The sequence below is a fragment of the Streptomyces sp. NPDC003691 genome (assembly GCF_053981115.1).
On the sequence record NZ_JBSFNQ010000037.1, the window covers coordinates 1 to 56,529 of the forward strand.

At 73.3% G+C, this 56,529-nt stretch carries 51 protein-coding genes (1 of these 51 only partly in view); 21 read left to right on the forward strand and 30 right to left on the reverse strand.

All coding sequences use genetic code 11. The features are described from left to right. Positions 1-83: 83 nt before the first annotated feature. The 3 genes from ACWDR0_RS18715 to zapE all read right to left on the reverse strand — a co-directional run bounded on the left by ACWDR0_RS18715 (position 84) and on the right by zapE (position 3,373). Entirely contained in the window at positions 84-1,445 is a 1,362-nt protein-coding gene (locus ACWDR0_RS18715) for an alkaline phosphatase PhoX (RefSeq protein WP_456352791.1), read from the reverse strand. Between the two features lie 260 nt (positions 1,446-1,705). Beyond that, positions 1,706-2,131, reverse strand: coding sequence for an OsmC family protein (locus tag ACWDR0_RS18720; protein WP_456352792.1), 426 nt, complete (start codon positions 2,129-2,131; stop codon positions 1,706-1,708). Positions 2,132-2,257: 126 nt separating this feature from the next. Next, positions 2,258-3,373, reverse strand: a complete 1,116-nt coding sequence (gene zapE / locus ACWDR0_RS18725) for a cell division protein ZapE (protein ID WP_456352793.1) — start codon at positions 3,371-3,373, stop codon at positions 2,258-2,260. Here zapE and ACWDR0_RS18730 point away from each other — a divergent pair. From ACWDR0_RS18730 to ACWDR0_RS18755, 6 genes are all read left to right on the forward strand, one after another. Continuing rightward, the gene (locus ACWDR0_RS18730) at positions 3,372-4,184 is read left to right on the forward strand and encodes a pyrimidine reductase family protein (RefSeq protein WP_456352794.1); all 813 of its coding nucleotides are present in this window, start codon (positions 3,372-3,374) and stop codon (positions 4,182-4,184) included. The genes zapE and ACWDR0_RS18730 overlap by 2 nt on opposite strands. 107 nt (positions 4,185-4,291) lie before the next feature. Then, positions 4,292-4,762 carry an indole-3-glycerol phosphate synthase gene (locus ACWDR0_RS18735; RefSeq protein WP_456352795.1) on the forward strand — a complete coding sequence of 157 codons (471 nt, stop codon included), beginning with the start codon at positions 4,292-4,294 and terminating at the stop codon, positions 4,760-4,762. Positions 4,763-4,822: 60 nt separating this feature from the next. Beyond that, complete coding sequence (murC, locus tag ACWDR0_RS18740) at positions 4,823-6,232, forward strand: UDP-N-acetylmuramate--L-alanine ligase (RefSeq protein ID WP_456352796.1); 1,410 nt, start codon at positions 4,823-4,825, stop codon at positions 6,230-6,232. 26 nt (positions 6,233-6,258) lie between these two features. Further along, a complete protein-coding gene (gene msrB / locus ACWDR0_RS18745; RefSeq protein WP_456352797.1) occupies positions 6,259-6,672 on the forward strand; it encodes a peptide-methionine (R)-S-oxide reductase MsrB in 414 nt (137 codons plus the stop codon). Positions 6,673-6,682: 10 nt separating this feature from the next. Further along, positions 6,683-7,339, forward strand: a complete 657-nt coding sequence (locus ACWDR0_RS18750) for a nucleoside/nucleotide kinase family protein (RefSeq protein WP_456352798.1) — start codon at positions 6,683-6,685, stop codon at positions 7,337-7,339. Positions 7,340-7,518: 179 nt separating this feature from the next. After that, on the forward strand, positions 7,519-8,541 hold the full coding sequence (locus ACWDR0_RS18755; protein WP_456352799.1) for a hypothetical protein: 1,023 nt from the start codon (positions 7,519-7,521) through the stop codon (positions 8,539-8,541). A 93-nt stretch (positions 8,542-8,634) separates the two neighbouring features. Here the strand turns inward: ACWDR0_RS18755 and treZ are convergent, their stop codons facing one another. Continuing rightward, positions 8,635-10,530, reverse strand: a complete 1,896-nt coding sequence (gene treZ / locus ACWDR0_RS18760; RefSeq protein ID WP_456352800.1) for a malto-oligosyltrehalose trehalohydrolase — start codon at positions 10,528-10,530, stop codon at positions 8,635-8,637. A 158-nt stretch (positions 10,531-10,688) separates the two neighbouring features. Next, on the reverse strand, positions 10,689-11,579 hold the full coding sequence (locus tag ACWDR0_RS18765) for a GNAT family N-acetyltransferase (protein WP_456352801.1): 891 nt from the start codon (positions 11,577-11,579) through the stop codon (positions 10,689-10,691). A 439-nt stretch (positions 11,580-12,018) separates the two neighbouring features. Here ACWDR0_RS18765 and ACWDR0_RS18770 point away from each other — a divergent pair, with 439 nt between their 5' ends. Then, positions 12,019-12,591 carry an FHA domain-containing protein gene (locus ACWDR0_RS18770; RefSeq protein ID WP_456352802.1) on the forward strand — a complete coding sequence of 191 codons (573 nt, stop codon included), beginning with the start codon at positions 12,019-12,021 and terminating at the stop codon, positions 12,589-12,591. A 190-nt stretch (positions 12,592-12,781) separates the two neighbouring features. On the opposite strand, the gene treY is transcribed toward ACWDR0_RS18770, so the two are convergent. Together treY and glgX are read right to left on the reverse strand one after the other, a co-directional pair. Then, complete coding sequence (gene treY, locus ACWDR0_RS18775) at positions 12,782-15,208, reverse strand: malto-oligosyltrehalose synthase (protein ID WP_456352803.1); 2,427 nt, start codon at positions 15,206-15,208, stop codon at positions 12,782-12,784. A 104-nt stretch (positions 15,209-15,312) separates the two neighbouring features. After that, entirely contained in the window at positions 15,313-17,460 is a 2,148-nt protein-coding gene (glgX, locus tag ACWDR0_RS18780) for a glycogen debranching protein GlgX (RefSeq protein ID WP_456352804.1), read from the reverse strand. A 396-nt stretch (positions 17,461-17,856) separates the two neighbouring features. Here glgX and ACWDR0_RS18785 point away from each other — a divergent pair, with 396 nt between their 5' ends. Together ACWDR0_RS18785 and ACWDR0_RS18790 are read left to right on the forward strand one after the other, a co-directional pair. Beyond that, entirely contained in the window at positions 17,857-19,098 is a 1,242-nt protein-coding gene (locus ACWDR0_RS18785) for an SAV2148 family HEPN domain-containing protein (protein WP_456352805.1), read from the forward strand. Between the two features lie 164 nt (positions 19,099-19,262). After that, positions 19,263-19,985 (forward strand): exonuclease domain-containing protein, encoded by a 723-nt coding sequence (locus ACWDR0_RS18790; RefSeq protein ID WP_456352806.1) that lies wholly within the window; start codon positions 19,263-19,265, stop codon positions 19,983-19,985. Between the two features lie 244 nt (positions 19,986-20,229). Here the strand turns inward: ACWDR0_RS18790 and ACWDR0_RS18795 are convergent, their stop codons facing one another. The 3 genes from ACWDR0_RS18795 to ACWDR0_RS18805 form a co-directional block, all read right to left on the reverse strand. Then, positions 20,230-20,610 (reverse strand): hypothetical protein, encoded by a 381-nt coding sequence (locus ACWDR0_RS18795; RefSeq protein WP_456352807.1) that lies wholly within the window; start codon positions 20,608-20,610, stop codon positions 20,230-20,232. Then, positions 20,607-21,194, reverse strand: coding sequence for a TetR/AcrR family transcriptional regulator (locus ACWDR0_RS18800; protein ID WP_456352808.1), 588 nt, complete (start codon positions 21,192-21,194; stop codon positions 20,607-20,609). Before ACWDR0_RS18800 ends, ACWDR0_RS18795 begins: the two co-directional genes overlap by 4 nt. A 112-nt stretch (positions 21,195-21,306) precedes the next feature. Then, entirely contained in the window at positions 21,307-22,158 is an 852-nt protein-coding gene (locus ACWDR0_RS18805) for a phosphotransferase enzyme family protein (RefSeq protein ID WP_456352809.1), read from the reverse strand. A 170-nt stretch (positions 22,159-22,328) separates the two neighbouring features. On the opposite strand from ACWDR0_RS18805, the gene ACWDR0_RS18810 reads away from it, so the two are divergent. The 3 genes from ACWDR0_RS18810 to ACWDR0_RS18820 all read left to right on the forward strand — a co-directional run bounded on the left by ACWDR0_RS18810 (position 22,329) and on the right by ACWDR0_RS18820 (position 25,473). After that, a complete protein-coding gene (locus tag ACWDR0_RS18810) occupies positions 22,329-23,234 on the forward strand; it encodes a carbohydrate ABC transporter permease (RefSeq protein WP_456352810.1) in 906 nt (301 codons plus the stop codon). A gap of 68 nt (positions 23,235-23,302) precedes the next feature. Next, positions 23,303-24,118, forward strand: a complete 816-nt coding sequence (locus ACWDR0_RS18815) for a carbohydrate ABC transporter permease (RefSeq protein WP_456352854.1) — start codon at positions 23,303-23,305, stop codon at positions 24,116-24,118. 14 nt (positions 24,119-24,132) lie between these two features. Further along, positions 24,133-25,473 (forward strand): ABC transporter substrate-binding protein, encoded by a 1,341-nt coding sequence (locus tag ACWDR0_RS18820; protein ID WP_456352811.1) that lies wholly within the window; start codon positions 24,133-24,135, stop codon positions 25,471-25,473. 145 nt (positions 25,474-25,618) lie between these two features. Here ACWDR0_RS18820 and ACWDR0_RS18825 read toward each other — a convergent pair whose 3' ends face one another. After that, positions 25,619-27,913: an MMPL family transporter gene (locus tag ACWDR0_RS18825; protein WP_456352812.1), complete on the reverse strand. Its 2,295-nt coding sequence runs from the start codon at positions 27,911-27,913 to the stop codon at positions 25,619-25,621. Between the two features lie 216 nt (positions 27,914-28,129). Here ACWDR0_RS18825 and ACWDR0_RS18830 point away from each other — a divergent pair, with 216 nt between their 5' ends. After that, entirely contained in the window at positions 28,130-28,675 is a 546-nt protein-coding gene (locus tag ACWDR0_RS18830) for a DUF1697 domain-containing protein (RefSeq protein ID WP_456352813.1), read from the forward strand. A gap of 46 nt (positions 28,676-28,721) precedes the next feature. On the opposite strand, the gene ACWDR0_RS18835 is transcribed toward ACWDR0_RS18830, so the two are convergent. From ACWDR0_RS18835 to ACWDR0_RS18900, 14 genes are all read right to left on the reverse strand, one after another. Continuing rightward, positions 28,722-28,916: a DUF4236 domain-containing protein gene (locus tag ACWDR0_RS18835; protein ID WP_456352814.1), complete on the reverse strand. Its 195-nt coding sequence runs from the start codon at positions 28,914-28,916 to the stop codon at positions 28,722-28,724. 148 nt (positions 28,917-29,064) lie between these two features. After that, a complete protein-coding gene (locus tag ACWDR0_RS18840) occupies positions 29,065-29,844 on the reverse strand; it encodes a sirohydrochlorin chelatase (RefSeq protein ID WP_456352815.1) in 780 nt (259 codons plus the stop codon). A gap of 8 nt (positions 29,845-29,852) precedes the next feature. Then, the gene (locus tag ACWDR0_RS18845) at positions 29,853-30,767 is read right to left on the reverse strand and encodes an ABC transporter permease (protein WP_456352816.1); all 915 of its coding nucleotides are present in this window, start codon (positions 30,765-30,767) and stop codon (positions 29,853-29,855) included. Further along, the gene (locus ACWDR0_RS18850) at positions 30,754-31,560 is read right to left on the reverse strand and encodes an ABC transporter ATP-binding protein (protein ID WP_456352817.1); all 807 of its coding nucleotides are present in this window, start codon (positions 31,558-31,560) and stop codon (positions 30,754-30,756) included. Before ACWDR0_RS18850 ends, ACWDR0_RS18845 begins: the two co-directional genes overlap by 14 nt. 31 nt (positions 31,561-31,591) lie before the next feature. Beyond that, complete coding sequence (locus tag ACWDR0_RS18855) at positions 31,592-32,698, reverse strand: aliphatic sulfonate ABC transporter substrate-binding protein (RefSeq protein ID WP_456352818.1); 1,107 nt, start codon at positions 32,696-32,698, stop codon at positions 31,592-31,594. 204 nt (positions 32,699-32,902) lie between these two features. Next, a complete protein-coding gene (locus ACWDR0_RS18860; RefSeq protein WP_456352819.1) occupies positions 32,903-34,282 on the reverse strand; it encodes a sulfate adenylyltransferase subunit 1 in 1,380 nt (459 codons plus the stop codon). A gap of 2 nt (positions 34,283-34,284) precedes the next feature. After that, positions 34,285-35,223, reverse strand: a complete 939-nt coding sequence (gene cysD / locus ACWDR0_RS18865) for a sulfate adenylyltransferase subunit CysD (RefSeq protein WP_456352820.1) — start codon at positions 35,221-35,223, stop codon at positions 34,285-34,287. Beyond that, positions 35,220-35,753 carry an adenylyl-sulfate kinase gene (gene cysC / locus ACWDR0_RS18870; RefSeq protein WP_456352821.1) on the reverse strand — a complete coding sequence of 178 codons (534 nt, stop codon included), beginning with the start codon at positions 35,751-35,753 and terminating at the stop codon, positions 35,220-35,222. The genes cysD and cysC overlap by 4 nt, the downstream gene beginning before the upstream one ends. Before the next feature lie 61 nt (positions 35,754-35,814). Then, on the reverse strand, positions 35,815-36,513 hold the full coding sequence (locus tag ACWDR0_RS18875) for a phosphoadenylyl-sulfate reductase (RefSeq protein ID WP_456352822.1): 699 nt from the start codon (positions 36,511-36,513) through the stop codon (positions 35,815-35,817). Beyond that, positions 36,510-36,698, reverse strand: a complete 189-nt coding sequence (locus tag ACWDR0_RS18880) for a hypothetical protein (protein ID WP_456352823.1) — start codon at positions 36,696-36,698, stop codon at positions 36,510-36,512. Before ACWDR0_RS18880 ends, ACWDR0_RS18875 begins: the two co-directional genes overlap by 4 nt. Positions 36,699-36,786: 88 nt before the next feature. Next, entirely contained in the window at positions 36,787-38,484 is a 1,698-nt protein-coding gene (locus tag ACWDR0_RS18885) for a nitrite/sulfite reductase (protein ID WP_456352824.1), read from the reverse strand. 722 nt (positions 38,485-39,206) lie between these two features. Continuing rightward, the gene (locus tag ACWDR0_RS18890; protein ID WP_456352825.1) at positions 39,207-39,773 is read right to left on the reverse strand and encodes a GNAT family N-acetyltransferase; all 567 of its coding nucleotides are present in this window, start codon (positions 39,771-39,773) and stop codon (positions 39,207-39,209) included. 667 nt (positions 39,774-40,440) lie between these two features. Continuing rightward, positions 40,441-41,658, reverse strand: a complete 1,218-nt coding sequence (locus ACWDR0_RS18895) for a GAF domain-containing protein (RefSeq protein WP_456352826.1) — start codon at positions 41,656-41,658, stop codon at positions 40,441-40,443. A 301-nt stretch (positions 41,659-41,959) separates the two neighbouring features. Then, positions 41,960-43,597 carry an acyl-CoA dehydrogenase family protein gene (locus ACWDR0_RS18900; protein WP_456352827.1) on the reverse strand — a complete coding sequence of 546 codons (1,638 nt, stop codon included), beginning with the start codon at positions 43,595-43,597 and terminating at the stop codon, positions 41,960-41,962. A 17-nt stretch (positions 43,598-43,614) separates the two neighbouring features. On the opposite strand from ACWDR0_RS18900, the gene ACWDR0_RS18905 reads away from it, so the two are divergent. Further along, complete coding sequence (locus tag ACWDR0_RS18905; protein WP_456352828.1) at positions 43,615-44,976, forward strand: YihY/virulence factor BrkB family protein; 1,362 nt, start codon at positions 43,615-43,617, stop codon at positions 44,974-44,976. Positions 44,977-44,995: 19 nt separating this feature from the next. Continuing rightward, positions 44,996-45,844, forward strand: coding sequence for a helix-turn-helix domain-containing protein (locus ACWDR0_RS18910; RefSeq protein WP_456352855.1), 849 nt, complete (start codon positions 44,996-44,998; stop codon positions 45,842-45,844). On the opposite strand, the gene ACWDR0_RS18915 is transcribed toward ACWDR0_RS18910, so the two are convergent. The 3 genes from ACWDR0_RS18915 to ACWDR0_RS18925 form a co-directional block, all read right to left on the reverse strand. Continuing rightward, positions 45,787-46,176: a VOC family protein gene (locus ACWDR0_RS18915; RefSeq protein ID WP_456352829.1), complete on the reverse strand. Its 390-nt coding sequence runs from the start codon at positions 46,174-46,176 to the stop codon at positions 45,787-45,789. The two genes, ACWDR0_RS18910 and ACWDR0_RS18915, sit on opposite strands and share 58 nt — an antisense overlap. A gap of 246 nt (positions 46,177-46,422) precedes the next feature. After that, positions 46,423-47,211: a CbtA family protein gene (locus ACWDR0_RS18920; RefSeq protein WP_456352830.1), complete on the reverse strand. Its 789-nt coding sequence runs from the start codon at positions 47,209-47,211 to the stop codon at positions 46,423-46,425. Between the two features lie 29 nt (positions 47,212-47,240). Then, complete coding sequence (locus tag ACWDR0_RS18925; RefSeq protein ID WP_456352831.1) at positions 47,241-47,480, reverse strand: CbtB domain-containing protein; 240 nt, start codon at positions 47,478-47,480, stop codon at positions 47,241-47,243. 340 nt (positions 47,481-47,820) lie between these two features. On the opposite strand from ACWDR0_RS18925, the gene ACWDR0_RS18930 reads away from it, so the two are divergent. The 5 genes from ACWDR0_RS18930 (at position 47,821) to ACWDR0_RS18950 (ending at position 51,854) form a co-directional block, all read left to right on the forward strand. Further along, on the forward strand, positions 47,821-48,423 hold the full coding sequence (locus ACWDR0_RS18930) for a histidine phosphatase family protein (RefSeq protein WP_456352832.1): 603 nt from the start codon (positions 47,821-47,823) through the stop codon (positions 48,421-48,423). Positions 48,424-48,532: 109 nt separating this feature from the next. Then, positions 48,533-49,105 carry an exonuclease gene (locus ACWDR0_RS18935; protein WP_456352833.1) on the forward strand — a complete coding sequence of 191 codons (573 nt, stop codon included), beginning with the start codon at positions 48,533-48,535 and terminating at the stop codon, positions 49,103-49,105. Positions 49,106-49,190: 85 nt separating this feature from the next. Further along, positions 49,191-49,697 carry a SigE family RNA polymerase sigma factor gene (locus ACWDR0_RS18940; RefSeq protein ID WP_456352834.1) on the forward strand — a complete coding sequence of 169 codons (507 nt, stop codon included), beginning with the start codon at positions 49,191-49,193 and terminating at the stop codon, positions 49,695-49,697. Continuing rightward, a complete protein-coding gene (locus tag ACWDR0_RS18945; RefSeq protein ID WP_456352835.1) occupies positions 49,694-50,128 on the forward strand; it encodes a hypothetical protein in 435 nt (144 codons plus the stop codon). Before ACWDR0_RS18940 ends, ACWDR0_RS18945 begins: the two co-directional genes overlap by 4 nt. 595 nt (positions 50,129-50,723) lie before the next feature. Continuing rightward, positions 50,724-51,854, forward strand: coding sequence for a hypothetical protein (locus tag ACWDR0_RS18950; RefSeq protein WP_456352836.1), 1,131 nt, complete (start codon positions 50,724-50,726; stop codon positions 51,852-51,854). Positions 51,855-51,899: 45 nt separating this feature from the next. Here the strand turns inward: ACWDR0_RS18950 and ACWDR0_RS18955 are convergent, their stop codons facing one another. Next, the gene (locus tag ACWDR0_RS18955; protein WP_456352837.1) at positions 51,900-53,006 is read right to left on the reverse strand and encodes a serine hydrolase domain-containing protein; all 1,107 of its coding nucleotides are present in this window, start codon (positions 53,004-53,006) and stop codon (positions 51,900-51,902) included. Positions 53,007-53,419: 413 nt separating this feature from the next. Between ACWDR0_RS18955 and ACWDR0_RS18960 the strand changes: the two genes are divergently transcribed. After that, positions 53,420-54,232 (forward strand): DUF1775 domain-containing protein, encoded by an 813-nt coding sequence (locus tag ACWDR0_RS18960; RefSeq protein WP_456352838.1) that lies wholly within the window; start codon positions 53,420-53,422, stop codon positions 54,230-54,232. A gap of 109 nt (positions 54,233-54,341) precedes the next feature. On the opposite strand, the gene ACWDR0_RS18965 is transcribed toward ACWDR0_RS18960, so the two are convergent. After that, on the reverse strand, positions 54,342-56,529 hold the 3' portion of the coding sequence (locus ACWDR0_RS18965) for a SpoIIE family protein phosphatase (protein WP_456352856.1). 455 nt of this gene lie beyond the right edge of the window; 2,188 of the gene's 2,643 nt are visible here — the last part of the coding sequence; the start codon falls outside the window, past its right edge — the gene reads right to left on this strand; the stop codon is at positions 54,342-54,344.

Genomic DNA, 56,529 nt, shown 5'->3' on the forward strand with positions numbered 1-56,529 from the left:
CACTGCACCGGAAGACCGACCCGGGGCCCGAGTTCGACGCGCAGGTCAGGGCGCACCGAGTCGGGCCGGGGCGCGCCGCACGGTCAGTCGTGCCAGGGGCCCGTGATCGCGAACGTCGTGCCGGGGCGGTAGCAGTTGACGTACATGGTCTCGCCGTCGGGGGAGAACACCACACCCGCGAACTCGCCCCACTCGGGCAGCTCCGGGGTGCCGATGTTCTGGCGGTTGCGGGCCATCTCGTAGATCTCGCCGCGCCGCGAAACGCCGTACACGTGCTGTGCGCCCTTGCCGTCCTCGCAGAGCATCAGATTGCCGCCGGGGGCGAGACAGATGTTGTCCGGGGACTCGCCGGGGGTGTCGATCCCGGTCTCCGGACCGAAGATCACCACAAGGGTCACCCGGCGGCGGTCCGGCTCGTACTTCCAGACCTGGCCGAAGTGGTCGCTCGCCGCGCCCTGGCGCGTGCGGCCGTAGCTGGAGACGAAGTACACCGACCGTCCGCCCCACCAGGCGCCCTCCAGCTTCTGGGCGCGGGTGATGCCCTTGGGGCCGTAGTCCTGGGCGCGTACGGAGGTCTGTACCGCCTGGCTGTCGGGCACCGGCACCCATTCGACGCCGCCGAACGAGGTCCCCGGCACGGTGACCGCCGCGAGGTCGGCCACGCCCGGGACCCGCATGGCCTCCAGCTCCCCGCCCGCCCGCAGCGAACCCCGGCCGCCGAGGGGGCGTTCGGGAAGGAAGCGGTAGAAGAGGCCGAAGGGATTGCGGGCGTCCTCGGTCTCGTAGACGATCCCGGTCCGCGGGTCGACCGCGACCGCCTCGTGGTCGAAGCGGCCCATCGCGGTCAGCGGTACGGCTCCGGATCGGTACGGGTCCGCGCCGTCGACCTCGAAGACGAAGCCGTGGTCCTTGGTGTAGCCGTTGGTCCCGGCCCGGCTCTCGTCCTCCTCGCAGGTCAGCCAGGTGCCCCAGGGGGTGGGTCCGCCCGCGCAGTTCACCGCGGTACCGGCGATCGCGACCCGCTCCGAGCGCACGTCGCCGTCGGCGTCCAGCTCCAGCACGGTACAGCCGCCGGTGGCGGCGGGGTCGTACGTCAGGCCGGGCACGGCGGGGACGGGCAGCGGGTCGGTGGGGTCGTTCTCGTGGTTGCGGACGAGATGGGTCCGGCCGCGGCGGCCGCGGAACGCGGCCATGCCGTCGTGGTTGCCGGGGACGAGACCCTCGCCGGAGCGCAGCGGCTCGCCCTCCCGGGAGAGCACGCGGTAGCGGAATCCCTCCGGCAGGTCGAGCAGACCGGCCGGGTCGGGGACGAGCGGACCGTAGCCGCCGCGGCCGTGGGCAGCGGCCGTACCGGCGAAGAGTTCGGAGAGGGTTCCGGCGAAAGCGATGGAGGCGCCCAGCGCTCCGGTGCGGGCGAGGACACTGCGACGGGTGGTTTCCGGCATGGGGCAACTCCCTGTGGGGACAGAGAAATGACAGGCGGAACAACGCGAAACAACACTGAACAAAAGGGAACGTCGGGCGGAGAGCGGTGCGGGGGAAGGTGCTGGAGTGACGGGGGCCACAAAAAAGTGACCCGCACGTGTGTAGCACGCACCTGGTGGGCGCGTGAACCGTGCGGGTCACTGGGAAAGCTGTGTCGTCTGAAACTGGACGTACCCCGGAGGATCTTCGGCCGATTCCTCCGGCCGGGGTGTCGGACCCGTCAGACCAGTTCGGCGGTGAGCGTGATGGTCGTGCCGGTCAGGGCCTGGCTGACCGGGCAGTTCTTCTTGGCGCCCTCGGCCGCCTCGGCGAAGGTCTCGGCGTCGATGCCGGGGACCTCGCCGCGGACCGTCAGGTGGATGCCGGTGATGCCCTCACCCGGCTGGAAGGTGACGTCCGCCTTGGTCTCCAGACGGGTGGGCGGGTTGCCCGCGCCCGCCAGGCCGTGCGAGAGCGCCATCGAGAAGCAGCTCGAATGGGCCGCCGCGATCAGCTCCTCCGGGCTGGTCTTGCCGTTGGCCTGCTCGGCGCGGGACGGCCAGGAGACCGGCTGGGTGCCGATGCCGGACGAGTCGAAGGTGACATTGCCCGAGCCCTGGAGCAGATTGCCTTCCCAGACCGTGTGCGCCGTGCGAGTCGTGGCCATGCTGTGGAATCCCTTCTGATGGAACGCTGTTTGCGCCTCGAACCTACTGGTCGGGGCCCGGTTGCGGGAAACCGGATACCCGCCGCCGGGCGGGTTCCGGCCCGCCCGGGGCGGCCCGCGGCCCGCTCAGGCGCCGTCGAGGCCCTTGGCGTCCCGGGCCAGCGCGGTCAGCCGGGAGATCGCCCGGTAGTACTTCTTGCGGTAGCCGCCGCGCAGCATGTCCTCGCCGAACAGCTGGTCGAAGGGGACGCCGGAGGCGACCACCGGGATCTCGGCGTCGTACAGCCGGTCGGCGAGCACCACCAGACGCAGCGCCGTCGACTGGTCCGGCACCGGCTCCACCCCGGTCAGACAGACCACCTGCACACCTTCGATCAGCGCACCGTAGCGGCTGGGGTGCACCTGGGAGAGGTGCCCGAGGAGATGGGGGAAGTGGTCCAGGGAGGCGCCGAACGCGGTCCGCGCGGTCTTGGCGACGACCTCGTCGGCGTACGGCGGCGGTGCCTCGGGCAGCCCGCGGTGGCGGTAGTCCTCGCCGTCGATCCGCAGCGGCCGGAAATGCGCCGACAGACCCTGGATCTCACGGAGGAAGTCGGCGGCGGCGAACCGGCCCTCGCCGAGCTTTCCGGGCAGGGTGTTGGAGGTGGCGGCCAGCGAGACACCGGCGTCGACCAGCTTCGACAGCAGCGACGACACCAGGACCGTATCGCCCGGGTCGTCCAGCTCGAACTCGTCGATGCAGAGCAGTTTGTAGCCGCCCAGGACCCGGACCGTCTCCTGGAAGCCGAGCGCGCCGACCAGATTGGTCAGCTCGACGAAGGTCCCGAAGGCCTTCTGGTGGGAGGGGACGGGTGCGGCGTGCCAGACGGACGCCAGCAGATGGGTCTTGCCGACGCCGTAGCCGCCGTCGAGATAGACGCCGCGCGGCCCGGTGGGCGCGGCGGGCTTCCGGGAGAACCAGCGCCGGGGTCCGGCTGCGGCCCCGCCGCCGATCCCCGCGGCGAAGGCGGCCAGCGCGGTGACCGCCTCGGCCTGGCTGGGGTGGTTCGGATCCGGGATGTACGTGTCGAACCGGACCGCCTCGAAACGCCACGGCGGCTCCAGCTCGTCCACCAGCCTCTCGACGGAGAGCTGCGGCCGGTGCTCGCTGAGCGAACGGGGCGGGCCGGGTTCTATGGGGCTGCTGGTGGCACTGGTCGACACAGTTCCCCACTGTAAGGGCCGTGCGAGACTGCATGACATGCGACGCCTGCTCCCTGTGACCGATCAGACACCCGAGACCCCCGGCTCTCCGAGCGGCGACCGGGAGTGGTCGCTGGAGGAGCTGGCGGAGCTGTACGCCTACCCCGGAGCCGCCTCCTCCGGGCCGGTCGCGGAGGCCGCCCGCCCGGGCGGCTGGCTGCGCGGGAACATGGTTTCGTCGCTGGACGGCGCGGCCCAGCACGGGGGCGCCTCGCAGCCGCTGTCCTGCGCGGCCGATATGCGGATCTTCGGGGTGCTGCGCGGACTGAGCGATGTGGTGATCGCCGGTGCCGAGACGGTCCGCAAGGAGGGCTACCGCCCGGCGAAGGCCCGGGATGCCTTCGCGGCCCGCCGGGCGGCCGCCGGGCAGGCACCCGCTCCCGCGATCGCGGTGGTCAGCGCCTCGCTGGAGCTGGACCTGGCGGCGCCGCTGTTCACCGAGCCCCTGGTGCCCACCCTGATCCTGACGGGGGCCGGGGCGCCCGCTGACCGGGTCCGGGCGGCCCGCCGGGCGGGTGCGGACGTCGTGGTGGCGGGGGAGGGCCCCGGGGTGGACCCGGCGGCGGCCGTGGCCGCGCTGGCGGACCGCGGGCTGACCCGTCAGCTCACCGAGGGCGGCCCGAGGCTGCTGGGCCGTTTCGTGGCCGCCGGGGTGCTGGACGAACTCTGTCTGACGGTGGCGCCCCTGCTCACGTCGGGGGACGCGGAACGGATCACCAACGGCCCCGGGGTGGCGGTACCGGAACGGTTCGCACTGGTGTCCGTACTGGAAGAGGCGGGCTTCCTTTTCACCCGATACCGTCGCATCTGACAATCAGCGGAATTTCCCGTTCCGGTTAGCTCCGGCTGGGCAGACTTACTCCCACAGACCCCGTGCGGTCACGGGGAAGGATGGTTTCCGCAGAAGGGCTCCTGAACGTGTTCACAAGCGTACTGATGATCGAGAAGCCCCTGACGTCCGCCGATGTGGATTTTGTGACTACCCTCCACGGGGACGAGGGTGTCTCGTTCGTCGTGCTGATGCAGCCGCGCGGCGCCCAGGCGGACGTGCTGCTGCGGGCCATCGACGATGTGGCCCTCGGTGAGCTGAAGGACGCCGTCCGCGAGGGGGAGGAACCCGGGGGCAAGGACGCGCTCGGCCCCGCCGGGCTGGCCCTGGAGCACTCCCTGCGGGCCCTGCGCTCGGCCGGATCCGAGGCGGTGGGGCAGGTCGTCGAGAAGCATCCGCTCGACCTGCTGAAGACCGTCGTCGAGGACTCCAACGCCGACGAGGTCATCGTGCTGACCGAGCCGCACTACGTGGAGGAGTTCTTCCACCGGGACTGGGCCTCCCGGGCGCGCCACAAGGTCGGCGTCCCGGTGCTCAAGCTCTTCGCCCACAGCGAATAGGGTGGGGGCCCGGCCGGAAGAGCGACCTGCCGGGCGACCCACCAGGAAGGCAGAACACGCATGGCATCCGCCATCCCCACCGCCATGGAACGGCCCCACTTTGTCGGCATCGGCGGCGCCGGGATGTCCGGCATCGCGAAGATCCTCGCCGGCCGCGGTGCGAAGGTGGCGGGCAGCGACGCCAAGGAGTCGCCCACGGCGGATGCCCTGCGGGCCCTCGGGGCCACCGTCCACATCGGCCACGAGGCCGGACATCTGGCCTCCGACGCCAGCTGCGTCGTCGTCTCCAGCGCCATCCGCGCCGACAATCCGGAGCTGCTGCGCGCCGCCGAGCTGGCCGTGCCCGTGGTCCACCGCTCCGACGCGCTGGCGTCCCTGATGGACGGGCTGCGCCCGATCGCGGTGGCCGGGACCCACGGCAAGACCACCACCACCTCCATGTTGGCCGTCGCCCTCACCGAGCTGGGGCTCGACCCGTCCTACGCCATCGGCGGCGATCTGGCGGGCCCCGGCACCAACGCCCGGTACGGCGAGGGCGACATCTTCGTCGCCGAGGCCGACGAGAGCGACCGCAGCTTCCACAAGTACGCCCCCGAGGTCGCGATCGTCCTCAATGTGGAACTGGACCACCACGCCAACTACGCCTCCCTGGACGAGATCCACGAGTCCTTCGAGACCTTTGCCGGGCGGATCGTCCCGGGCGGCACCCTGGTGGTCTTCGCCGACCAGGACGGCGCCGTCGAGCTGGCCCGGCGGGTCCGCGGCCGGGACGGCCTGAACGTGGTGACGTACGGCGAGTCCCCGGCCGCGGACGTCCGGGTGCTCCGGATCGTGCCCTCCGGGCTGACCAGCGAGGTCACCGTCCTTCTCGACGGCGCCGAGCTGACCTTCACGGTCTCCGTGCCCGGCCGCCACTACGCGCTCAACGCGGTCGCCGCGCTCGCCGCGGGCGCCGCCCTCGGTATCCCGGCCGACGGCCTGGCCGGGGCCCTGCGCGCCTACACCGGAGTGGGGCGCCGGCTCCAGCTCAAGGGCGAGGAGGCCGGGGTGCGGGTCGTCGACTCGTACGCCCACCACCCGACCGAGATGACCGCCGATCTGGAGGCGATGCGGGGCGCGGCCGCGGACGCCCGGCTCTTCGTCGTCTTCCAGCCGCATCTGTTCTCCCGCACCCGGGAGCTGGGCAAGGAGATGGGCGAGGCGCTGGCCCTCGCCGACGCCTCGGTGGTGCTGGACATCTACCCGGCGCGCGAGGACCCGATCCCCGGCATCACCAGCGCCCTGATCGTGGACGCGGCCCGGGCGGCGGGCGCCGACACCACCCCCGTCCACGACCGCGGGACCGTGGCCGCTGCCGTCGCGGGAATGACCCGGCCCGGTGATCTCGTTCTCACCATGGGCGCCGGGGACGTCACGGACCTCGGTCCGGTGATCCTGGACCGGCTCGCGGCCCGGACCCCGGCCCCCTGAGGCAGTCGACCCGAGGAGCGGTTCCCATGGCGTACGAGATCGACAAGCCGGACGAGCAGTGGCGCGCCGAGCTGAACCCGGCGGAGTACCAGGTGCTCCGGCAGGCCGGCACCGAACCGGCGTTCACCGGTGAGTACACGGACACCACCACCGAAGGCGTCTACTCCTGCCGGGCGTGCGGGGCGGAGCTGTTCCGCTCCGACACCAAGTTCTCCTCGCACTGCGGCTGGCCGTCCTTCTACGACCCCAAGGACTCCGACGCGGTCGAGCTGATCGAGGACCGTTCCCACGGCATGGTCCGCACCGAGGTCCGGTGCGCCCGCTGCGGCTCCCATCTCGGACATGTGTTCGAAGGGGAGGGGTATTCGACCCCGACGGACCAGCGGTACTGCATCAACTCGATCTCCCTGAATCTGACCCCGGACACCGCACAGGGCTGAGCGGCCGGAGATGACCGCGACACCGCCGCGCGGCGCCCCCCGCTCCGTACTGCCCGCCCCGCTCGCCGAGCGGGCCCGGGGGCTGGCCCGGGACGGTCGGCGGCGGGTGCTCGGCATCGCCGGGGCACCCGGCGCCGGGAAGTCCACCCTCGCCGCGGCGCTCGCCGCCGCGCTCGGGCCCGGGGCGGCCGTCGTCGTCCCCATGGACGGGTTCCATCTCGCCGGGGCCGAGCTGGAGCGGCTCGGCCGGGCCCGCCGCAAGGGCGCTCCCGACACCTTCGACGCCCATGGATACCTCGCCCTGCTCGGCAGGCTGCGCACCCCGGAGCCCGGGGTCACCGTCTACGCGCCCGCCTTCGACCGGGCCCTGGAGGAGCCGGTCGCCGGGGCCGTGCCGGTCCCGCCCGAGGTACCGCTGGTCATCACCGAGGGCAACTACCTGCTGCACGACGAAGGCCCCTGGGCCCGGGTCCGGCCCCTGCTGGACGAGGTCTGGTACGCCGAGCCCGACCCCGCCGACCGGGTGCGCCGCCTGGTCGCCCGGCATATCGCCTTCGGCCGGGCGCCCGAGGAGGCCCGGCGCTGGGTCGACCGGTCCGACGAGGCCAACGCCCGGCTGGTGGCCCGCGGCCGCGACCGCGCCGACCTCGTCGTCCTCCCCTACTGACGCCCCCACGGACGCCCCACGGACGTCCGTACCGACGTCCGTACCGGCACCCGCCCGGGACCGGCGCCCCCGGCGGCTACCCGTGCGTACGGATGCGTTGAACGGATCTTTGCCGATCCGGGCGGGCCGGGTCGGTAGTCTCGAACCGATGCGGGCCGGTCGAGTGGGAGGCGGTTGACGTGGGCTTGTTCCGGCGCGGGCCGAGGCGAGACAGCAGCGAAGCGCCCCGCGATGCCAAGTTTCTCTATCTCTCCGCCGACGAGGGCGCCCGCTTCCGCGCCCAGGTGCGGGAGGCGTTCGCCGAACGGGGCCTGGAGGTGACGGTCTACGCAGATGTCGTCGTCGACAGTTCCGGACGCCAGTTCGGCCTGGTCAACCTGGCCGCCGTACTCCACAACGACGACCGCGGGCCGCGCTCCTGGCCCGAACTGGTCCGCCGCCACGTCGGCATGGTGCTCCGGACCATGGACGCGCCCTCCGCGCTCGACACCCTCTCCACCGAACAGATCCGCTCCCAGCTCTACCCCCGGGTGCTCAGCGCCGACGGCTTCGACCGGGAGAACTTCGGCTACGCCCGCGCGCTGGCGTCCGGGCTCTACGAGGTCCTCGCCCTCGACCTCCCCGAGAGCGTCATGATGCTCACCGACGAGGCCCTCGAACCCCTCGGCCGCCTGCCCTACCTGCGCGAGCAGGCCCTCTACAATCTGCGCGGCCTTCCCCTGGAGGCCCATGAGACCGTCAAGGGCGACAACGGTCTCCGCTTCGAGGTCGTCGCCGGGGACTCCTTCTACACCGCCAGCCGGGTGCTGACCCTGGAGAGCGTCGTACGGGAGGTGACCGGCGGCACCATGACGCCCGACGGCGCCCTGGTCGCCTTCCCCTTCCGGCACCGGCTCGCCTTCCATGTCATCCGGGACGCCGGGCTGATCCCCGCGCTCAACGCCATGACGTCCTTCGCCGCTTCCGGCTACGCGGACACCCCGGGCGCGATCTCCCCGTACCTCTACTGGTGGCGCCACGGCACCCTCACCCAGCTCAGCGACCACGACCGGGACGGCGACCGGGCTTTCGGCGCCGGCCCCGACGGCGGCCGCGGTGACGGGACCGGCAACGGCAGCGGTGACGGGCTGCGGATCGTGGTCGGCGAGGAGTTCCAGGAGCTGCTGGAACGGCTCGTCGGCGACTGCGACGACACCGACTGAAGACCGGACCGCCCACGGGACCGGCCGTCCCACGGGACCGGCCGTCCGGCGGCCCGGCGCTGCCGTCCGCCCGGGCCACCGGCCACGGACGGTTTACGGCGCCAGGACCACCGCGCAGGACTCCGGGCCCAGCACCAGCTCCCCGGCCGCGTCCGGGCCGGGGGACGGGTCCCAGGACGCCAGCACCCGGGCGCCCGAGCCGACCGGGAAACCCGCGGGGGAGCGCCCCAGGTTGTACAGGATCCGCAGCTCCCCCCGCCGGACCACGAACCGGTCCGGGCGGCCGTCCCCGCCGTCCGTCCCGCCGCCCGCGCTGACGTCCGTCCCGTGCTCCGCACCGCCGCCCGTACCACCGGCCGTCCCGCCGCTCGTACCGCCGGGGGAGTCGTACGACACGTCCACCGTCGCCGGGTCCGGATCCGTGAGGTCCGGCCGGGCGTGCCGCAGCGCGATCAGCTCGCGGTGCCAGGCCAGCAGCCGGGCGTGCGGTTCCCGGGTCCGTTCGGAGCGGTCGAGGACGGAGCGGTCCCGGGTCGCCGGGTCCTGCGGATCGGGGACCTCGCCGGCGGACCAGCCGTGGGCCGCGAACTCCCCCCGCCGCCCCTCCCGCACCCGCCGGGCGGTCTCCGGGTCGGTGTGATCGGTGAAGTACTGCCAGGGCGTGCCCGCCCCCCACTCCTCGCCCATGAACAGCATCGGGGTGAACGGCCCGGTCAGCACCAGGGCCGCGGCACAGGCCAGCAGCCCGGGGGAGAGCAGCGCGGAGAGCCGGTCCCCGGCCGCCCGGTTGCCGATCTGGTCATGGGACTGGGCGAAGCCCACGAACCGGTGGACGGGGGTGACCGCCGGGTCCACCGGACGTCCGTGGGTCCGGCCGCGGAAGGAGGAGTACGTGCCGTCGTGGAACCACACCCGGGTCAGGGAGCGGGCGAGCGCGGCCCGCGGATCGGCCGCGAAGTCGGCGTAGTAGCCCTGGGACTCGCCCGTCAGCAGGGTGTGCAGACCGTGGTGGAAGTCGTCGTTCCACTGGGCGTGCAGCCCCAGGCCGCCCGCGGCGCGCGGAGTGGTGGTCCGCGGGTCGTTCCGGTCGGACTCCGCGATCAGGAAGAGCGGCCGTCCGAGTTCGCTCCCGAGCCGGTCCACGGCCGCGGAAAGCTCCTCCAGGAAGGTGAGGGCCCGGTCGTCGGCGAGCGCGTGCACGGCGTCCAGCCGCAGCCCGTCGATCCGGAACTCCCGCAGCCATCTCAGCGCGCTGCCCAGCAGATACTCCCGCACCTCGTCCGAGCCGGGCCCGTCCAGATTGACCGCGGGCCCCCAGGGGGTGCGGTGGGCGTCCGTCAGATACGGGCCGTAGGCGGGCAGATGGTTCCCGGAGGGGCCGAGGTGGTTGTGGACGACGTCCAGGACGACGCCGAGACCGTGCCCGTGGGCCGCGTCCACGAAGCGCTTCAGCGCCGCCGGCCCGCCGTACGGTTCATGGACCGCCCACGGCGCCACCCCGTCGTACCCCCAGTTGTGCACCCCGGGGAACGGGCAGAGCGGCAGCAGTTCCACCTGGGTGATGCCCAGCTCCGCCAGGTCCCCGAGATGGGCGGTGGCGGCGTCGAGGGTGCCCTCGGGGGTCCAGGTCCCGATGTGCAGCTCGTACAGCACCGCGCCGCGCAGACCCCGCTCCGGCGGCTCGTGCCGCCAGACGTGGGTGTCCGGGAGGAAGACCGCGCTCGGCCCGTCCGGCCCGTCGGGCAGCCTGCGGGAGCGCGGGTCGGGCAGCGGGGGGCCGCCGTCCAGGGCGAAGGCGTAGCGGGTGCCGTCGACCGCCGGGGCCTCCGCGGCCCACCAGCCGGGGCGGTCCGGGTCCGGCGCCATGGGCACATCGGTGTCACCCGTTCCGCCCGCATTCCCGCCCCCGTCGCCCTGACCATCGCCCCGGCCGTCGAGCAGCAGGACGACCCGGTCGCGCGCGAAGGGCGCCCACACCTCGAACCGCACCGGGCACCCTCCTCGTCCGACGGCCGTCCGTCCGGTCCGTCCGGTCCATCCTGGCAAGGGGCCGTGCGGGGCGCGCGCGTACCGGAGCGGACGGGGGTACGCCGTCACCGGCGCACCCCCGCCGCCGGGCCCGGTCTCCCGGGCTCAGCGCTCCGCGGTCAGTCCCCCGGGATCAGGTCGACGCGCTCCTGGAGCACCGGGAAGCCCGCCCGGGCGAAGTGCTTGGCCATCGGGACGTTCGGCTGGTCGGTGGCGCCCAGCACGGATTCGGCGCCGTACGCCACGAGGTCGTGCAGGCACTCCACCAGCAGGTCGTACGCGTAACCGTGGCCGCGGGCATCGGGGAGCACCCCGATATAGCCCACCGCGGGTCCGGCCGGGACATGGACGGGGATCTGGAGGCCCACCCGCTCGCCCTCCGGTGTGTACGCCAGCCGCCACCACTCGCGCGGCGAGGGCGCCCAGTGGAAGAAGTCCAGCTCCTCACGGGCCGCCTGGTCGAGGCCGCCCTGTTCGATCGCGCGCAGGGCGTGCGCGTCGAGGGTGACGGAGTGGACGCGCCGCAGGACGTCCAGGATCACCTCGTCGTCGGGCTCCGGGCGGAACACCAGCCGCCCGGGACGCTCCGGCAGACCGTTCTCCGTGGTCCAGCGGTAGCGGTAGCGCTCCACGAGCACCCGCATCCCGGCCGCCTCGGCGGCCCGGATCCGGGCCTCGCCCGCTGCCCTGAGCACGGGGTCCTCGCGCCAGCCGGGCGGCAGCAGCAGGTCGTAGCCGACGGAGTACGGCGCGCTGCGGAGCAGTTCGGCGCCCGCCTCCTCCTCGCCGTCGGCGAAGTCGAACCAGTTGACATTGACGGGGGAGGTGTCGGCGGCGGCGCCCCACCAGGCGGCCCGGGCGACGACCCGGCCGTCGCGCAGGGCGACCCGCTGCCACTCGGGGCGGTGGGTGACATCGGACAGGGAGCTGCCGAAGCCCAGCGGGTCGGGCAGGGTGTGGAAGAGATGGGCGTCGCTCTCGGAGAGCGCGCGGATGACCAGCTCGGTCATAAGAGGGATTCCTCCGGAAGAAATGCGGAACGATGGTCCGCGCTCCCGGGAATCAGTCGTTGAACGCCCGATAGACAGGGAGGGAGCGCGGGGTGTGGATGAACTGCACGGCACTCGCCTCCTTCCGTTCGGTCTGCGGCGTCGTGATCACAATAACCGGACGCGGCGGGAGGCGTCCAGGACTTTCCGCGGGCCGGTCCGCGGGCGGCCGGGGCGCGGCGCGGGCGCCCGGCTCGCCGCGGCCCCGGCCCCGGAAGGCCCCGCGGAACCCGAACCGCCCACCGGGCCGGTACGGAAACCCGGTACTGAAACACCGTCATGGCCGTTGTGGCGAAGCTGTGCCGGAACGGTTGCTTCCATGCAGGTGGGAGCGGTGCGGCGAAGGTCAACACCGGCCGTTTTCTGGACACCCCGCCGGTGCCGGGCCGACAATCGGGGGGTGACCTCCTCCCTGCCGACCCCGCCCCGGGGGCTCTCCGGGCTTCCGGTTCCGCTGCGGCCGTCCGACGCCGAGCGGGACCGGGTGGTGGATGTGCTCCGGGAGGGGGCCGCCGTGGGCAGGCTCTCCCATGACACGTTCCTGCGCCGGATGGAGCTGGCGCTCGCCGCCCGCAGCCCGGAGGAGCTGGCGGCCCTCACCGCCGATCTCCGCTCCGGCGAGCCGGGGCTGCCGGGGAAGGTGGTCCGCTCCGTCGGCGGGGTGTCCGCTTTCCTGGTCAGGCTGCGCCGGGCGTGGACGGCGGAGCAGCTGCCGCCGCTGCTGCTGCCGGAGCCCGGCCCCTATCCCCTGCGGATAGGCCGGGACCCGGGCAACGGACTGCGGCTGACGCACGAGAGCGTCTCCCGGGCCCATGCCGAGCTGAGCCTGCGCGGCACCGAGTGGATGCTGCGCGACCTCGGGTCGATGAACGGGACGACGGTGAACGGCCGTCGGGTGACGGGCGCGGTGCCCGTACGCGACGGGGACGCGGTGTCCTTCGGCCGGATCGCCTTCCGGCTCACCGGGCGCTGACGGCCCCGCCGCCCGCCGGGACCGTCCGCCGCCGCACGCTCCGCGGCCCGGCCCCGCCGCCGGTCCACCGGCCCCGTACCGCCTCGTGCACGTCCCGGCCGGTTCACCGGGCCCGGCCCCGTACCGCCTTACGCATGTCCCGGCCGTTCCGGCAGGCGCGGCCCCGGCCCGCCCCACGGCCCGCCCCGCCTCACGACCCCGCCGCCCCGCCGTCCTGCGCGCCGCCGCCGTCCCCCGCGCGGACCAGCAGGGCGACCGGCCCGTCCAGGAACAGCTCCGCCGCCGCCACCCGGCGGCCGCCGGCCACCTCCCGCCCGGAGAGCACGTCCCGCCACACCCCGTCCGGCACCGCCACCGCCGTCTCCCGCCAGCCGCCGCCCTCCGCCAGCCGCAGGGAGAGCCGGGTGACGGCCGCGATCACCTCGCCGGTACGGCAGTACGCCACGCAGTGCTCCGCCGCCGGACCCGAGACCGCCAGCGGCTCGTACGTCCCCGAGGGGCCGAACACCCCGGGCCGCTCCCGCCGCAGGGTCAGCGCGGCCCGGGTCAGCGCCGTCTTCGGACCGGCGGGGCCCTCCTCGAAGGGGGCCCGGTTGTCCGGGTCCACCAGCGCCCGGTAGTCGCGCTCGGTGCCCTGGTAGAGGTCCGGCACCCCCGGCATGGTGAGCTGGAGCAGTACCGAACCCAGCACGTCCGCCCGGACATACGGCTCCAGTTCACGGGCGAACGACGCCACCGAGTACAGCGGCGGCCCGGCCGGGCCCGTGGCGGTGAACTCCGCCAGGGCCCGTTCGTACGCCTCGTCCGGCTCCGCCCAGCCCGTGTGCAGCCCCGCCTCCCGCGCCCCCTTCAGCAGGGCCGCCCGCAGCCGCTCCTCATAGGGGAAGCCGAAGCCGAGCGCCGTCTGCCAGGCCGCCCAGGCGAGCTGCGGATCGGGTGCCCGGCCGCCGGGCCGGTCCGCCGCCTCCGCCGTGACCCGCTCCAGAAAGGCGGACCAGCGCTCCGGGCACTGCGACAGCACGGTGATCCCGGCCCGTACATCGGCGCTCCGCTTGGTGTCGTGCGTGGTCAGCACGGTCCCGGTGGCGGGCCGGTCCCGGGCGGTCCGGGCGGCGTACGCGTGGAACTCACCGGGGCTCACCGCCGGGCGGGCCGGATCCCCGCCGACCTCGTTCGCGCTCAGCAGCGGGGTCCAGCGGTAGTACGCGGTGTCCTCCACCGACTTGGCCCGTACCGCCGCCGCGGTCTGCGCGAACCGGGCCCGGAACGCCTCGTGGTCCGGGCCGCCGCCCGCCCGGCCCAGCGCCAGGTCCCGTACCGCGTCCACCGCCGTGGCCTCGTCCGCCGAGGTGAAGGCGGCCTTCGCGGCCACCGCGGCGGCCGGGGCCGGCACCTCGTCGCCGCCGGTCCGGTACGGCCGGTAGACCGGCAGCCGGACCAGCAGCTCCCGGATCGCGCGGGCCAGCGCCCACGGCGCGTGGTCCCGCAGCACGGGGTCGCCGGCACAGGCCCGCTCCGCCAGCCGGGTCAGCGCGGAGATCTCCGCCGCCAGCTCGTGCCCGGCCATCCGGTACGCGGCCCGGAGCCGGGTCGGCTCCCAGCGGCCGCCCCGGTCCGCGGGCAGTCCGGTGAACTCGCGGTACCGGACGGCCAGCTCCGCCGCGCCCGCCGGATCGGTGAAGAGCCCGTCGATACGGTGCAGCGCGTCGTAGCCGGTGGTCCCGGCGACCGGCCAGGACGCCGGCAGCCGCTCGTCCCCGGTGAGGATCTTCTCCACCACCGTCCAGCAGGCCCCGCCGGTCGCCTCCGCCAGCCTGCGCAGATACGCCTCCGGATCGGCGAGGCCGTCCGGATGGTCCACCCGCAGCCCCTCGACGACCCCGTCCCGCACCAGCTCCAGCAGCTTGGCATGGGTGGCGTCGAAGACCTCCGGGTCCTCCACCCGGACCCCGATCAGCTCGGCGACGGTGAAGAAGCGCCGGTGGTTCAGCTCGGTACGGGCCAGCTTCCACCAGCCCAGCCGGTACCACTGGGCGTCCAGTACGGACACCGGGACCGGGCCGGCCGGCGGCCCGTCGGGCGCGGTGCCCGGGCGGAGCGGGAACCGGTGCTCCCCGTACGCGACCGCGTTCCCGGCCGTGCCCCCGGCGTCCCCCGTGAACCGCAGCCGCTCCCGCTCGTCCCCGAACCGCCCGGCCAGCACGGGCAGCAGCAGTCTGCCGCCGCCCGCCTCCCAGTCGATGTCGAACCAGCGGGCGTACGGCGACTCCGGCCCCAGCCGCAGCACGTCCCACAGGGCCGGGCTGTGCCGCGGCACCAGCGCCATATGGTTCGGCACGATGTCCACGACCAGGCCCATCCCGTGCTCCCGGGCCGCTCCGGCCAGCGCCCGCAGCCCCTCCTCGCCGCCCAGCTCGCCGCGGACCCGGGTGGGGTCGGTGACGTCGTAGCCGTGGGTGGAGCCGGGGACCGCCTCCAGCACCGGTGAGAGGTGCAGATGGGAGACCCCCAGCCCGGCGAGGTAGGGCAGGACGGCGGCGGCCCGGGCGAACGGGAACGCGGGCTGGAGCTGGAGCCGGTAGGTGGCGGTGGGGACGGACACGGGCGTCGGGGTCATACCGGCGTACGTACCCGCCCGCCCGCGCGGTGCGGCCCGTGCCGCGTCCGTACGGGTGACCCCGCGCCCCGGCCGGGCCCCGCGCGGGTCCGGTCCCGGACCGGTCAGGCGGGGCGGCGCAGCACCGCCAGGCTGCGGTTGAGCCGGCGCAGCCCGCTGCCCGCCGCCACCCGCTGTCCGCCGCCCGGCGGCACACCCTCCGGGCGCGCGGTGTCCACGACGACCCGCCAGCCCTTGCCGTGCCGCGCCGGAACGGTGAAGAGGAGGTCCCGGGGGCTCGCGTTGAACATCAGCAGGAACGAGTCGTCGCGGATCCGTTCGCCCCGCGCACCCGGCTCCGAGATCGCGTCCCCGTTGAGGAACACCGACAGCGCGCCCGGCCGGGCCGCCTGCCAGTCCCGCTGGGTCATCGCCTCGCCCTCCGGGGTGAACCAGGCGATGTCCGTCAGCGCCCCGGCCGGGCCGTCCGTCCCGCCGTCGCCGTTCACCGGCTGCCCCCGGAAGAACCGGCGGCGGCGGAAGACCGGATGGTCGCGGCGGAGCCACACCATCGTCCGGACGAACTCCAGCAGCGACTGCTCCCCGGGCACCCCGGTCTCGCCCGGCTTCGGCCAGCGCACCCACGACAGCTCGTTGTCCTGGCAGTAGGCGTTGTTGTTGCCGTCCTGGGTGCGGGCGAACTCGTCGCCGTGGCTCAGCATCGGCACCCCCTGCGAGAGCATCAGGGTGGCAGCGAAGTTCCGCATCTGACGGGCCCGCAGCTCCAGCACCGCGGGATCGTCGCTCGCGCCCTCGGCCCCGCAGTTCCAGGACCGGTTGTGGCTCTCGCCGTCCCGGTTCCCCTCTCCGTTGGCCTCGTTGTGCTTGGTGTCGTACGAGACCAGGTCGCGCAGGGTGAAACCGTCGTGGCAGGTCACGAAGTTGATGGAAGCCAGCGGGCGGCGCCCGTCGCACTGGTAGAGATCGGAGGAGCCGGTCAGCCGGGACGCGAACTCGGGCAGGGTCTTCGGCTCCCCGCGCCACAGGTCCCGGACCGTGTCCCGGTACTTGCCGTTCCACTCGGTCCACAGCGGCGGGAAGTTCCCCACCTGGTAGCCGCCCTCGCCCACGTCCCACGGCTCGGCGATCAGCTTCACCTGGCTGACCACCGGATCCTGCTGCACCAGGTCGAAGAAGGACGACAGCCGGTCCACCTCGTGGAACTGGCGGGCCAGGGTCGCGGCCAGATCGAAGCGGAAGCCGTCGACGTGCATCTCCGTCACCCAGTACCGCAGCGAGTCCATGATCAGCTGAAGGACGTGCGGGGAGCGCATCAGCAGCGAGTTCCCGGTGCCGGTGGTGTCCGTGTAGTGCCGCCGGTCCTCCGCGAGCCGGTAGTAGGAGGCATTGTCCAGACCCCGGAAGGAGAGGGTCGGGCCCAGATGGTTCCCCTCCGCCGTGTGGTTGTAGACCACATCGAGGATGACCTCGATGCCGGCCCGGTGCAGCGCCCGTACCGCGTGCTTGAACTCCAGTACCTGCTCGCCCCGCTCGCCCCAGGAGGCATAGGCGTTGTGCGGGGCGAAGAAGCCGACCGTGTTGTAGCCCCAGTAGTTGCGCAGCCCCGCGTCCACCAGCCGGTGGTCCTGGACGAACTGGTGGACCGGCATCAGCTCCAGGGTGGTGACGCCCAGCTCGGTGAGGTGCGAGATCACCGCCGGATGGGCCAGCCCCGCATAGGTGCCGCGCAGCTCCGGCGGCAGCTCCGGATGGAGCATCGTCAGGCCCTTCACATGGGCCTCGTAGATCACCGTCCGGTGGTACTCCGTCCGGGGGGACCGGTCGTCCCCCCAGTCGAAGTAAGGATTCACCACGACGGACGCCATCGTGTGCCCGGCCGAGTCCAGGTCGTTGCGCGAGTCCGGACGGCCGAAGTGGTAGCCGTAGACCGGCTCGCCCCAGGTCACGGAGCCGCTCAGGGCCCGTGCACAGGGGTCGATCAGCAGCTTCGACGCATTGCACCGGTGCCCGCGCTCCGGTTCGTAGGGGCCGTGCACCCGGAAGCCGTACCGCTGTCCCGGCATCACGCCCGGCAGATACGCGTGCCGGACAAAGGCGTCCGCCTCGCGCAGCTCGACCCGCTCCTCCGAGCCGTCGTCGTGCAGCAGACACAGCTCGATACGCCGCGCCGCCTCGGAGAACACCGCGAAATTCGTGCCGGCGCCGTCGAAGGTGGCGCCCAGGGGATACGCCCGTCCCGGCCAGACCTGCATACGGAACTCCGCCCCTTCCGGTCCGGGCGGGTGGGGGACGGGGCCCGGATCCCGTCCGAACGTACCGTGAGCGCCCCCGGTGCGCCCCCGGACGCACGCGGCGTCAACGGCGCGTTCCGACACTCACCCGAACGGCGTAAACCGGGCCTGGTCCGTTCGGTGTTCGCGCCGCGTCCGGAACCCGGCGCCGCTCCCCACCGGGCCCGTACGGGCAGCGGCCGCCCCGGAACCGCGGTCCGCCCGCTATGAATCCGCTCACTCCGGCCTGTAATGGCCGGAATAACACCCCTGGCCCCGGCGGAAGTTGAAAAGCCGGCCCGGCGATCCGGCTGCACCTCCTCACGCTTGCGGAGTAGTCTGCGGTGATCTTTGGTGGGGGACGGGAAGGGGACGCCGGTGAGCTCGGGAGGGCTGGAGCTACCCCCCGGTGACAGCGGTCACGAGGGGGATCCCGCCGACGTCCCGCCGGGGGCGGTGTCCCTCGCCAGACCGCTGGAGATCGGGGCGGAACTCGACTGGGACGCCGAGTCCTGGGCCGAGGTGCGCACCCGCGCCCAGCGCGCGGGGCGCGCGTACATCTGGCTGAACCTCGTCGAACAGCGGCTGCGCGCCGTCGTCGCCGCGGTCCTGCGGCCCGTGTACGAGCCCGTGCACGGCGACGACTGGGTGGTCGCGGCGGCCGGCCCGGCAGGTCAGGAGTGGGTCCAGCGGGCGGTCGCGGTACGCGAGGTCTCCCGCCGCAAGGGCTATCTCCTGGACCCCGCCGACGACAATGTGCTGTCCTTCCTGACGCTGCCCCAGCTCCGCGAGCTGATGGTCCAGCACTGGCCCTGCTTCGAGCCGTACCTCGACGACCGGCGGGACGTCGAACTCGCCCTCGACGAACTGGAAGTCACCCGGAACGTCGTCTCGCGCAACCGGGCCCTCAACGAAGCCGTGCTCGCCCAGGCGGAGCGCGCCTCCGCGCGGCTGCTGGAGATGCTCGGCAGCGGCACCGGCGGCCGGTCCGCCGACCGGCTGCCCGTCGACGCCGTCGAGGACCTGGTCGGCGACCGCTACGCCGATGTGGTCTCCGTCCACCCCGACCGGGTCCGCCTCCAGCGCCAGCTGCCCGCCGAGGACCTGTTCGGCGGGGCCCGCCGTCTCGACGCCATCGGCATCGGGCTGAACCTCCTGGTCCAGAACTTCTCCGGCCGCCGCCTGGTACGGCTCGCCGAGGGCGGGGCCCGGGTCCGGCTGCTCTTCCTCAACCCGGCGAGCAGCGCCGTCAAACGGCGCGAACGGGAACTCGGCCTCAGAAAGGGCGAGCTGAGCCGGACCGTGGAGATGAACATCCTCCATATGCGGCGGGTCCGCTCCCTGCTCCGCGACCCCGGCGCCTTCGAGATCCAGGTCTTCGACGAGACCCCGCGCTTCACCGCCTACCTCGTCGACGGCGACGGCCCCGACGGCATCGCCGTCGTCCAGACCTATCTGCGCACCGCCCGGGGCATGGAGGCACCGGTCCTGGTGCTGCGCGGCGCCCGGCGCTCCTACGTCCGGGCCGGCCAGCACGGCGACCCCGGCGATCCCGGGCTCTTCCAGACCTATCGCGAGGAGTTCGAGTCGGTGTGGGCCGACTCCCGTCCGGTCTCCTGAGCCCGGGCCCTCCGGGCAGTACGGCCCGACGGCCACGCCGGGCGCTCCGGGCACCCCGGGCTCCGCGGTGCCCGTCGCGGGAGTGCCGGTCCCAGGAGTGTCAGTGGCACATGACAGGGTGAGAAGCATCCGGGGGAGCAGCACCACCAAGGAGGGGGTCCACCATGGCCTGGCACACCGAAGAACTCGTCGGCTTCGATCTGGAGACGACGGGCACCGAGCCCTGGGAGGCGCGGATCGTCACCGCCGCCGTCGTCCGTACCGGGCCCGGGGGTGCCGCCTCCCGCCGGGTCTGGCTCGCCGACCCCGGCATCCGGATCCCCGAGCAGGCGTCCGCGATCCACGGCATCACCACCGAGCGCGCCGCCGCCGAGGGCCGTCCCGCCCGTGAGGTCGCCGACGAGGTCGCCGCGGAGCTGTGCGGGGCCTGGGAGCGGGGGGTGCCGGTCGTGGCGTACAACGCCTCCTTCGATCTCACGCTCCTCGGCGCCGAGCTGGCCCGCCACGGGCTGCCGTCACTCGCCGACCGGCTCGGCGGGCGGACCCCCGGCCCGGTCGTCGACCCGCTGACGATCGACCGTGCCGCCGACCGCTACCGCAAGGGGAAGCGCACGCTGGAGGCGGTCAGCGCGGAGTACGGTGTTGCGCTCGCCGAAGCGCACGACGCCACCGCGGACGCCGAGGCGGCGGTCGCGGTCGCGCGTGCGCTGGGCGAACGGCATCCGTCGGTGGCCGGGCTGACGCCCGGAGAGCTGCACGAGCAGCAGATCCGCTGGTACGCCTCCTGGGCCAGAGACTTCGAGTCCTTCCTGCGGCGCAAGGGCGATGCCTCGGCCACGGTCGACGCGGCCTGGCCGTTCCGCGAACCGGCCGTCGCCGCCCGCTGAGACCACCCACCGGGGCCGCGGGACCGGGGGAGCGGCCGGACCTGCCCGGTGTACGGCCGCCCGTCATCAGGGCGCGCCCGGACGCCGCGCGGCGCCGTTCGCCCGGGGCGAGGGTCCACGGCGTCCGGCGTGCCGCCAGGCGGGGTCCGGCACTCCGTACCGTCCGCCTGGGGCGCGGGCGCACGACCTCCGGCCCCGTGCCGGTGCTGCTGCGCGCCGGGCGCCGTGCGCCTCCGGGGACGGTTCAGGCCGCGCCCGCCGCCGTCAGTGCCGCGACCGGCAGTAGCAGGATCCACTGCGGCAGCCGCAGCAGTGGCCTCGGCCACCCGGCCGACAGGGTGATGACCAGGAAGACGGCCGTGTACGCGGCGAAGTGCGCGGCCGTGAACCAGGCCACCGCGCGGGCCGCCGCCGAATCGTCCGCCAGGGCGATCCAGAACAAGGCGGCCGCGGAGAGCACCAGGTCGGCACTGACCATGTGCCAGACGGCGTGCAGGGCACGCCGGGGCTCGTCGGGCATCCCGGAGGAGAGCAGCGGGCGCACCACGTCCCGGTGCCCGGCGGCGATATGTATCGCGGCGGTGCCCGCGGCGACGGCGCCGGCCGTGAGGAACCATCCGTTCACCGCAGCTCGACCCCCTTGGCGACGATGGTGGCCAGCCGTGCGGCCAGTTCCCGGTCCGGCTCCTGCCCGACCAGCCCGAGATGGAAGAACACGGCTCCCGCGAGGGTGTCCAGGACCAGATCCACAGGGGTGTCGCCGGCGATCTCCCCGCGTGCCGCGGCACGTTCGAAGACGATCGACAGCCGCTCTTTCGACGGGGCGAGGAAGTCGCCGCGGATCCGCTCCTTCAGTACCGGATCGGCGGCGAAGTCGGCGAGCAGCCCCGGCAGCGCGGCCGCGGCGGCGGGCGCGCGGAACTCGCCGACCAGACCGTGCAGCAGGGCGGTGAGGTCCCCGGCCAGGGTTCCGGTGTCGGGGGCCGGGGCCTGGTCGGTGGTGGTGAAGACGGCCTCGTAGACCAGCTCCGGCTTGCCCCGCCACCGGCGGTAGACCGTGTCCTTGCCGACACCGGCGCGGGCGGCCACCGCGCCGACGGACATCCCGGCATAGCCGGTCTCGACGAGCAGTTCGGTGGTCGCGCCGATGATCGCCTCGTGCGACCGGGGGTCCCTGGGGCGTCCTCGTGAGGACGGGGAGAGGCTCATGCCATTTATAATACGGGTCGACCCGTATGGTAATCAAGGGAGTCGGTACCCGGGCACCGTACGGAGTGCTTTCAGAACGTGCGGCGTACCTCTCGGAAGGAGTGCCGGCGCATCAGAAGGGGTGCCAGCGCACCTCGGGACGGCCGTCCCGGAGGGAGTCCACGCGGCGGGTGAACTCCGCCCGTGCCTTCGGATTCGCCGGGGCGTGCTGCGCCACCCACGCACAGCTCGCCGTCTCCCGGGCCCCGCGCAGCACCGCGCAGCCGTCCCACTCCCGGACGTCCCACCCGTAGGCGGAGGTGAACTCGTCGTACGCCGCGGGCGGCAGCCCGTACCGGTCCCGGGAGAGGGCCATCACCACGAGGTCGTGCTCCCGGAGATCCGCCGAGACGGTCTCCAGGTCGACCAGGACGGGACCGTCCGGGCCGATATGGACATTGCGCGGCAGGGCGTCGCCGTGGATCGGGCCCGGCGGCAGATGCGGCGTCAGCTCTGCCGCCGCCGCGGCGAATCCGTCGCGCCGCTCCCGCAGATACGCCGCGTCCGCCGGGTCGATCGCATCGCCCGCGAGCCGCAGCCACCGTTCGACACCGCCCAGCAGTTCACGGGGCGGCAGTACCAGACCGGCGGGCGGCGTCAGGGCGTGGATCCGCCGCAGCAGGGCCGCCAGATCCGCCGGGCCGGCGGGGCGTACCGCGTCCGGGAGGCGGTGCCAGACCGTGACGGGATGCCCGTCGACGAGCCGCGCGGCGGACTCGGCGGGACGTACCGCGGGCACCCCGGCCCCCGCCAGCCACGCGCCGACGGCGACCTCGTGCTCCGCCCGGGCCAGCAGCTCCGCCGTCCGGCCGATCTTGACGACCAGGCCGTCCACCGCGAAGACCGCGTTCTCCCCGAGGGAGAGCAGCTCCCCTGCCGGCATACCCGCCGCCGCGAGGACGTCCCGTGCCTGTGTCGCGTCCACCGTCGTGTCCGCCGCCTTTCCGTACTCACCCGTGCGAACACGCCAAAGTGTCGCATCCGCGGCAGGCGTCCTTGACGGCCCCCCGGCCGCTCAGGACCATGGCCAGGGCCAGCGAGAGTGAGGGCGGTCACACCGCCGAACCGCTTCCCGGAGGCGAAGGAGCCGCATCGGTGACGGACGCGACGACGGTTCCGCGGCCCCGCAGACTGCTCGACCACGGCGCCTGGTTCCTCGTGCTGCCCGCCCTGCTCCCGATCCTGGTGCTCAGCGTCGGCCCGCTGCTCTACGGAGTGGGGCTGGCTTTCACCGACGCCCAGGCGGGCCGTACCGAACCCACCGAGTGGATCGGCGCCCTGAACTTCCGCGATCTGCGGCAGGACACCCTGTTCTGGGAGTCCTTCGGCATCGGACTGGTGTGGGCCGTCGGAGTGACCGTCCCCCAGTTCCTCCTGGCCCTCGGGCTGGCACTGCTGCTCACCCAGAAGCTGCGGCTGCGCTGGCTGGCCAGATCGCTGGCGATCATCCCCTGGGCGATGCCGGAGGTCGTGGTCGGCATCATGTGGCGGCTCGTCTACAGCCCGGACGCCGGGATCCTCAACGAGACCATCCGGGACTTCGGGCTGGGCGACGGCCGCGACTGGCTGACCGGTCTGGGCACCGCGCTGCCCGCGGTGATCGTGGTCGGCATCTGGGCGGGTCTGCCCCAGACCACGGTCGCCCTGCTCGCGGGCCTCCAGAACACCCCGCGCGAACTCCACGAGGCGGCGGCCCTCGACGGCGCGGGGGCCTGGCGCCGGTTCCTGACCGTCACCTGGCCCGCCCTCAGACCCGTCGCCCTGGCGATCACCGCGCTCAATCTCATCTGGAACTTCAACGCCTTCGCCCTGGTGTGGGTGCTCACGGCCGGCGGCCCCGGCGGCCGGACCCGGCTGCCCACCCTCTTCGCCTACGAGGAGGCGTTCCGCTACGGCCAGTTCGGCTATGCCGCGGCGATGGGCTGCGTCATGGTCGCGGTGATCTCGGTGGTGCTGGCCGTGTTCCTGGTGGGCAGGCTCCGAGGAGGGGACGAGAAGTGACCCGTACCGCCCCGGCGAAGCCGCCGCGGACCCGTGATCCGTGCCGGACCCGTGATCCGCGCCGGACCCTGGGCCGCGCCGGCCAGTACCTCGCCCTCGCCGCGTATCTCCTCTTCCTCGCCCTGCCGTTCCTGTGGCTGCTGTCCACGGCCGTGAAGCCCGCGAAGGAGCTGGGGTCCCTCCACCCCACCTGGATCCCCGACGAACCGACCCTGGCCAACTTCCGCCAGGCGTTCGACGAGCACCCGCTGCTGCGGGCCGCCGGGAACAGCCTGCTGGTCGCGCTGGCGGCGGCGGCGATCGCCGTACTGATCGCCACCCCGGCCGCCTATCTCATCGCCCGTACCCGGGGCAGACCGGCCACGCTGGCGACGGGCTGGGTCGTGGTCAGCCAGGCCTTCCCCTTCGTCCTGCTGATCATCCCGCTCTTCCTGGTGCTGAAGAACCTGCGGATGATCAACACCCTCTGGGGGCTGATCCTGGTGTACGTGGTCTGGGCGCTGCCCTTCGCGCTCTGGATGCTCGCCGGATACGTCCGGGCCGTACCGCGCGAACTGGAGGAGGCGGCCGCCGTCGACGGCGCGGGGCGGCTGCGGACCCTGGTGTCGGTGACCGCGCCGCTGCTGGCGCCCGGGATCGCGGTCACCGCGATGTTCGCGTTCATCATCGCCTGGAACGAGTTCTTCTTCGCCCTGGTGCTGCTCAAATCGCCGGAGAAACAGACCCTGCCGGTGGTGCTGACGCACTTCCTCGGCGCGGAGGGCGCGGCGGACCTCGGCCCGCTCGCCGCGGCCGCCTTCCTCGCCACCCTGCCGTCGCTGGTGATCTTCGCGCTGATCCAGCGGCGGATCACCGGGGGAGTCCTCGCGGGGGCGGTGAAGTGATGGGCCGGTCCCGTATGCCCGTCCCCGCCGCCCGGTCCTCCCGTACGTCCACGGCCCGCAGGCGGCTGCCCGCCGCCGTGGCCGCACTGGCGCTGCTGCTGACCCTGTCGGCCGCCTGCTCCCCGGGCGGCGCGGACTCCGCGGACGGCGAGGTCAGACTCCGCTTCCTCTCCCTCGCCTGGCAGCAGGAGTCCGTCGAGGCCAACAGGGAACTGGTGGCCGAGTGGAACGCGGCCAACCCGGGCATACGGGTCGAGTACGTCCAGGGCAGCTGGAACAGCGTCCACGACCAGCTGCTGACCTCCTTCGAGGGCGGCGAGGCCCCCGACGTCGTCCACAACGCCTCCGACGACCTCGCCGACTTCGCCTACGGCGGCTATCTCGCGGATCTGCGCCCCCTGCTCCCGGCCCGGCTGACCGCCGACATCCCGCGAGCGAGCTGGGAGACCACCACCTTCGGCGAGGGCGTGTACGGCGTGCCCTTCCTCCAGGAGCCGAAGGTGCTGATCGCCAACCGGAAGATCCTGGCGGCCTCGGGCATCAGGCCGCCGACCGCCGAACGGCCCTGGACCTGGGAGGAGTTCCGGGAGGTCGCGCGGGAGCTGACCCGCTCGATGGGGAAGGGGCGGTACGCCGTCGCCTGGCCGCTCAGGGAGCCCGTCGCCACCACCCTCAACCTCGGTCTCTCGGCGGGCGGCAGACTCTTCCACCGGGAGTCCGGCGGCAAGGTCCGGATCCGCTTCGGCGACGGCGACGCCCTGGTGCCGGACGTCATCCGCGACCAGGTCAACGAGGACCGTACGGCGTCCCGGACCATCCTCGGCTCCGGCGGCTCCGACGCCCTGCCCGGACTCTTCGGCGGCAAGTACGCGATGGTCCCGCTCGGCTTCTCCTACCGCCAGCAGATCGCCCAGCAGGCGCCCGACGGCTTCGAGTGGACGGTCCTGCCGATGCCGGTCGGCCCCGGCGGCGCGGTCCAGGGCGTCAGTCCGCAGACCCTCTCCGTCGCCGAGGACAGCCCGCACCGGCGGGAGGCAGCCGCGTTCATCGACTTCATGCTCCGCCCAGCGAACATGGTCCGGCTCGCCAAGGGCGACTGGATGCTCCCCACGGGCACCGCGGCCCTCGCCGACCCGGCGCTGCGCGCCGAGAAGGACGGCTGGGGGGTGGGCACGGCCCTCGCCCGGGGACTGCGCCCGGCCCCCGCGCAGTCCGTACGCGGCTATCCGGAGTGGAAGGACAAGGTGGCCACGCCCGCGTACCAGGAGTACTACAGCGGGGCGATCGGCGAACGCGAACTGAAGCGCCGTCTGGAACGCGACGGGAACCTGGTGCTGGCGCGCTACCAGCGGTAGGCCCCGGGCCCGGGGTGCTGCCCCGGGGCCCCTCGTATCTCTGGGGCCCCGGAGACAGGCCACGGACGGCCCGCGGGAGACGAGTGCCGTCTTCTGCCCGCGGGCCGTCCGTGGTTGCTCGCGCGGTTCCCCGTGCCCCTGGGCGCTACACCCGGGCCGGCTCCCTGCGCTCGTCGCCCGCCTCGGGTGCCGCGCCCCGCGGCTCCGTCTCCTGCGGCTCGTCGTGGGTCAGGTCCGGGAGCCACCGCAGCCAGCGCGGGAAGTACCAGTTGTGCTCGCCGAGGAGGGCCATCACCGCCGGGAGGAGCACTCCGCGGATCACGGTCGCGTCGATCAGGACCGCCGCCGCCAGGCCCACGCCCATCTGCTTCATGGACTGCATGGACAGGGTGCCGAAGATCGCGAACACGGCGACCATGATGACGGCGGCGCTGGTGACGACGCCCGCCGTGGTGACCACCCCGTGGGTGATCGCCTCGGGCGTGCTCCGGCCGCGGACCTTCGCCTCCCGGATCCGGGAGACCACGAAGACGTGGTAGTCCATCGACAGGCCGAACAGGATCACGAAGAGGAAGAGCGGCAGCCAGGCGACGACCGCGCCCACCCCTTCGGCGCCCACCAGGGAGGCGCCCCAGCCGTGCTGGAAGACCGCTGTGAGGATGCCGTAGGCGGCCGCCACGGAGAGCAGGTTCAGCAGTACGGAGGTGATCGCGATGGTCACCGACCGGAACGACAGCAGCATCAGCACGAAGGCGAAGACCACGACGAAGCCGAAGACCGGGGCCACCGCACCGGTGATCTGGTCGGTGAAGTCCTTCGACCCGGCGACCTGGCCGGTGATCGGTGCCTCGACGCCGGAGAGGGAGCCGAAGGCCGCGGGCCTGACCTTGTCACGGAGCAGGTCCAGGCTCTTCTCGGCCTGCTCCTGGTCGGAACCGCCGACCAGCGGGACCGAGATGAAGGCGACGTTCTCGTCGGCGTGCACGGTGACCTCGACCGGCCCGCGGGAGGCGCCGGAGGAGACCGCCTGCTTGGTGAAGGCGTCGATCGCGGACTTCACCGGGGCCCCGTCGATATCGGGGGCGCGGACCACCACCGCCGCCGGTTCCGCACCGCCCGGGAACGCCTGGTTCAGCCGCTCGTACGTCGCCACGATCGGCATCGACGAGCCGAACTCCTGGTCCAGCTTGAGCTCCTGGGTCTTCATGCCGACCGCGGGCAGGGCGATCGCCGCCAGCGCGCCCGTCGCGATCACCAGGGAGGCCACCGGGCGCCGCAGCACCCGGCCGAGGACCGCGCTCCAGAACCGGCTCTCGCCGTTGCCCTTCTTCAGCTTCGCCAGGAACGGCACCCGGCCCTTCTCGACCCGGTCGCCGAGGAGCGACAGCAGCGCCGGGAGCACGGTCACCGAGCCGACCATCGCCACGGCCACCACGATCAGCGACGCCATGCCCATCGACTCGAAGTCGCCGACACCGGTGAACAGCATGCCCGCCATGGCGACGCAGACCGTCACGCCCGAGACCACCACGGCCCGGCCGCTGGTCGCCGCCGCGATCGCGATCGCGGTCTCCTTGTCCCGCCCGGCGGCCCGCTCCTCGCGCTCCCGCCGCAGATAGAACAGGCAGTAGTCCACTCCGACCGCGAGGCCCACCAGCAGCATCACCGAGTTCGCGGTGTCGGACATCGGCATCAGATGGCTGACCAGACCCATCAGACCCATCGTGGCCATGATCGCGGTGATCGCCAGGACCACCGGGATCAGCGCCGCCACCAGGGCGCCGAACGCGATCAGCAGAATGCCCAGGGCGACCGGCACGGCCGAGTACTCCGCCTGCTTGAAGTCGTCTCCGAACGCCTTGTCGAAGGTCCGCTCCATACTGGCGCTGCCGATCTGCTCGATCCGCAGCCCTTCGTGCTCCTTCTGGACCTCCGCGACGGCCTTCAGCAGCGGCTCGACCCGGTCGCCGGCCGTTTCGGGGTCCCCGCGCACATCGAACTGGACGAGGGCGCTGCGGCCGTCCTCGGCTATCGCCCCGCTGTCGTACGGGGACGTCGGATCGGTGGCCTCACCGGTCGCGGCCACGGCCTTCAGCACCGCGTCCACCGCGGACCTGAACTCCGGATCCGTCGTCTTCGGCCCCTCGGCGCCCCGGGCCGATATCAGCACCTGCTCGGTCGCCGGGTCCTCGATGCCGGCCTTGTCGATGATCCTCGCGGCCTGCGAGGTCTCACCCTTGAGCTGGTCGGTGGGCTTGAGCTCCTGCTGGCCCGCCGCCGAACCGGCGACCATCGTCACCAGGACGAACAGCACCCAGATGCCCACCGCCGCCCAGCGGTGCCGGGCGCTCCAGCTTCCGGCCCGTGCGGCGAAGCCCCGCGGCCCGCCGTCCGCGGGACGCGTTCTCTCCGCGGCTCCCGTACTCCCTCTCCGACCCATGACCGTCCGTACCCCTCCCGGCACAACGCCGGCCCCGCGCCGGCGACTTCTTGCTACGGGACACGACGCTAGGGGCGGCCGGCGGCCGGGGGATCCGCCTCACCGGTGAGCCCGGCGGGGCTCTTCTCCTCCGCCGGTAGTGGTCCGGCCCCCGAGCCCGGAACCATCGGCCCCTTACACCTACCGGGAGCGCGGCGAGGACCTACGCTGGGCGGTATGGGCAACGGATACGCGGCACTGCTGCGGGGGATCAACGTCGGAGGGCACCGCAAGGTGCCCATGGCCGAGCTGCGGGCCGTTCTCGAAGGGCTGGGACACGGCGGGGTCGCCACCCATCTCCAGAGCGGCAACGCGGTCTTCACCAGCGAATCCGGCGACGAGGACGCTCTTGCCCGCGGTCTGGAGCGGGCCATCGAGGAGCACTTCGGCTTCACCGTCGACTGTCTGGTCCGGGGCGCGGACTATCTGCGGGCCGTCGTCGACGACTGCGCCTTCCCGGCCGCGCAACTGGAGGCCCGGCAGCTCCATGTCACCTACTTCTCGGAGCCGGTGACCGAGGCCCGGTTCGCCGGGATCGACCGGGACGCCCATGCGCCGGAGGACTTCCGGCTCGGCGACCGGGCACTGTATCTGTACGCCCCCGACGGGCTCGGCCGCTCGAAACTCGCCGAGATACTGGCCCGCCCCGCCGTCACCAGGGGCCTCGTCGCCACCACCCGTAACTGGAACACCGTCAGAAAGCTCGCCGAGCTGACGGGCTGAGCGGCCGGACGGGGCCTTCGCGAGAACGGCCGGGGCCGCGCGGAGGTCAGTGGTGCCGGTGGGAGTCCCGGCGGAGGCTGAAGCCGCCCGGGAGCCGGACCGAGGCGCTGCGCCCACCGCCGCTGTGCCGGGTGACATGTGCCCGCCGACCGCCCAGCGACCAGGACAGCCCGCGCGGGCTGATCGTGACGTGCAGCAGCTTCGGGATCACGGTAATTCGCTTGTGGTAATGGAACGGCATGGGAGTCTCCTTCCCCGGGGCGCGGCTTCCATGGTGCCTTTCTGCGCACCGTCCGCGGGTCACCGGTCTGCCACGATCCTGTCACCACCGGTCCGCCGGGCCGGCCGCGGCCGACCCCGAGAAGCCCTCGGGGTCGGGGGCCGCCGGATCAGGCGGTAACCCCGAGGCCGCCGAGCACCGCCGGAACCGCTTCCGCGGGGCGTACGGCCTCCTCGTACCGCTGGAGGACCAGCCGGGCCAGCTCCGGGCCGGGGCCCAGCACGTCCGCGAGGACATCGGCGTCCCGCGCGCCCTCGGCGATCCGGTCCGGAAGCCGGCCGGGGGCGATCACATACGGGGCGACGGCCACCCGGGAGCAGCCGTCGGCCCGCAGCAGGCGTACGGCGTCCTCCGTACGCGGAAGGGATGCGGAGGCGAACGCAGGCCGCACGGAGCACCAACCGGTGCGCCGCAGCTCCCGCGCCGTTTCTGCGATCGCTGCGATCGCCTCCGGGTCTGTGGAGCCCGCCGAGGCCAGGACCAGCCCCGTCGAGCGTCGTGCGGCGGGGGTCCGGCCGGCCCCCGCCTCGTGGAGCCGCCGCCCCACCGCCGCAGTCAGCAGCGGCGACGGGCCGAGGACGCCCGCCTGCCGGATCCGCAGCCCCGGCAGCCGGACCGACGCCTCCGCCAGTACGGCGGGGATATCGGACTTGGCGTGGAAGGCCCGGGTCAGCAGCAGCGGCAGCGCCACCACCCCGGCCTCCGGGTCCTCGGCGGCGATCCGCTCCAGGACCCGGGGCACCGAGGGCGCGTTGAAGTCGAGGAACCCCGTCTCCGCGCGCAGCCCGGGCCGCAGCGACCGTACCCGGCGCACCAGGGCGTGGACGGTCGCGGCATGCCGCGGATCGCGACTGCCGTGGGCGACGACGAGAAGACGGGGTCCGTACACGGCGTGGCTCAGTTCTTGACGAGGAGACCGCGGCCCCGGAGGACCGCGCGCTCCAGCGGGCTGAAGATCAGCAGGTCGATGGCGATACCGACGACGAGGATCAGCAGGATCGCCAGGAACACCCCGGGCATATCGGAGTTGTTCCGTCCGTTCTCCAGCAACTGGCCCAGGCCGAGGCCCAGATCCGGCGAGGAGGCGATGATCTCCGCCGCCATCAGGGACCGCCAGGAGAACGCCCAGCCCTGCTTGAGCCCCGCCACATAGCCCGGCAGGGCGGCCGGCATCACGATGTACCAGGTGCCCTTGAGGCCGGTGGCGCCCAGGGTGCGGCCGGCCCGCAGGAACAGCGGCGGTACCTGGTCGACACCGGACACCAGTCCGTTGGCGATCGACGGCACCGCGCCCAGCAGGATCACCGCGTACATCATCTGGTTGTTCAGTCCGAGCCAGATCACGGCCGGCGGCACCCACGCCACCGAAGGCAGCGACTGGAGACCGGAGAGGATCGGCCCGATCGCCGCCCGGACGAACTTCACCCGGGCCACCAGCAGTCCCAGCGGGGTACCGATCGCCAGGGCCAGCAGGAAGCCCAGCAGACCGCGGGAGACACTCGTCCAGACGACCTCCAGCAGGGTGCCCCGCATCCAGAGGTCGGACAGGCTGTCCCATACCGCGGACGGAGCCGGCAGGCTGCCCTCGTCGGTGACCTTCGCCCACACCAGGGTCTGCCAGACCGCGATGACCAGCGCCACCGCGGTCAGCGGCGGCACCACCTTCGTCAGCAGGACCTCCCGAACCGACGCCCGGCCGGTCTCCGAGGTCTCCAGGGCGTCGAGCCCCGCCCCCAGACCGGCGAGATCGTGCGTTCTCCCCCCGTCCCCCGACCGTTCCTTCGTCGACGACGGCGTCTCAGTGCTGGCCATGTCGGCGGATCTCCCCCCGCAGTTCTTCGGTGATCTCGACGGACAGCTCGGCCACGGCCGCGTCCTCGATTCGGCGCGGCTGTTCGATGCCGACCGTCCACTCCCGGGCTATCCGCCCGGGCCGCGACGACAGCAGCACCACCCGCTCGGCCAGCCGCACGGCCTCACGGACGTTGTGGGTCACGAAGAGCACCGAGCTGCCGGTCTCCCGCCAGATCCGGGTCAGCTCCTCGTGGAGGACGTCACGGGTGATCGCGTCCAGCGCCGCGAACGGCTCGTCCATCAGCAGCAGCTGGCTGTCCTGCGCCAGCGCCCGGGCCAGCGCCACCCGCTGCCGCATACCGCCCGACAGCTCGTGCACCCGCTTCCGGTAGGCGCCGGACAGCCGGACCAGTTCCAGCAGCCGCTCCGCCTCGGGGCGCCGCTCGGACTTGGGTACCCCGCGCAGCCGCAGCGCGAGTTCGATGTTCTTGCCCGCGGTCAGCCACGGGAACAGGGCGTGCTCCTGGAACATCAGGGCGGGCCGCCCGCCGGGGGTCCGAATCGACCCGGCAGAGGGCCGGTCGAGCCCCGCCACCAGATTGAGCAGCGTCGACTTGCCGCAGCCCGACGCCCCCAGGAGGGTGACGAACTCGCCCGGGGCGACATCCAGACTGATGTCGTCGAGGACGAGTTGCCGTCCCGCGGGCGTTGTGAAGGACTTCGATACGTGCTCGATACGGGCCGCGTATCCGGCCGGGTCCGTCCCGGTACCGGCCGCCGTCCGGTCCTTGGTCACCGTGGTGCTGGCCATGGTCGTCACCTCCTGGGAACGTGCGTACGGCTTACTTGACGCCGAGTCCGGCGTCGGCGGCCTCGGCGCCACCCTGGGCCTTCAGCACCTTGTTGAGGATGCCGAGGTCGTAGATGCCGGCCAGGTCGGGCTTCTCCAGCAGTCCGGCCTTCACCGCGTGGTCCGCCTGCTTCTGGAGGGTCGAGGCCAGCGGGTCGTCCAGGAACTGGATGGACGGCCAGGCGCCGTTGAGGATGTCGGCGGGCAGCTCCTTGCCGCTGAGCGCCTTCAGCTTGGCGTTCGCCGACGCCTTCGCCTTGTCCGGGTTGGCGTTGATCCAGGCGTTGGTCTTGACCGTGCCGCGGACGAACGCCTCCACCACGTCCGGGTGGTCCTTCAGGAACTTCTGGGAGACGATCACATGGGTGATGACGAACTTCTTGTCCGGCCAGATGGTGGACTCGTCGAGCAGCACCTTCGCACCCTGGCTCACCAGCCGCGACGCGGTCGGCTCCGGCACCCACGCCCCGTCGATGGAGCCCGACTTGTAGGCGTCCGGGGTGATCTTGTTGTCGGTGCGGACCACGGAGACGTCGCCCTTGCCGCTCTGGGCGTCGGTCTTCCAGCCCTTCTCGGCTATCCAGTTGAGGAAGGCGACGTCCTGGGTGTTGCCGTGCTGCGGGGTGGCGATCTTCTTGCCCTTGAGGTCGTCGAGGGTTTTGATCTTCGCCGGGTTCACCACCAGCTTCACACCGCCGGACGCCGAACCGGCCACGATCCGCAGATTCTTCCCCTTCGACTTGGTGAAGCCGTTGATGGCGGGGGAGGGACCGATGAAGCCGATGTCGATGGAGCCCGCGTTCAGGGCCTCGATCTCGGAGGGGCCGGCGTTGAAGGTGGTCGACTTGATCTGGGTGCCGCCCAGCTCCTTCTGGAGGAGACCCTCCTGCTCACCGACGAGAGCGGTGGCGTGGGTCAGATTCGGGAAGTAGCCGAGGCGGACGGTGTCGGCGGAGAGCTTCTTCCCCTTGGCGGCCGGGGCGGTCTTCTCGTCGTCGGACTCGGAGCCGTAGCCGCAGGCGGCGAGGGAGCCGATCAGCAGGGGCAGCGCGGCGGCCGCGGTGATCGAGCGGCGCAGGGTGGTACGGGTGGCAGGCACGCGAGGGTGTCCTTTCTTAAGCCCCGGCGTCCACGCCTTGACGGCGCGGCCGGGACGGCGGTCGTGGTGGGTCTTCGCTTCCAGCGGGCACGGATCGGCAGTCGGGTCATCGCGCACATCGGGCGACACCTCCCGACCCGGCGCCGAGGGTGCCGCTGCCCACCCGGCCGCCCTCCTTGGCGAAGGTGGCGAATACGTCGGTCATCAGAAATCCCACTCCGCGTCATTGCCCGTGAGGGCGTCGGGGTCCGCCGCGGCGGCGGACCGGTCGGTGGTGGCGAACGACTCCCCGGCCATACCGGCGGCCAGGGTGGTGCCGTCGGCCGGGTCGATCAGCAGGAACGAGCCCGTACGCCGGGAGTCCGCATAGGAGTCCAGCGCGACCGGCTCGGCGGTCCGCACCTTCACCAGGCCGATGTCGTTGGCGGCCAGCCGCCCCGGCTCCGGATGGTGCGAGAGGTCGTCGAGGGTCACCCGGGCCGGGATCTCCTTGACGATCGCCTTCACCGTGCGGGTCGTGTGCTTCAGCAGCACCCGGTGCCCGACGGTGAGCGGCTGGTCGGCGACGTGGCAGACCGTGGCCTCCACGTCCTGGGTGGTGGCCGGCGCGTCGTCGCTCGGCACGATCAGATCACCGCGCGAGACGTCGATGTCGTCCGCCAGCAGCAGGGTCACCGACTGCGGGGCCCAGGCGACGTCCACCGCCTCGCCCAGCAGGTCGATCCCCTTGACGGTGGTGCGCCGCCCGCCGGGCAGCACGGTCACCGCCTCCCCGGTACGGAACGCGCCCGCCGCGATCTGGCCCGCGTAACCCCGGTAGTCCGGGTGCTCCGCGGTCTGCGGCCGGATCACGTACTGGACCGGCAGCCGGGCATGGCAGGCCGCCAGATCATGGCTCACCGGGACCGTCTCCAGATGCTCCAGCACGGTCGGACCGCCGTACCAGTCCATCACCGCCGAGGGCTCGACCACATTGTCCCCGGCCAGCGCGGAGATCGGGATAGCGGTGATCTCGGGTACGCCCAGGGCCGTCGCGTACGCGGTGAACTCCCCGGCGATCGCGGCGAACACCTCCTCCGCGTACTCCACGAGGTCCATCTTGTTGACCGCGAGCACCACATGCGGGACCCGCAGCAGAGCGGCCACGGCCGCATGGCGCCGGGTCTGCTCCACCACCCCGTTCCTGGCGTCCACCAGCACCACCGCCAGATCGGCCGTGGAGGCGCCGGTCACCATGTTCCGGGTGTACTGCACATGTCCCGGCGTATCGGCCAGGATGAACCGCCGGCGGGGCGTCGCGAAGTAGCGGTACGCCACATCGATGGTGATGCCCTGCTCGCGCTCCGCCCGCAGACCGTCGGTCAGCAGCGCCAGGTCCGGCCCTTCGGCACCCCGGCTGCGCGAGGCGTGCTCGACGGCCTCCAGCTGGTCGGTCAGCACCGACTTGGAGTCGTGCAGCAACCGCCCCACCAGGGTCGACTTTCCGTCGTCGACCGAACCGGCGGTGGCGAACCGCAGCAGCGTCGTCGCCGACAGGAGGGCCTCCGCCGCGCTTCCGTCACCGGTGATGTCGGTGGATGTCATGATCAGAAATAGCCTTCCCGCTTGCGGTCCTCCATCGCCGCTTCGGACATCTTGTCGTCCGCGCGGGTGGCGCCCCTTTCCGTCAGCCGGGACGCCGCGATCTCCGCGATCACCGCTTCCAGCGTGGTGGCGTCCGAGTCGACGGCACCGGTGCACGACATATCGCCCACCGTCCGGTAGCGCACCGTGCGGCGCTCCACCTGCTCGGTCTCGGCGGGGCCGCCCCAGTCGCCGCCGGTCAGCCACATCCCGCCGCGCCGGAACACCTCGCGCTCATGGGCGAAGTAGATCTCCGGCAGCTCGATCTTCTCCCGGGCGATGTACTGCCAGACATCCAGCTCGGTCCAGTTGGAGAGCGGGAACACCCGGACGTGCTCGCCCGGCGCGTGCCGGCCGTTGTACAGCTGCCACAGCTCGGGGCGCTGCCTGCGCGGATCCCACTGCGAGAACTCGTCCCGCAGCGAGAACACCCGCTCCTTCGCCCGGGCCTTCTCCTCGTCGCGCCGCCCGCCCCCGAAGACCGCGTCGAACCGCTCCGCCGCGATCCGCTCGGTCAGCGGCAGCGTCTGGAGCGGATTGCGGGTGCCGTCCGGGCGCTCCCGCAGCACCCCGCGGTCGATGTAGTCCTGCACCGACGCCACATGCAGCCGCAGCCCGTGCCGGGCCACCACCCGGTCGCGGTACTCCAGCACCTCGGGGAAGTTGTGCCCGGTGTCCACGTGCAGCAGCGTGAACGGCACCGGCGCCGGCGCGAACGCCTTCAGCGCCAGATGCAGCATCACGATGGAGTCCTTGCCGCCGGAGAAGAGGATCACCGGCCGCTCGAACTCGCCCGCCACCTCCCGGAAGATATGCACCGACTCCGACTCCAGCGCGTCCAGGTGCGACAGCGCGTACGGGCTGTCGTTCAGGCCCTGGCCCGCTCCCGTCCCGGTACTCACAGCAGACCCCTCTCGGCCAGCAGCGCCCAGACCGCGTCCGCGGACTCGGCCACGGTCTGGTCCTGCGACTCGATCCGCAGATCCGGCGACTCGGGAGCCTCGTAGGGGTCGTCCACCCCGGTCAGCCCGCTGATCTCGCCCGCGGCCTGCTTGGCGTACAGCCCCTTCACATCGCGCTCCGAGCACACCTCGACCGGGGTCGCCACATGGACCTCGGCAAAAGCGGTGCCCGCGGCCCGGTGACGCTTGCGAACCGCCTCCCGGCTGTCCGCGTACGGCGCGATCACCGGCACCAGCACGGTCACCCCGTGCGAGGCCAGCAGCTCGGCGACAAAACCGATCCGCTGCACATTGATGTGGCGGTCCTCCCGGCTGAAGCCCAGACCCGCCGAGAGGAACTCGCGGATCTCGTCGCCGTCGAGCACCTCGGTGCGCCGTCCCCCGGCGCGCAGCCGCCCGGCGACCTCGTGCGCGATCGTGGTCTTGCCGGCGCTCGGCAGGCCGGTCAGCCAGATCGTGGCCCCGGTCATGTCATCTCTCCCGATTCGTCGTCAGTGCGGCGGCTCCAGGCCGCCGGTCGGCCGCAGGCGGTCAGCCGTGCAGTCCGCACTCCGTCTTGGCACGCCCGGCCCAGCGGCCGGCCCGGGCGTCCTCGCCCGCCAGCACCCGGCGGGTGCAGGGGGCGCAGCCCACGGAGGCGTACCCGTCCATCAGCAGAGGGTTGGTCAGTACTCCGTGCTCGGCGACGTAGGCGTCCACGTCGTCCTGGGTCCAGCGCGCGATCGGTGAGACCTTCACCTTCCGCCGCCGCTCGTCCCATCCCACCACAGGGGTGTTCGCCCTGGTCGGGGACTCGTCGCGGCGCAGCCCGGTGGCCCAGGCGTCGTACCCCGCGAGCCCCTCCTCCAGCGGCCGCACCTTCCGCAGCGCACAGCAGCGGTCGGGGTCGCGGTCATGCAGAGCCGGGCCGAACTCGGCATCCTGCTCGGCGACGGTCTGCCGCGGGGTGAGGGTGATCAGATTGACGTCCATCACCGCCTCGACGGCGTCCCGGGTACCGATGGTCTCCGGGAAGTGGTAGCCCGTGTCGAGGAAGACGACATCCACCCCCGGGGCGGCCCGGGACGCGAGATGCGCGACCACCGCGTCCTCCATGGAGGACGTGACGCAGAACCGGCCGCCGAAGGTCTCGACCGCCCAGGAGAGCACCGCGAGCGCGGGCGCGTCCTCCAGCTCGCGCCCGGCGCGCTCCGCCAGTTCGCGTAGGTCCCCGGTCTCCGTGACCGTCATATCGCGTCCTCTCCCCCGTCGCCGCGCCCGTCCTGACGCAGCCCCCGGGCCAGCAGCCCGAGGAACTTCAGCTGGAACGCCCGATTGCAGCTCGCGCACTCCCAGGCACCGTGCCCCTGCTCGGAGGGGCGCAGATCCTCGTCCCCGCAGTAGGGGCAGTAGAAGGGCGCCGCCCGCTCACTCATCCCGCAACCCCGTTCGCTTCTCCGCCCGCGCGGCGCAGAGGTGCGGTTTTCGTCGTTCCCTGCGGCCCGGTGGCCGCGCGTGCGCCGCTCACGACAGCGCTTCCTCCGAAGCGCGAGCCGCCCAAGTAGCAAAGCGCTCGCCGTCCTCGCGCTCCTCCTGAAAGCGGCGCAGGACGCGCTCCACATAGTCGGGGAGGCCCTCCGAGGTCACCTTCAGACCGCGGACCTTGCGGCCGAAGCCCGGTTCGAGACCGAGCGCGCCGCCCAGGTGGACCTGGTAGCCCTCCACCTGACGGCCCTCGTCGTCGAGGACCAGCTGGCCCTTGAGACCGATGTCCGCCACCTGGATACGGGCACAGGCATTGGGGCAGCCGTTGATGTTGATGGTGATCGGCTGGTCGAACTCGGGGATCCGGCGCTCCAGCTCGTCGATCAGGGAGGCGCCGCGCGCCTTCGTCTCGACGATCGCCAGCTTGCAGAACTCGATACCGGTGCAGGCCATCGTGCCGCGCCGGAAGGGGGACGGGGTGACCCGCAGATCCAGCGACTCCAGCCCCTCCGTCAGGGAGGCGACCTGGTCCTCCTCCACGTCGAGCACCAGCATCTTCTGCTCGACGGTGGTGCGCACCCGGCCGGAGCCATGGGCTTCCGCCAGGTCCGCGATCTTGGTGAGGATGGTGCCGTCGACCCGGCCGACCCGCGGCGCGAAGCCGACGTAGAACCGGCCGTCCTTCTGGCGGTGGACGCCCACATGGTCGCGCCACTGCTGCTGCGGGGTCTCCGGCGCGGGCCCGTCGACCAGCTTGCGCAGCAGGTACTGGTCCTCCAGTACCTGGCGGAACTTCTCCGCACCCCAGTCGGCGACCAGGAACTTCAGCCGGGCGCGGTTGCGCAGCCGGCGGTAGCCGTAGTCGCGGAAGACGGAGATGACGCCCTCGTAGACATCGGGCACCTCGTCGAGCGGCACCCAGGCGCCCAGCCGCACCCCGATCTTGGGGTTGGTGGAGAGCCCGCCGCCGACCCAGAGGTCGAAGCCGGGGCCGTGCTCGGGGTGGTTCACTCCGACGAAGGCGATGTCGTTGATCTCGTGCGCCACGTCCAGCAGCGGCGATCCGGAGATCGCGGACTTGAACTTCCGCGGCAGATTGGAGAAGTCCTTGTTGCCGACGATCCGGCGCTGGATCTCGTCGATCGCGGGGGTGCCGTCGATGATCTCGTCGGCGGAGATACCGGCGACCGGCGAGCCCAGGACGACCCGGGGAGTGTCTCCGCAGGCCTCGGCCGTGGAGAGGCCGACGGCCTCCAGCCGCCGCCAGATCTCCGGCATGTCCTCGATCCGGATCCAGTGGTACTGGACGTTCTGCCGGTCGGTGATGTCGGCTGTGCCGCGGGCGAACTCCTGGGAGATCTCGCCGATCACCCGGAGCTGCCGGGTCGTCAGCCGTCCGCCGTCGATCCGGACCCGCAGCATGAAGTAGCGGTCGTCCAGCTCCTCGGGCTCCAGGATCGCGGTCTTTCCGCCGTCGATTCCCGGCTTGCGCTGGGTGTACAGACCCCACCAGCGCATCCGGCCGCGCAGGTCGGCACCGTCGATGGAGTCGAAACCCCGATGGGCGTAGATCGTCTCAATGCGTGTCCGCACATTGAGACCGTCGTCGTCCTTCTTGGTCTGCTCATTGGCGTTGAGCGGCGTCAGATGGCCTGCGGCCCACTGTCCCTCGCCGCGGTGACGTCCGGTCTTGCGACGCGACGCGGCGGGGGCGGGCTTGTCCGGTGTGGCGGCCATGGCGGTGTGTCCTTCGAGGCAACGGGAGGGCGGCTCACAGCCGCACACGCGCCGGGCCACGCGACGGTGCGCAGGGTGCGGGTGTGCGGAGAGAAGCAGGTGGTGTTCAGGGTGGAACGGCGGAGTGCAGGCGGAGTTCGTGCGGTACGCGGGGAGGGAGCGAGACAGGCGGATCAGCGGATGAGGCGGATCGGGTGGGGGAGCTGCTCGGCTGGAGGCGACCGGTACGGGCGACGGTGCTGGGCTGGACTGTCAGCAGGCGGGACAGATGGCGCTGGACATGCGGCCGTGGTCGACGTGCCGCCGACTCACCAAGGCAATTCCAACCCGAGACATGACGGAAGCGTGGCACGCAGATCCGATGAGCGTCCACCATCATCCGTATATTGGACATTCTCATCTCGTTGGATGAGACAGTGTGGCGGCGGTCACCTCGGGGGGCCGAAGGGCCCGGGCGGGCCGGCGCGGTCCGGGGCTCCGGGAGTCACGGGGGAGCGAAGAGGGGCCGCGGGGCCGGGCCCGGCCCCGCGGCCCCTCTCGGTCATGCCCTGCCCGCCGTGCCCGTGATGCCCGGAAGGTCGGGCCCGGCACGGAGCGCCGCGATGTGCTGTGAACCGTGATGAAGTGCGGTGAAGTACTGCTGGGTAAGGGGGACTGGCGCGAGGTGTCCGGAAGCGCCCCGGCTGTACCCGTTCGCTACCGGAAACCCCGGAAACCCCGAATCAGCCGTGGGCGCCCGGCCAGGGACCCGGTGTGGGGACCTCGGGCTCCTCCGCCACCGTCGTGTCGAAGAGCGTGAAACCGCGCCGCAGATAGTTGTCCATGGCGTGCGGGCCGTCCTTGGAGCAGGTGTGGACCCAGACCCGCTTCGTCGGGGTGAGCCCCGGCCAGCGGTCCGCCAGGTCCCAGGCGCGGGCGGTGGCGTACGTCAGCAGGTGCCCGCCGATGCGGCGGCCCCGGAACGCGGCGATCAGCCCGAAGTAGACGATCTCCACCGCGCCGTCGTCCTGTGCCTGGAGCTCGGCGTATCCGGCGGGGGTGCCCTTCTCGTACGCCACCCAGGTCTCGGTGCCCGGGCGGTTCAGCGCGGACTCCCACTCGGCGTACGTCATCCCGAGCCGGTCGGTCCAGGTCACATCCCCGCCCACGGCCGAGTAGAGGAAGCGGCTGAACTCGGGCGACGGGACCTGGGACCGGACGACGGCGATATCGGGCCCCGCGGGTGCGGACGGCCGGAGATCGGCGGGCGAGGTCTGTTCGAGGGACCACGTGGTGACGGCGATGCTCATGCGGCCAGGGAATCACGGCCGGGCCCCGCCCCGGTAGTGCCGTTGTGCCCTGGTGACCTGCGAAGACCGGCGGGGCTCAGGCGCTGTGGGCCGCCGGGCGCCGGACCCGGGCGCACGCCCGCCACTCCGGCATTCCGTTCAGCCGGTCGTCGGAGACCACTGTCCGGACCCGGAAGCCGCCGCACCGGGGGCAGTTGCGGCCGCGTCGGTTCGCCCGGCGGGGCCGGGGCGCCGGACGGTCGGCGCCCGGGCGCCCACGACGGCTGCCACGGCCGGGGCGGCGAGCGGGATTCCACCGGGCATGGTGAGGACCCCCCTTTGCATACGGACACGCGCATACGGACACATGCATAGGGCCACATGTACGGACCCGCGTACGGACTTATGTCTTCGGAGGCGCGTACGCCGGATGGTGACGGCGGCGGCCGGGCCCGCCCCGTCCCGCCCGCCGGTCGGCCGTCCCACGGACCGGACGGCCGACGGACCGGACGGCCGACGGGGTGATCGCCCCCGGCGCCGTACCGTCCCCCCGTCCCCGCCGTTCGCGCGGACCGCCGTTCGTACAGCCCGCCGTCCCGTCCGGCCGGCCCATGACCGGCCGGTTTACGGACCGGCCACCGCCACCGCCCGTACCGCTACCGCCCGTACCGGCCCCGCCGGCCCCGGTCTACCCCCGGTGGACCTCGACCTCCACCGAGTCCGCGAAGCGGTACGGGCGGCTGGCCAGGACCTGGGGGAGCTGGCGGCGCAGCCGGGACATCTCCGCGCGGACCGTCACCGTCCGGGTCGGGTCGCCGAACAGGTCCGCCGCCAGCTGGGCCGCGCTCCGGCCCTCCCGGTGGGCCGCGAGCCGCTCCAGGAGCTGCGCATGGCGCGGGCTGAGCTGCTGCACCCAGCTGCCCGCCGCGCCGTGCACCGTCGCGGAGGCGCGCGGCGGCCGGGTCAGGTCCACCACCACTCTCGCGACCGGCCCGGGGCCGCCCGGTTCGGTGACCCGGATCAGCCAGCCTCCGGGCACCGGCTCCAGATCCGCCGTACCGAGCGGCGGGATCCAGTACCGCCCCGCCGTCGCCGGGCGGGGCAGCGTCAGCCGCCCCTGCGGCGGCGGCATCCCGATCACCGCCGCCGGCCAGCCGTTCCCGTCGGTGACCACCGCCCGCCCGGCCATCCGGCCCAGCAGCGGTGCCGCCACCGCCCGCAGCTTCTCCAGCGCCGTCAGATGGGCCAGCCGCAGCTGTGCCTCGGCGAGCCGGGTCACGGCCGTGACCAGGGGCAGGGTGGTCGGGTGCGCGGTGCCCAGCGGCCCGCAGACATTGACGACCCCGAGGAGCCGCCCGTCCCGCGGATCGGTGACCGGCGCCCCGGCGCACGTCCACGAGTGGTACGCGGCCACGAAGTGCTCGGCCGCATGCACCAGGACCGGTCGCCGGGCGACCAGGACCGTGCCTATCGCGGTCGTGCCGGCCAGCGGCTCGCTCCAGTCCGAGCCCACCACGAAGCCGTGCGCGTCGCCCTTGCGCAGTACCGCGGCCGTGCCTTCGCGCCAGAGCAGCTTCCCGTCGGCGTCCGCGACCGTCACGATGTGCTGGGCCGCGTCCGCGACGCCCACCAGCCCCTCCCGCAGCACCGGCAGCAGAGCCCGCAGCGGGGACTCGCCGCGCCGCCGCTCGATCTCCTCCCGCGGCAGCAGCCCGGCCCGTCCGCCGCGCTCCGGGTCGAGCCCGGACCGCAGCAGCCGCTGCCAGGAGTCGCCGATCTCCGTACGGGGGCCCTGCGCCGACCGGTGGCCGCCGAGTACGGCCTCCCGGATCCCCTTGAGCACTCTCCCGGCCTCGGCCGGGTCCATGGCGGTGAGTCCGGCCGGGTCCATCGGCGTCCTGTGCACGGAACGGGGGCCTCCTCGGTGCGGTACGGGGCGCGTACCGCGATGCGGCGATAGGTCGCAGACATGTTGCAACCCCCTGCAACCCTCGCTAATGGGTGCTCGGGTGTACGAAGGTGTACAGGGTCCGGGGTGGTGCCGTGTCGGCGCAGCACCACCCCGGCCATGATCATCTTTTCCGGCCCGGCCCCGCAACCACGGCGGCCAAACCCTTTTGACCGGGGACCGTGCACCGTGGCCCGCCGGTCGCCGCAGGGCCCGGCCCGCGCCCGGCCGCTGCCCGCGGCACCGCCCGGCCCGCCGCTCAGACCACCGCCCGGGCCCGCTCCACCACCGCACCCGTCGCCAGACCGCGCGGCAGCGTGCCGAAGGCCGCCCCCCAGTCGCCGCCCAGCCGTGAGGCGCAGAACGCGTCCGCCACCTCCGGCGGCGCCCAGCGCACCAGCAGCGACCCCTGGAGCACCAGGGCCAGCCGCTCCACCAGCCGCCGCGCCCGGCCCTCGGCGCCCTCCAGATCGGCCAGCTCCGTCAGCAGCCCCTTGACCGCCCCGTCCAGCCGGTGGTCGGCGCCCCGTGCCGCGCCCACCTCTCGCAGATAGGCGTCCAGCGCCCCGGGCTCCCGGGTCAGCGCCCGCAGCACATCCAGCGCCTGCACATTGCCGGAGCCCTCCCAGATGGAGTTCAGCGGCGCCTCGCGGAGCAGCCGCGGCATCCCCGACTCCTCCACGTACCCGTTCCCGCCCAGACACTCCAGCGCCTCGCCCACCAGCGGCGTGGCCCGCTTGGTCACCCAGTACTTCGCGGCCGGCACCGCGAGCCGCAGCAGCGCCCGGTCCGTCTCCGTACCGGAGTCGTACGCCGCCGCCAGCCGCATCCCGAGGACCGTCGCCGCCTCCGACTCCAGCGCCAGATCCGCCAGGACGTTCCGCATCAGCGGCTTGTCGATCAGCGGTCCGCCGAAGGCGCTGCGGTACGCCGCATGGTGGATCGCCTGCGCCACGGCCTGCCGCATCTGTGCCGCCGACCCCAGCACACAGTCCAGCCGGGTGGCCGCGACCATCTCGATGATGGTGCGCACCCCGCGGCCCTCCTCGCCGACCCGTCGCGCCCAGGTCCCGTCGAACTCCACCTCCGCGGAGGCGTTCGACCGGTTGCCCAGCTTGTCCTTGAGCCGCTGGATGCGGAACACGTTGCGGGTGCCGTCCGCCAGCACCCGCGGCACCAGGAAGCAGGTCAGTCCGTCCGGTGCCTGCGCCAGTACCAGGAAGCCGTCCGACATCGGCGCCGAGCAGAACCACTTGTGCCCGGTCAGGACGTACTCCCCGGCGTCGCCGGCCAGCGGCTCGGCACGGGTGGTGTTCGTCCGGACATCGCTGCCGCCCTGCTTCTCGGTCATTCCCATGCCGAACAGCGCGCCCGGCTTCCGTCCCGCGGGCAGCAGTTCCTGCGCATAGACGTGCGAGGTCAGCCGGGGCTCCCATTCGGCCGCGAGCGCGGGGTCCGCGCGCAGCGCCGGAACGGCGGCGTGCGTCATCGACAGCGGGCAGCCGTGCCCGGCCTCGGTCTGGGTCCACACCAGGAAGCCCGCGGCCCGCCGGACATGCCCGGACGGCCGTCCCCAGGCGTCGGTGAGCCCCGCGCCGACGGCCCGGCCCAGCAGCCGGTGCCACGCCGGATGGAACACGACCTCGTCGATGCGGTTGCCGTAGCGGTCGTGCGTCCGCAGCTTCGGGGCGTACTCGTTGGCGAGCGCCCCCCACTCCTGTGCCTGGGCGGAACCGGCCGCCGTGCCCAGTTCGGTCAGCTCTGTACGGACCGTGTCCGCCAGGTCCGTGCCGACATGCCGGGCCACCGCCTCGGCCAGAGCGCGGTCGGACCCGAAGACGTCGTATCCCACCAGGGGCGGAGCCTGGTTGGTCACTGTGTGGGTGCTGGTCGCCATGCCGATACGGTAAGGAGGTGCAGGCAGCAAATGAAACACCCGAACGGCATTCGGGGCGGCTCCATCGCGCCCGGGTCCTCTACCGCAACGTCTCCAAGCGGAAGATGGTCTGGCTGCTGCTGAAGGACACCGTCAACTCGTGCATCGAGTACCGGATCCTCGGGCTGGCGGCGGAGGCGGCGTTCTTCACCCTGCTGTCGCTGCCGCCCCTGATGCTCGGGCTCCTCGGCCTTCTGGGGTACATCGACTCGTGGACCGACACCACCACCGTCGCGTCCATCGAGAAGAACATCCTCAACGCGGTGGGGACCGTGCTCTCGGAGCGCGGCGTCAACGAGATCGCCAAACCCCTGCTGGCCGACGTCACCCACGGCGGCCGGCCCGATCTGATCTCCCTGGGGTTCGCGATCGCCCTCTGGTCGGGCTCGCGCGCGGTGAACGTGTTCATCGACACGATCACCGTGATGTACGGCCTGGACGGCCACCGCGGCATCGTCGCGACCCGGCTGCTGGCCTTTCTGCTGTATCTCGTCGCCCTGGTCATCGGGGCGGTGGTGCTGCCGCTCGCGGCCGTCGGCCCGGACCGGGTGGTCGAGCTGGTGCCCTGGGGCACCACCCTGGTCATGATCCTTTACTGGCCGGTGGTGATTCTGCTCAGCGTCGCCTTCCTGACGACGCTGTACCACGTCTCCGTACCGGTCCGCTCCCCGTGGATCGAGGATGTGCCCGGCGCGCTGGTCGCCCTCGGTATGGGTGTGGCGGGCAGCGCCCTGCTGCGGGTCTACATCACCAGTACGGTCGAGGGCCCGACCATCTACGGATCGCTGGCCGCGCCCATCGCCGTCCTGCTGTGGATCGGGGTCTCGGCCTTCGCCGTGCTGGTCGGCGCGGCCGTCAACGCGGCCATCGACCGGGTCTGGCCGTCCGTCGCCACCGCCGCCGCCCGCGCCGCGAACGACCGGCTGCGCGAGGCGCAGGCCGTGGAGGTGCTGGCCAGGGCCCAGGCCGCCCGGATGTACGACTCCGGTTTCGCCGACGACGACGACGCCGACGACGCCGACGGCGGGTCCGGGGACATGCCGTCGGAGTTCCCGGAGCGCTGGTCCCGCTTTCTGCCGCCGGACGATCTGCGGGCCCGGCTGCACACCAAGCCGCAGCAGGGCGGCGGGCCGGGGGCGGCGGAGCCGAAGGCCGGGCCGCCGTATCCCGGGGAGCGCCCGGCGCACCCCGGGCGGCCCCCGTATCCGGAGCGCCCGCCGTACCCCGGCCGGCCGCCGTATCCCGCGGGGCGGCCCTACCCGGCCCGGCCGGAGCGTCCGCCGGCCGCGGACACAGCCCGCGGCGACGGCACCGAACCGCCGTACGGCGACCGGCGGTAGCCTCGGGCAGGTGTCCGCCGTGCCGCCCGAGTCCGCCGAGTCCGCCGAGTCCGCCGAGTTCTCCGGGTCCCCCGGGTCCCCCGAGTACACAGAACGCGCTTCGGCGCTCCCCGGGGCGGTCGTCTGGACGAAGACTCCGGGACCGGGGCGGTCCCTGACTCCGGGACCGGGCGCGGCGCCCCGCCCGGTGCTGCCCGACGGGTGCATGGACCTTCTGTGGACCCCGGGCAGACTGTTTGTCGCGGGCCCCGACACCCGGGCCCATCCGGCGCAGGGCGGGGCGGGGGACCGGTTCGCGGGGATACGGTTCGCCCCCGGCACCGCGCCCGCCGTCCTCGGGGTCCCCGCACACGAACTGCGCGATCTGCGGGTGGACCTGGCCGACCTCTGGGGTACGGCGGCGGCCGCCCGGCTCACCGAACGCGTCGACGCGGCCGCCGACCCGGTGGCCGCGCTGGAGGCCGTGGCACTGGAGACGGCCGGCCGCCGGGCCGCCGACGGGGTACGCCCGGATCCCCTGCTGACCCGGGTGGCGGGGCTGCTGGCGGCGGGCGCACCGGTGGCCGCGGCGGCGGCGGACGTGGGCCTCGGCCCGCGCGCCCTGCACCGCAGGTCACTCGACGGCTTCGGCTACGGGCCCAAGACCCTGGCCCGGGTACTCCGGCTCCGGCGGGCTCTCGCCCTGACCGCCCGGGGCGCGCCGTACGCGGCGGTCGCCGCGGCGGCGGGCTACGCCGACCAGGCCCACTTCTCCCGGGAGATGCGGACGCTCACGGGAATGACGCCCGGCGCGTACCGCCGGACGGGTGGTCAGGCGTCGGCGAAGAGGGAGACGCCCATGCCGTCGGGGTCCAGCACGACCGCGTAGCGCTGTCCCCACACCGCGTCCCACGGAGCGAGATGGCTGGGGTGGCCCGCGGCGACCAGTGCGTCGTGAAGCTTGTCCACCGAGGCCGGGCTCTCGCAGCGGAAGGCGAGCCCGATCCGCTCGCCGCCGCTCGGGCGGGTCCAGGACGGGTCGTACGAACGGATGACCTCCTCCGTGTCCCACAGGACCCGCAGCCCGGACGGGAGGACCGCCTCCACATGAGGAGCGTCGGGCGCGGCGGCGGGGACGTCCACGCCGAGCAGGCGGTAGAAGGCGAGGGAAGCGGCCATGTCGGAGACGACGAGGCTGATGGCGTCGAAACGTGCTGTCATGCCGTCACGCTATGCGGGACCGGGCATCCGGTCTTGAAGAAATCGGCGCGCCACCCGGCCGGAGGCGGGGCCGGGTCCGGACGGCGGTGCGGGACGGATGTGCGGCCCGGGTACGGGCGGTCCTTGTACGAACGGCCCTGTACGGGCGGTCATGTACGAGGGCTCCGTACAGACAGCGGTACGGACGCGGCGGCGGCCGGACCGCGTATCCGCACGCGGTCCGGCCGTCACGGTCTGCGCGCGGGCTCAGCCGGTGGTCGCCGCCACCGGCCGGGCCGCCGCCGTCGCCCCGGGCGTCAGCAGCTTCTCCGCCAACTGCCCGAAGACCAGGCCGAACGCCGCCCACAGGGCCGTCTGCACGGCGAGCGTCGCCAGCCTGAACTCCCAGAGCACGGCCGCCGGGAAGCCCTTCGGCACCTCGTCGTACGAGGGCAGGAAGGCGAAACCGACCGCCACCACCAGGACGAACCCCGCGACCGCGGCCACGGTGGCGTTCCAGTTGCCCAGGCGTTCCGCCAGCCTCCGGCCGACGATCACGGCCGCCACCGTCAGCAGCACGCTCGCCAGCACCAGCAGGAAGTACAGCGCGGTGCGCTGCCCGATGGTGTCCGGGTCGCCGACCGCGGGCGGGTTGGGCGGATATTTGAGATACGGGACGACATAGCCGCTGACCAGCGCGCCGCCCGCCACCAGCAGGGCCGTGGCACGCGGCCCGAACCGCCCGGCGCGGCCGAGCGCGACGCAGTAGGCCAGGGCCGCGATCCCGCCGACGGCCACACCGTAGACGAGGACGCCGGTGGCCAGCCCGGCCGTGGACTGGACGGCCCGGCTGACGAGTTCCTCGCCGCCCTCGTGGTGGCCGTGGTCGCCCGCCTCCTCGAAGGCGATGGCCGCGTCCACCGGCCCCTCGCCGAGGAAGTACGCCACGGCCAGGGCGAAGATCCCGGCGATCAGACCGGCCAGCATGCCCCGGACCAGCAGGGCCCGCACGGTGGCGGGGCCGGTGGTGGCGGGGGTGGGGTGACTCGTGTTCATCCGTGCTCTCTCTCCGGCCGGGACCGGGGTCAGTGGCACGGGAAGCCGAGCAGATGACGGCCGTCGTGCACCCATTCGTGCACGGTCTCGCCGGAGAGTACGGCGACGGCGCCCTGCTCGGCGCCGACGAAGTAGAGCAGGAGCAGCATCAGGATCCCGCCGAACACGGCCCAGGGCGCTATCTCCTTGAGAGAGATGGGCGCGAGGACCTCCGGCGCGGCGGCCGGTGCGGAGGGAACGGGGGCGGCGGGTACGGCCGACTGGGCCATGACAACCTCCAGAGGGAACAACGCGTCCCGGTCGTGGTGCCTGAGACGAAGGTGCTGGGTCTGACTTCCCGCGGAGATACGGGTACACAGTGGCGCGACCGTGCCGGATTCACACCGGACTTCCGTCACATCCTCGTCATGTCCACGCGACCGTACCGCTTGCGCGGGCCCGCCGCCATGGCGCGTATCCGACCCGTACGGCCGGAACCTGTGCTTGGGTACGGGGGCCGGGCGCGGCGACCTCCGGCGCGCGGGGGTCGCGCCGGGCGGTGAACCGGACGGCGGGGAACGGGAGTCGGGACGGGGAACCGGACGACGCGGGACGGGAGTCGGGGCGGGAATGACCACACGGGTGCTGCTGCTCACCGCGGCCACGACGGCCGCGGTCCGCGCCGTACGGTTCGACTCGACGGCTCCGCTGGACGAGCCGGGCCGGACGGCGGCGCGGGCCGCGGCGGCCGGGGTGCCGCGCGCCGGACGGGTGCTCACCGCGCCCTCGCGGCGCTGCCGGGAGACCGCCGACGCCCTCGGCCTCGGTACGGAACACCCTGCCGAACCCGCCGTCGCCGACTGGGACCTGGGCCGCTGGGAAGGGCGCGGCCTGGGCGAGCTGACCGGTACCGAGCCCGAGGCGGTCGGCGCCTGGCTGACCGACCCGGCCGCCGCGCCGCACGGCGGCGAGTCCCTGCTGGCGCTGCTGGACCGGGTCGGGGGCTGGCTCACCGGGCTCTGCGGGCGGCCCCCGGAGCGGATCCTCGTGATCGCCGAACCCGCCGTGGTCCGGGCCGCCGTGGTGCACGCCCTGGCGCTGCCCCCGGAGGCGTTCTGGCGGCTGGACGTCCCGCCGCTCACCGTCACCGGACTCTCGGGCCGCGAGCACCGCTGGAACCTCCGCCTGGGGCTGCCGCTGACGGCCGGGCCGGCAGCAGAGCCGCCGCTGTGAGGCGGCCGTCCGGGCCGGCCCCGGCGAGGCTCGCCGGGGGGCCGGCCGCGGGCCCGGGTGCCGCCGAAATCCCTGGCGGGGCGGGCGGACCGGCTCTACGCTGCCCGTCGTGAGCGAACCGACCCCTCTGCCCGAGCTGTACATCGCCGTGGATGTCGAGGCCGACGGCCCCATTCCCGGGCCGTACAGCATGCTCTCCCTCGGGATGTCCGTCGCCGGCCGCCCCGACCTGTCCTTCTACACCGAACTGCGGCCCATCTCGGACGATTTCGTACCCGAGGCACTCGCCGTCTCCGGCCTCGACCGGGACCGGTTGCTGCGCGGGGCCCCGCCGCCGGAGGCCGCCATGGAGCGGGCCGCCCGGTGGGTCGACCGGCTGCGGAAAATCGGCCGGCCGGTCTTCCTCGCCGCGCCCGCCGTCTGGGACGGCATGTTCGTCCACTGGTACTTCGTACGGTTCACCGGGCGGAGCCCCTTCGGCGCCACCGGCTCCGGAATCGACCTGCGCAGCTACTGGATGGGCCGTACCGGCTGCGAGTGGCGCCGCTCCCACAAGAGCGCCGTCAAGGCGGCGACCGGGCTGAAGGACCTGCCGCACACCCACCACGCCGGGGAGGACGCCGCCGAGCTGGCCGCCGTCTTCGACGCCGTACTGAAGCTGGACCGCCCGGCGGGGGAGTAGGGGGACGGCTGCCCCGGCCGGGACCGCGCACGGGCCACCCCGTACGGTCGGTGGGTACCCCTGGGCCGGTGAGGAGCGCTGACGTGTGACCGAGGAGGAGTTCGCGGACTTCTACACCCGCTCCGTCCACCGCCTCACCGGCCAGCTCTACGTCATGACCGGCGACTTCCACGAGGCGCAGGACGTGGTGCAGGAGGCCTTCGTACGGGCCTGGGGCCACCGCCGCCGTCTGGAGAACGACCTCGGCCCCGAGGCATGGGTGCGGACCGTCGCCTGGCGGCTCGCGGTCAGCCGGTGGCGGCGGATGGTCCGCGGCCGCCAGGCCTGGCGGCGGCGGGCCGATCCCGAGGTCAGCGAGGGTCCCGGCCCGGGGGCGGTCGATCTGGAGCGGGCGCTGCGCGGTATGCCGGCCCGGCAGCGGCAGTGCGCCGCCCTCTACTACGTCTGCGACCTGCCGGTGGAACAGATAGCCGCCGAGACCCGTCTGTCGGCGGGGACGGTGAAGACGCACCTCTTCAGGGCGCGGGCCAGACTCGCGGGCCTGCTCGACCAGCACGGCCGGGTACGGACGACGGACGGGGGACGGCTGTGACGACCGACCACGAGGAACGGGTGGCGGACCAGCTGCGGACCGCGGCCGCCCGGGCCGCCGGACGGGTGCGGCCGGTCGGCGCGGGCGTCATCGCCGGGCGGGCCCGGGCCCGGGGGAGGCGGCGGACGCTGGCCGTGGCGGGTGCGGGCGTGCTGGGCGCGGCGACGGCCCTGGCGGCACTGGTGCTCACCGGCGGCGGCACCGGCCCCGGCCCGGTGCCGGTCACGCCCGCCGGTCCGTCCGGGGACACGGCATCCGCGGTCCCGGGACCGCTGCCCACCGGGCCGGCGACTCCGGCGGCAACGCTCCCGGGCCCGCCGCCCGCCACGGACGCCCCGCAGCACAGTCCGACGGCCACGACCCCCCTCCCCGGCGGCCCCCCGCCCCCACCCGCGACCCCGAGCCTGCCTCCGGCGACCCCGGGCCCCTGAGGGCGGCCCCCACGCCGCTGCGTGCGGGGGGAGTGTCTTGAGGGGCGCGGGGAACTGCGCGACAAGCCGCGGACGGGCCGCAGTCGGCAAACGGTCTCCCCTGGTACGGCGGTCATCCGCCGCCCGTGGGGTGCCGGGGTGAGCGTACGCGCCCCGCGCCGAGCCCCGCCGGGCGCTCTGGGGATACCCCCCCACCTGTACCCGCGGCGCACCCGGGGGAGAGCGTGTGGGCCGGGCGCCGTCGGTCCGGCGGGACGCCCCGGGCACAAGGCCCCAGACCCGAGGCCCACGGCGCTCCCGGCTCCGGCCCCAGGACCCTGCCCCGCTCCGCTCCGCCCGCGGCCCCGGCCGTCCGGTTTCGGTGATTCGGGTCACACCTTGTCAACCTACTGGTGACGAACATGCGTATGGGCGGTGAGTACCATCCGACCGTGCAAGGAGCCCGATGGCCGAACCGACCCTGACCACCGACGCCCGACCGTCCGCCGGGGGTCCCCTGCCGGCGTGTCCGGTGCCCGCGCGGCGCGGTGGGCTCAGGGCCCTCCGGGACGCCGCCGGGGGCGGGGCCCGGCGCGGGTGCCGCGGTGCCGGGACCGTGCCGCGGGTCCATCACTGGGACGCCCGCCGTGCCGTCGCGCCCGTGCTCGCGGTCGGCGCGCTGAACGCGCTCGTCCATCTGCTGGTCCTCACCGCGATGCTGCCGTCGGGCTGGTCCCTGCGGGACCGGCTGCTCTCCTGGGACGCGGCCCTCTACACCGACATAGCGACCGAGGGCTATCCGCCGGGCCTCAGTTACGGCGACGACGGCGAGCCGACCGGCAACAACCTCGCCTTCTTCCCGCTCTATCCGCTGCTGATACGGGCGGTGGCCGGGCTCACCGGCCACGACGCGGGCGGGGTCGCGATCGTGCTGGCGCACCTCGCGCTGCTGGGCGCCCTGTTTGCCGTACACGCCCTGCTGACCCGGCTCCACGGGCCGCGCGCTGCCCTCGCGGGGATCGTGCTGCTCGCCGGGGCGCAGCCGATGGCCGTCACCTTCCTGATGGGGTACAGCGAGTCGCTGTTCCTCGCGCTGGCGGCCGCCGCGCTGCTGGCCGCGCACCGGGAGGCATGGCTCACCGCGGGGGTCTTCGGACTGCTGGCGGGGCTCACCCGGCCCGCCGCCTTCGCGGTCGCGGTGGCGCTCGCGGTGGCCGCCGTGGCGGCGATGCGGCGCGCCGACACCACCTCGGCCCGTCCCCTCGCCGCCATCCTGCTGGCCTGCGCCGGGACGCCCGCGTATCTGCTCTGGGTGGGCTGGCGGTCCGGTCAGCTGAACGCCTGGTTCGTGATTCAGGAGGCCGGCTGGGGGACGCGCTGGGACAACGGCGCCGCGTTCCTCTCCTTCCTGGGGTACGCCTGGGAGCACGGCGACGGCTGGGTGCCGGTGAGTACGGCCGTCCTGCTGCTGGTGGCGGTCGGCGCGACGGCACTCGCCTGGCGGCGGGGCAGCTGGCCGCCACTGCTGGTCTACGGGACCGTGATGCTGGTCCTGACCCTGGGGCAGAGCAACTACTACCACTCCAAGCTGCGGCTGCTGGTGCCCGCGCTGGTGTTCCTGCTGCCGTTCGCGGTGGCGCTGGGCCGGGCCCGTACCCGTACCGCCGTCGCCGTCCTGGCCGCGGCCACGCTCTTCGGCTGCTGGTACGGCGCCCATATGCTCACGGTCTGGCGGTACGCCATCTGAGCACCGGCCCCCGCACTCCCGCCCCCGGACCGGGGAGCGGGGCCGTCAGCTCTCCAGCGGGGTCACCGACAGATCGTCCCCCAGGGCCGCCGCGACCGCCGCCACCCGTGCGTGGTCGGCCATCCGGCGGGTCAGATACGCCACGCCGTGTCCGCGCTCCGCGGACCACCAGGCGGCCGAGCCGCCGATCCCGCCCTTGGCGATCTTCGTCCGGTCCCGCAACAGGCCCAGGGTCCAGGTCAGCTCGGTGCCGAACACCTCGTCGTGGCCGGTGACCTGCGGTGCGAGGAACTCCCGGTGCACCTCGGGCCCCAGCAGCTCCGCCACCGCCCCGGCCTCGTCCGTCAGCCCGGCGAAGAACCGGGCCGTGGACGGCGCGGTGGTGTGGAGGTTCACCGCGCCGAACACCGAACGGCGCCACGCGGCCGAGTTGACCGTCGCCGGGTCCAGCGGGCCCGCGGGGATCCGCAGCCAGGGCGCGGCGGGCAGCTGTCCGGCCCACCCGGAATCGGCATGCTCCAGATCGGCGACCCGTGCCAGCTGTTCCTCCGGGACGCCGAACCAGGCGTCGAGCCCGAGCCGCGGGCGCACCACGCCGTTGAACAGTTCGCCGAGCGTGGTGCCCGCGCCCGCCCGCAGGGCGCCGTCGATCAGATGCCCGTACGTCAGCGCGTGCTCGCCGACGGCAGTACCGGGTTCGTACTCGGGCGGTGCGGCCGCCAGGCTCGCCCGCAGCGCCGTATCGTCCAGCGGATCGGTTCCCGCCGCCGCCGCGGGGAACCGCGGCTGTCCCGCCGTATGCGTCAGCACCTGGCGCAGGGTGGTCCGTTCCTTGCCGGCCCGGCCGTACTCCGGCCAGTACGAGCCGATCGGGCGGTCCAGCTCCAGCGCGCCCGCGCCGACCGCGGCCAGTGCGGTGAGGGCGGCGAACGGTTTCGACAGCGAGTAGGGCTGGACCAGGGTGTCCGCGGTGAAGGGGCGGGTGCGGCCGCTGTCCGCGAAGCCCCCGGAGAGCCGGACGACCTCCTCTCCGGCGCGCCAGACCGAGAGCCCGGCGCCGGACTCGCGGCCGTCGCCGACCAGCTCCTCGAAGACCCGGCGGACGGATGCGTACTGCTCGCCGGCGAAACCGCCGATCCCCGTGGCGACCATGACAGAACAACTCCCTATACCCCAGGGGGGTGTTGAGATAAGGAGAATTCACTATACCCCACGGGGGTATTGCGCGACCAGGATTCGATACCCCGCAACCGACGGGAACGAGCCGACCCGGTCCGGTCGTTGATCGCTCACCCGGCCAAACGCCCGCGCGGGCGGGCCCGGTCGGGAATGATGTCCCCGGCACCTCTCGCACGCCTGTACCCCGCCCGTCCGCCCGTCCGCTCCGACCGGAACCTCCCGCACCGCCCGGCACCTCCCCGTACCCCCGTACCCCCGCACCGCCCGGCACCTCCCCGCACCCCCCGGCACCACGGCACTTCCCGGCAGAATCCAGGGCCCGACAGCGACGACGGGCACCCCTCGACGGCGTCACCACCCCCCACGACGGCATTCGGAGGAGAACCATGACCACCGCCCCCCGCCGGCTCCGCCCCTCCCGGCTCCCGGCCCGCGCCACCGTCCCCGCCGCGATCGTCTGCGGCCTGGCCCTGGTGGCCGGGGCCGCCCAGCCCGCCGCCGCGCATGCCGGGGTGAGCGCATCCGACCCGCGCGCCCTCGCCAGGAATGTGACGGTGACCTTCACCTCCGAGGCCGAATCGGAGAAGGCGGGCATCGCCAAGCTCCAGATCGTGCTGCCCCAGGGGCTGTCGCCCGCCGCGGTCCGGCTCACCAAGGCCCCGAAGGGCTGGCAGTTCACCCACTCGCCGGGCGGCTACACCCTTGCCGGCGCCCCCCTGGCCACCGGCACGGACGCCGTGCACAGCATCGCCGTCCAGCAGCTCCCCGACGCGAAGGAGCTGGTGTTCCGCGTTGTCGAGACCTACAGCGACGGCTCGGTCGCCCGCTGGGTGGAGGAGCGGGGCGCGGGCGGCACCCCGGAGAATCCGGCGCCGGTCCTGAAGCTGAAGCCCAAGGCGGCCGGCGCGGTCAAGGTCCCCATCGACCCCGCCCTGATCCCGACCGCCGCGCCCTCCACGGACCCGAAGCCCGCCGATCCCAAGCCCTCGGCCCCGGCGGCGGACGCACCCACCGCGTCGGCGTCGCTGTTCCCCTCCGAGCAGCCCACCGGCGCCGAGACCCCGCCCGCGGCGGAGTCCGCCGGCGACGGCGGTGACGACGGCGGCAACGGACTGCTCATCGGCGGTGCGGTGGCGGCCGGCCTGCTGCTCGCCGTGGTGGGATTCGTGGCGTACCGGCGCCGCTCGGCGGGCGCCTGACTCGGCGGCGGACCCGGCCCCTGACCCGGGCTCGGTGCCGGGCGGCGCGTCCCGCCGCCCGGCTCCCCGCGGCCGCCCCTGCCCTCCTTGCCGGTACCCGCCCGGCCGGTTACCGCCCGGCCAGGGGCTGTTCCGTCCAGATGACCTTGCCGTCCGGGGTGTAGCGGGTACCCCAGCGGTCGGCGAACTGGGCCACCAGGAACAGCCCCCGGCCGCCCTCGTCCGTGCTCGCCGCCTGGCGCAGATGCGGCGAGGTGCTGCTGTGGTCGGAGACCTCGCAGATCAGCGCCCGGTCGCGGATGAGCCGTACCCGGATCGGCCCCGCCGCGTAGCGGATGGCGTTGGTCACCAGCTCGCTCAGGATCAGCTCCGTGGTGAACGCCTCGTCCTCCAGGTCCCACTCCTTGAGGGTGCCCGCCACCCGGGCCCGGACATCGGCGACCGCCGAGGGGTCGGACGGCACCTCCCACTCGGCGACCCGCGAGGTGTCCAGCACTCTGGTACGCCCCACCAGCAGCGCGATGTCGTCGCGCGGATTCTCCGGCAGCAGGGCCCGCAGCACCGCGTCGCAGGTCTCGTCCGGGTTCCGTCCGGGATGCCCGGAGAGGGTGTCGCGCAGCAGCATCAGCCCGTCGTCCATGTCCCGGTCGCGGTCCTCGACCAGACCGTCCGTGTAGAGGACCAGGGTGCTGCCCTCGGGCAGCCGCAGCTGGAGGGTCTCGAACGGCAGCCCGCCCAGGCCCAGCGGCGGACCGCCGGGCACGTTCGCGAACGCGGCCGTACCGTCCGGGTGGACGACCACCGGCTGGACATGGCCCGCCCGGGCCATCGTGCACACACCGGTCGCCGGATCGTAGATCGCGATCAGACAGGTGGCGCCGGTGACGCCCGCCTCCGCGCCCTCCGCGCCGCTGTCCTCCTGGTCGATCCGGACCACCAGCTCGTCCAGATGCCAGAGCAGCTCGTCCGGCGGCAGGTCCAGGGTGGAGAAGTTGTGCACCGCCGTCCGCAGCCGGCCCATGGTCGCGGCGGCGTGCAGCCCGTGACCGACGACGTCCCCCACCACCAGGGCCACCCGGGAGCCGGGCAGCGCGATGATGTCGAACCAGTCGCCGCCGACCCCGCCCAGCCCGCCCAGGCCCGCCTGCGCCGGACGGTAGCGGAACGCCGTCTCCAGCGCGCTCTGCTCCGGCAGCCCGCGCGGCAGCAGACTCCGCTGGAGGGTCACCGCCATGGTGTGCTCCCGGGAGTAGCGGCGGGCGTTGTCGACACTGACGGCGGCCCGCGCCACCAGCTCCTCCGCCAGCGAGCGGTCCTCCTCGTCGAAGGGCTCCGGACGGTCGGAACGCCAGAACATCGCCACCCCCAGAATCACACCGCGGGCCCGCAGCGGGACCGCGATCATCGAATGGAAACCCGCCTCGACCAGCCTGCGGGCCCGTGACTGCGACTGCTGCTCCCAGCCGGTGTAGGCACCCAGGTCGGCTTCGAGGACACCCTCGCCCTTGCCCAGGCCGGCCCCCATCGGGGTGGTCGGCAGAAACCGGATCGTGGTGCCCAGCGCGAACAGCGCCGTATCGGTGCTCGGCCCGCTGAACGCGGTCCGCCGCATATCCGCGCCCGCGCCGGTGGCCGTCGGCTCCTCGCCGCGCAGCACCGCCTCCACCAGATCCACCGTCGCGTAGTCGGCGAACCGGGCGGCGGCGAACTCCGCCAGCTCCTCGCAGGTACGGACCACGTCCAGGGTGGTGCCGATCTTCTCGCCCGCGTCGTACAGCAGCCGCAGCCGCTGCTGGGCCACGTCCACCCGGCCGCTGAGCGCCGCCAGCTCGGTGGTGTCCCGGATGGTGGCGACCGTACCCGCGGGCCCGCCGTCCTGGTCGGTCGCGCGCTGGTTCACGGCCAGCAGCCGCCGTCCCACCCGGTACACCTCGTCGCTGGCGATCCGGCCCGACAACAGCAGTTTCGCCGTATGCGGATCGAGGCCCAGCTCGTCGACCGTGCGGCCCTCGACATGGGCGGGCAGCCCCAGCAGCCGGCGAGCCTCGTCGTTGGCGAGCAGCAGCCGCCGCTCCCCGTCCAGGATCAGCACGCCCTCCCGCACGGCATGCAGGACCGCGTCGTGGTGTTCGTACATCCGGGTCATCTCCTCGGGACCCAGCCCATGGGTCTGGCGCCGCAGGCGCCCGGTCACCAGGGCCGTGCCGACGGTGCCGAGCAGCAGAACGCCCGCGGCCACCCCGAACAGCAGCGGGAACTGCTCCTCGACGACCCCGCTCACACGTTCCAGTGTCACG

Bases quoted from the DNA above. Each gene is read 5' to 3' on its own strand.
- ACWDR0_RS18860 (WP_456352819.1), bottom strand. From the start codon at position 34,282: ATGACATCCACCGACATCACCGGTGACGGAAGCGCGGCGGAGGCCCTC.
- ACWDR0_RS18850 (WP_456352817.1), bottom strand. From the start codon at position 31,560: ATGGCCAGCACCACGGTGACCAAGGACCGGACGGCGGCCGGTACCGGG.
- ACWDR0_RS18790 (WP_456352806.1), top strand. From the start codon at position 19,263: ATGGCCTGGCACACCGAAGAACTCGTCGGCTTCGATCTGGAGACGACG.
- ACWDR0_RS18875 (WP_456352822.1), bottom strand. From the start codon at position 36,513: ATGACGGTCACGGAGACCGGGGACCTACGCGAACTGGCGGAGCGCGCC.
- ACWDR0_RS18800 (WP_456352808.1), bottom strand. From the start codon at position 21,194: ATGAGCCTCTCCCCGTCCTCACGAGGACGCCCCAGGGACCCCCGGTCG.
- ACWDR0_RS18750 (WP_456352798.1), top strand. From the start codon at position 6,683: ATGACCGCGACACCGCCGCGCGGCGCCCCCCGCTCCGTACTGCCCGCC.
- ACWDR0_RS18820 (WP_456352811.1), top strand. From the start codon at position 24,133: ATGCCCGTCCCCGCCGCCCGGTCCTCCCGTACGTCCACGGCCCGCAGG.
- ACWDR0_RS18730 (WP_456352794.1), top strand. From the start codon at position 3,372: ATGCGACGCCTGCTCCCTGTGACCGATCAGACACCCGAGACCCCCGGC.
- ACWDR0_RS18765 (WP_456352801.1), bottom strand. From the start codon at position 11,579: ATGACCGAGCTGGTCATCCGCGCGCTCTCCGAGAGCGACGCCCATCTC.
- msrB (WP_456352797.1), top strand. From the start codon at position 6,259: ATGGCGTACGAGATCGACAAGCCGGACGAGCAGTGGCGCGCCGAGCTG.
- ACWDR0_RS18825 (WP_456352812.1), bottom strand. From the start codon at position 27,913: ATGGGTCGGAGAGGGAGTACGGGAGCCGCGGAGAGAACGCGTCCCGCG.
- ACWDR0_RS18900 (WP_456352827.1), bottom strand. From the start codon at position 43,597: ATGGCGACCAGCACCCACACAGTGACCAACCAGGCTCCGCCCCTGGTG.
- zapE (WP_456352793.1), bottom strand. From the start codon at position 3,373: ATGTCATGCAGTCTCGCACGGCCCTTACAGTGGGGAACTGTGTCGACC.
- ACWDR0_RS18915 (WP_456352829.1), bottom strand. From the start codon at position 46,176: ATGACAGCACGTTTCGACGCCATCAGCCTCGTCGTCTCCGACATGGCC.
- murC (WP_456352796.1), top strand. From the start codon at position 4,823: ATGGCATCCGCCATCCCCACCGCCATGGAACGGCCCCACTTTGTCGGC.
- ACWDR0_RS18720 (WP_456352792.1), bottom strand. From the start codon at position 2,131: ATGGCCACGACTCGCACGGCGCACACGGTCTGGGAAGGCAATCTGCTC.
- ACWDR0_RS18880 (WP_456352823.1), bottom strand. From the start codon at position 36,698: ATGAGTGAGCGGGCGGCGCCCTTCTACTGCCCCTACTGCGGGGACGAG.
- ACWDR0_RS18715 (WP_456352791.1), bottom strand. From the start codon at position 1,445: ATGCCGGAAACCACCCGTCGCAGTGTCCTCGCCCGCACCGGAGCGCTG.
- cysC (WP_456352821.1), bottom strand. From the start codon at position 35,753: ATGACCGGGGCCACGATCTGGCTGACCGGCCTGCCGAGCGCCGGCAAG.
- ACWDR0_RS18890 (WP_456352825.1), bottom strand. From the start codon at position 39,773: ATGAGCATCGCCGTCACCACGTGGTCCCTCGAACAGACCTCGCCCGCC.
- ACWDR0_RS18925 (WP_456352831.1), bottom strand. From the start codon at position 47,480: ATGGCCCAGTCGGCCGTACCCGCCGCCCCCGTTCCCTCCGCACCGGCC.
- ACWDR0_RS18920 (WP_456352830.1), bottom strand. From the start codon at position 47,211: ATGAACACGAGTCACCCCACCCCCGCCACCACCGGCCCCGCCACCGTG.
- ACWDR0_RS18930 (WP_456352832.1), top strand. From the start codon at position 47,821: ATGACCACACGGGTGCTGCTGCTCACCGCGGCCACGACGGCCGCGGTC.
- ACWDR0_RS18885 (WP_456352824.1), bottom strand. From the start codon at position 38,484: ATGGCCGCCACACCGGACAAGCCCGCCCCCGCCGCGTCGCGTCGCAAG.
- ACWDR0_RS18955 (WP_456352837.1), bottom strand. From the start codon at position 53,006: ATGGTCGCCACGGGGATCGGCGGTTTCGCCGGCGAGCAGTACGCATCC.
- ACWDR0_RS18830 (WP_456352813.1), top strand. From the start codon at position 28,130: ATGGGCAACGGATACGCGGCACTGCTGCGGGGGATCAACGTCGGAGGG.
- glgX (WP_456352804.1), bottom strand. From the start codon at position 17,460: ATGCAGGTCTGGCCGGGACGGGCGTATCCCCTGGGCGCCACCTTCGAC.
- ACWDR0_RS18960 (WP_456352838.1), top strand. From the start codon at position 53,420: ATGACCACCGCCCCCCGCCGGCTCCGCCCCTCCCGGCTCCCGGCCCGC.
- ACWDR0_RS18835 (WP_456352814.1), bottom strand. From the start codon at position 28,916: ATGCCGTTCCATTACCACAAGCGAATTACCGTGATCCCGAAGCTGCTG.
- ACWDR0_RS18845 (WP_456352816.1), bottom strand. From the start codon at position 30,767: ATGGCCAGCACTGAGACGCCGTCGTCGACGAAGGAACGGTCGGGGGAC.
- treY (WP_456352803.1), bottom strand. From the start codon at position 15,208: ATGACCCCGACGCCCGTGTCCGTCCCCACCGCCACCTACCGGCTCCAG.